The following is a 55928-nucleotide window of genomic DNA, read 5'->3' on the forward strand; positions in this document are numbered from 1 at the left end:
GACCGGCTTACGACCGGAGACTCGGTCCCGAGCGCAAGCGGCGGCTACGGAGGCCGCCGTCCGGCACTGAGTCCCCACTCAACAGACAAATGTCTCCCTTCACGGACGGTGGCAGTAGGACGCCACCAGCGACAGTCGCATCGCTCGTACTGACCACTCGGCGCACCAGCAGTGTCGAGGTGACCGCTCGTGACCCGTAGCCCGGCGTCGGCGGACGGACCGTTCGAGCGTCGACTGTACGGCGACCTGCCGCTCGTCGACGCCGACACCGCGGCGGCGGGCATCGAGGCAGACGCGACGGTGCTCACCAGTGGGTTCGGGAGCGTCGGCTACCCGAAGGCGATACCGCTCGCGCTGGCGGAGGACGACCGGGACCTCGGACTCACCGTCGTCCACAGCGGCAACGTCGGCGAGGAGATAGACGTCGGCCTCGTCGAGTCCGGGGCCATCGACCGCCGCTTCTCGTACCAGTCCTCCAGCGTTGCCCGGTCCGCGACCAATCGCCGCGAGATAGCGTTCAGCGACCGAAACGCTTCGGCCATCGGCGACGAGGTACAGTACGGCGGGTTGGTCGACCCCGACGTCGCGGTGGTCGAAGCCGTCGCCGTCGGCGAAGACTGGTTCGTCCCCTCCACGTCACTCGGGCAGGTCCCGGCGTTCGTCGAGGCCGCCGACAGTCTCGTGGTCGAACTGAACCACAGACAGCCCCTCGAACTGCAGGCGCTCCACGACATCTATCGGCCCGGGAAACCGCCGAACAGGGACCCGGTCCCGCTCTCTACCCCGGGCGAGCGAATCGGGACCAGTCACGTCAGTTTCGACCCCGAGAAACTCGTCGGCGTCGTCGAGACCGACGTCGCCGATTCGACGTACTCCTTCCGCGACCCGACGGACGACGACCTCGCTATCGCGGCCAACCTCGGGTCGTTCCTCGCCCGGGAGATGGACCGCTCGCCGGTGTTCGACGACGCGGTTCATCTCCAGTTCGGCGTCGGGTCGCTCGGCAACGCGCTGATGGGTGAACTGAAGGAACTCGACTTCGGCGGGCGGGACGTGGTGTACTTCGGCGAACTCATCCAGGACGGTCTCTTCGACATGCTCGACGCCGGACGCCTCGAGTGTGCGAGTGCGACGTCCATGGCGCTCACCGAGGAAGGGCAGGAACGACTCTTCGAGGACGTCGAACGTTACGCGGAGGACATCGTCCTCCGACCGGCCGACGTCGCCAACCACCCGGGTCTCATCGACCAGTTCGGCGTCGTCGGCGTCAACAGCGCCATCGAGTTCGACATCTACGGCAACGTCAACTCCACGCACGTCGGCGGGTCGCGGATGATAAACGGCGTCGGCGGGTCGGCGGACTTCAACCGCAACTCGCTTGTCACCGTCTGTGCGCTCCCCTCGACGCTGAAGGGGGGCGACATCTCGCGGGTAGTCCCGATGACGTTCCACGTCGACCACACGGAACACGACGTCGACGTGTTCGTCACCGAACAGGGCGTCGCCGACGTGCGCGGCCTCTCGCCGGTCGAGCGCGCCGAGGAGATAATCACCCACTGCGCCCACCCAGAGTTCACTGCGGACCTGCGCGCGTATCTCGACGACGTGAAACGACAGGACAACCACATCCCGCACGACGTCGAGCGGGCGGCGAACTGGCAGTAAGACCGACGTCGCGGATTCCGACGCAATCACTTCTGGTGGCATAGGACCCGTCGTAGCGGCCGCACCGCTCGCGGGGAGTGAACGATGGACGACGAGAAAACGGATTCGGAGGCCGGCCGACTCAGATAGTGGTCGTGGACCCGCCAAACAGGTAGAGGTAGGCCCACCAGACGTAGCCGGCGGTGAGGGCGATGCCGGTCAGCAGTTCGAGCACGGTGACGTAGGTGTCACCGTGGGTCTCGCGGAACTCCTGAATCATCTCGACTCTGTGCCACACCGGCATGAGCGGGTCGGGAATTATCTCGCCGAGGCCGCCCGCCTGCGACGTGTCGACCATGTCTTCGGGTGCTTCCTCGTTGGAACTCATTGTTTCACCCCCTTCGTGAACGGGAGATTGAGGCCACGGAACATCACCTTCTCACCGACGAAGACGCCCGCGAACACGACGATGCCAGCGAACTTGACGACGTCGGACGGGAAGGTCATGATGAGGACGCCGAGGACGGCCAGTCCGGCCCGGAGGAGCACCTTCCGGCCGGGACGCATCCTGAACGGGTAGTTCAACCCGTATATGATTGCGATAGCGCCCAGCATGACCAGCGTCCCGACGACCAGCGTGTTGAGGCCGATGCTCATCGCGATGAGGCCGGGGTTGTAGACGAACGCGACCGGCAGGACGAACAGCGGCGCGGCAATCTTGATGGCCGCGCCGCAGGTCTTCCAGAAGTTCGCCTCGGCGATGCCCGCCGCGACCACCGCCGCCGTGGCCACCGGCGGCGTGATGCCGGCCAAGATTGCGGCGTAGAAGACGGTGTAGTGGGCCGTAATCTTCGCGACGCCGAAGTCGGAGACGAACGTCGGGACGATGAGGATGGCGACGATGACGTAGGCCGCCACCGTCGGCATGCCGACGCCCATCAGGATGGCGACGGCCATCCCCAGCAGGACGGCGAACAGCAACACGCCGCCGGAGATGTTTATCATCAAGAGCGCTATCTTCGCCGGGACGCCGGTCGTCCCGAAGATGTTGACGACGCCGCTGATGACGACGAGGATGATGGCGATGGGCGCGAGGATGATGGCCCCGCGACGGAACCCGAACACCGTGTTCTTGACCTGCGTGACGAATTCGGCCCCGGGTGAGGTGTCCGAACTGTCCACGAGGCGCTGGATGGTCGGCATCGTGATGCCGGTGACGACCATGGCGATGACGGTGTACAGCGCCGACGTCATCACCGTGAACTGGGCGATACCCAGCAGGTAGATGAGCACCCCGAACGGGATGCCGAACCGAATCGCCTCGAACAGTTTCTGCTGGCTGGTGAGGTGTTCGTCGAAGAACTCCGAGAACTCCATGTCCTGGCTGCTGGAGTCGCTGAGCGCGGTGTAGTGCACCGCGATACCGATGGAGGCGACCAGAATCGCGGCCGGAACCAGGCCGGCGACGACGATGTTGAGGTACGGAACGCCGAGGTACGACGCCATGACGAACGCGGACGCGCCCATGACCGGCGGCAGCACCTGTCCCGACGTCGAGGCGACGGCTTCGATGCCGGCCGCGCGGTGGCCGGCCATCCCACTCTCCTTCATCGTCGGGATGGTGAACGAACCGGTCATGGCGGCGTTGGCGGTGTAGGACCCGTTGATAGAGCCGATGACTGCCGAAGAGAGGACGGCGGTCTGGGCCACCCCGGACTCGACGTACTTCGCCGCCACGATGGCGATACGCAGTATCAGGTCGAACGCACCGTAGGCGAACAGCAACCCGGCGTACAGCAGGAACGGAGCAATCCACGACGCCGTCAACTGCGTGAGCGACCCGTAGAAGCCGTACAGGTCGGTGACCGTCGCCTGCAGGAGGGTTAGTTCGCTCATCCCGGCGTGGCCGAGGACGCCGGGGATGACGTTCCCGTATAGGGCGTATATCATCACGCCGACGACCAAGCCGAGGAACAGGTTCCCGAACTCGCGCCACGTCAGGTACAACAGCGAGATGATGATGAGACGGGCCAGCATGTACTCGTGCGTGAGGGCGAACCCCTGCCGCAGGAGGTAGACGGCCTCGAAGTTCAGCGCGAAGTACGCGGAGGCCGTGATGAGCACTATCGAAGACGGTAACAGCACTGCGCTGTCGACCCAGTCCCCTTCTTCGAGGGCTTCTCTCGTTTCGTTGAGTGCGTACACCGTCATGATGCCGCCGACGAAGATGGTGGCGTATCTGACCGTCGACCACGTCTGAGTGTACGACCACGCGATGACGATGGCCCAAAACGCCAAGGCGGCGCCCGTGACGGTGACGTCCAGTCCTCGGAGTAGCTTCGACGCCCGACCAGTGTGTTCCGTTTGTGTGCTCATGATTGGTAGTATATAAAGAACGGCTGGTCCCCGTCAGCGGCGGGAGCCGAGACCGGTCCGAAAGCTCGCTTACTGCCCGCCCTCCTGCAGGTTGCTGTCCCACGCGTCGTTGTCCTTGTAGTACTGGACTGCGCCGGGGTGGACGGGGATGTTCTCCCGGGCGGAACCCAGCATGTCACTGGTGGACTCGAAGTCGTTGAACTGCTCTTCGCCCTCGTTGACGACGTCGTTGTGCTCGTCGACGACGCGACACAGTTCGTAGACGGCCTCGTTGTTCGCCTCGGGGTTGAAGGTGTAGTTGACCTCCAGGTCCCAGTGGAACAGTTCGTCGGTCCCGATGTCCTGGTTCCCCAGTTGCCAGTCGCTGTACGAGGTGCGGCTGGCGCCGGCGCCGGCGAAGGACTCCGCGGATTCGATGAGCGCGTCGGTCGGTTCGACGTAGTGGACGTCGAGCCGCGACGCGATTTCGGTGACCCAGCCGGTGTACCGCACGCCGGGGGTCCCGTAGGCGATACAGGCGTCGATGTTGCCCTCCTCCATCGCACCGGGGGCGGAGTCGACCCCCATGTTCTGGATGCTCATCTGCTCGTAGACGTCGGCCGTCGGGTCCTGCGACCACACGTCGAGGGTCGTCGCACGCGTCGAGTAGCCCGGTTCGGCGGGGTAGACGTTCGCGCCGGCCAGGTCGTCGAACGTCTCGATGCCCGTGCCGTCCCGGGCGATGACGTAGATGCTGTACGGGAACGCGTAGAACCCGTAGTAGGGGATGCGAGAGACCGACTGCTCCGAGAACCGGCCCGTGTCGTTGATGGCCTTGTTCAGCGAGTTGTTGTCGGTGATACCCGCGTTGAACTGGTTCTGGGCCATCCGGTAGATGGTCCCGATGTACCCTGGGCTCTCGATTGTCGAGTAATCCAGGGTATCGCTCGTCTGACTGACGGCACGCTCGACTGCCAGGCCCACGTCGCGCGTCCCACCGGCCGACGTACCGACGCGCAGCGACAGGTTTCCGCCTCCGCCGTCGCCGCCACTGCTTCCGTCGCTACTGCCGTCGCCGCCACTGCTTCCGTCACTTCCGCCGTCACTCCCGCCGTCGCTTCCGCCGTCGCTGCCACTTCCACCGCCGTCACCACCGTCGCCACCGCAACCGGCGAGTCCGATTACACCTGCGGTTGCCGCTCCGTACAAGAACTTGCGCCGCTGCATACCATCTTCCGACATGTCCATTGAACCCAAAATCGGGCATCCTTAACAATCTATCTGTTTAGTCCACCAACGACCGTTACGTATATTGGGTACGTGACTGCTGCTTGAAAATTAGCGTCGACTGTCGCCGTCACTAGGAGAGCGACACCATCACCGGGCACTCCGCCGACAGCATCACCGACTGCGTGACGCTGCCGAACAGTACCTTCCCCGTCGGACTCCGCTTGCGCCCGCCCATGACGATGCTGTCTGCGTCTATCTCCTCGGCGACGGCGAGAACCTGCTCGGCCGTGTCGCCGTGTTCCCGGCGTTTCGTCACCGTCACGCCGGCCGATTCGAGACGGTCTTCCACCGTGTCGACGCTCTCGGGGAAGTTGTCTTCGTCCCAGACGTCCTCGGACTTCACCGGACCGCCTTCCCCGGAGACTTCGAACTCCTCGAAGACGTTCAACAGGACTACCTCCACCGCCTCGGACGCGGCCGGGAGCGATTCGACTGCTTCCGCGGCTGACAGCGCTCGGTCTGTACTCTCGTCGACCGGCATGAGTACTCGGTACACGCTAGCGACTCGCGTGTCATCGGTAATAAATATGCCTCTGGTCGCGGGGCGCAGTTATCGGGTCACCGGGGCCTCGACGGACCCGATAGACTCGACGGTCGCCCGCACGTGGTCGCCGGGGTCGATGGGGTGTGCGCCCGGGGTGCCGGTGCTGAACAGGTCGCCGGGTTCGAGCGTCATCACCTCGGAGTGGAACGAGACTATCTCCTCGGGCGGGAACAGCATGTTCCGAATCTCGTTCTCGGCCTCGACGGTTCCGTTGACCTCCGTCTGGACGGTCACGTCGGTCAGGTCGAGCGGTTCCTCGGGGACGACGAGCGTCGGGCCGACGACGAGGAACGTGTCGTAGCTCTTCGCCCGGGTGAGAAAGCGGGGGTTGCGCTGGAGGACGTCCTCGGCAGTCATGTCGATGACCGGAAGGTATCCGGCGACGACGTCGTCGACGGCCGCTTCGTCGACGTTCCGGCACTCCCGGCCCATCACGACCGCCAGTTCGGCCTCCGCTGTCACGCGTTCGCTCTGGGACTCGGGCGGCAACCGGATGGGGCCGCCGGGTCCCGTGAGGACCGTCGGCGGCTTCATGAAACTCGCCGGTTCGTCCGGGCGCTGTTCGTCCAAGTCGCCGGCGTGTTCTGCGTAGTTCAGGCCGATACCCCAGAGCTTTCCGAACCGTTCGAGCGGCGGACCGAACGTGTGGTCGGCCGCCGGAACGCGTTCGGCGGGTGCGTCGTCGACGTCGCCGAGCGTCCCCGCGGCGGCCCGTGGGAGCGCCTCGCGGACGCTGTTGAGGTCGGGTTCGACCGCGCCGAGGGGAACGAACCCGTCCCCGTCACCGAGGAGCGGCCGACCGCTCGCGGTGCGTGCGAGGTACTTCATTCCTCGCGGTCCGTCCAGAAGTCGAACGAGCGGCCCGGTGCGAACACGTCGAGGCCGACCGCCAGTTCGTCGCCGGTGTTCTCGACCCGGTGGGTCTCGTTCGATTCGAGCAGCACCGAGTCGTTCGGTTGGAGGGTGACCTCGTCGTCCTCCGTGGCGACGGTGAGTTCGCCTTCGAGGCAGAGACACACCTGTTCGTTCTCGTGGTCGTGCATCGGGGAACTGTGTCCCGGCGGCTTCTCGAACCACTCGAAGGAGAACTGGTCGCTTCCGGCCATCGAGACGCGGCGCCACCCGTCCTCCGGTTCGTACGTCTCGGCGTCGTCGAACGGGACGGGCTTCATAGGTTCGCCCCCGTCGACCCGCCGTCGATGGGCAGGGCAGTCCCGTTGATGAACCCGGACTTCGGCGAGGAGAGGAACGCGACGGTGTTGCCCAGTTCCATCGGGTCACCGATGCGCTCCAGCGGGTTGCCCGCCCAGCCCTGCAAACCCTCCTCGTAGGAGTCGTACTCGCCGCGCTCGACGGCGGCGTTCACGAGGTCCTGAATCCGCGAGGTTTCGTGCGGCCCCGGAAGGACGGCGTTGGCCCGCACCTCGGGTGCGAGTTCCTTCGAGAGCGTCTTCTCCAGCCCGATGACGCTCATCCGGACGGAGTTCGACAGGACGAGGCTGTCGAGCGCCTCTTTGACGCTCCGGGATGTGATGTTGACGATGGTGCCGTGGTCGCTCTCGCGGAGGTGAGGGGCCGCCTCTCGGGCGAGTCGGACGACGCTCATCACGAGGAGGTCGTAGGCGTGTTGCCAGTCCTCGTCGTCGGTGTCCATGAACGCACCCGACGGCGGGCCGCCGGCGCTGGTCACGAGGTGGTCGAGGCCGCCGAACTCCTCGACGGTCGCCTCGACGAGCGCCGCCGTCTCGTCGGCGTCGGTGAGGTCACCGGACTGTGCGAGTACCTCGCCGGTGGCGACCTCCTCGATTTCCGCTTTCGCCTCGGCCAGTCGGTCCTCGTCGCGGCCGTTGATGACCACGTCGACGCCCTCGCGGGCGAGTGCTTTCGCGGAGGCCTTGCCGAGTCCGCTGGACGATGCTGTCACGAGCGCTGCGTTGCCGTCTATCTGCAGGTCCATGTCACACCCAATCAGAGTCATCCGTGAAAACGTTTCTGTACAGGCAACCGCCACAGCAGCTACGACTCGGAGAAGCCGGCCGTCCCGTCACCGAACGTGAGCGACCCGCGGTCGAGGACTGTCGCGGCTTCCGGGAGGTCTGGAAGCACCGGCTCGGAGACCCACATTTCGCCGAGGTCCTGCGTGTTCTGTATCCAGAGAATGCGGACGGTCTCTGGGTCGTACCCGCCGAGCGCGGCCAGGGCCGTCCGGACGGCGAACTCGTCGTCGGGCGCTACGAGGGGGAGCTTCGCCTTCGCCAGCGACCCGCTCGTGAGCGCGTTGGCGTACGTCTTCCGGAAGTCGAGTTGGTCGAGTGCGGCCCGTCGAGTGATGTCGGCCAACCCGATGCCGTTGCCGTTGCCCTTCGTCGCCTCGGTCAGGCCGCGTGCGTAGATGAGCTTTATTTCGGGGGTCCCCGGGTCGTCGGCGTTGAGGACGCGGTAACGACCGATGACGTTCGTGTCCATCCCGGCGCCGGAAATCTCCTTTCCGAGTTCGTCGACCACAAGTAGGTCCACCTCGTCGACGGGCAGGGTCGGCATCGCCTCGTTCGCCCGTTCCAGCAGGTCGGGTTCCCGGTCGAAGAAGGACCCGGTCCGGACGCCTTCGACGTGACATATCTCCTCTTCGAAGTTCTCGACGAGCGCGATACCGCCCAGTAGCGGCGTGTTCGACTCGATGACGGACAGGGCGGTCCGGAGGGTCTCGACGTATCCCTCGGCGATTGCCGTCGAGTGGAACGACTTCGCGCCGCGTTGCTTGCCCAGTCCGACGACGGTCATCTTGGTCAGGCCGCTCTCCACTGGGCCGGAGAAGTTCGTGTGGGCCTTGACGCGGTTCACGACGAGGACGGCGTCGGCCTCCAGCGCCGCAGTCGAGAAGTACACCGGCATCTCCGTGTCGCCGACGGTCACCGTCTCCAGTTTCTCAGCGTCCATCCGGGCGTCTATCGGCGCGCCCGTTCGGCTCTCGGTGATGTCGAGCGTCTCGAGGACCTCCCGCTGGCCGTCGGCCGTCGCCCCGCCGTGACTCCCCATCGCGGGGACGAGGACGGGGTCGAACCCGCGCTCTGCGAGGTCCGAGACGACGCCAGCGGCGATGTCCTCGATGGCGTGGATACCGCGGCTGCCGACGCCGACGGCGACGGTGGCACCGTCTGGGAGGTCGTCGAGCGCCAGTGCGTCGAGTTCGGCCCGTGCCGCGCCGGCGGGGTCAGAGACCGTCTCGGTCGGTGGTTCGTAGCGGACCCGCGCGAATGTCGGGAGGGGCTGCGGGTCGATGAGGTGGTCGACGTCACTGCGTTCGGGTACGTCCATACGGAGTCGTGTGGACGGCGGCGTACAAATGTCTGGGTGGTAAGTATTGCCGTGACAGCCGACTATTACTCGGTGTGTCGCGCCGCTGTGCGTATGGAAATCGCAGAGGTGGCGTCGTTTCCGATAGAGATACCGCTCGAGTCCCCGGTGTCCTTCTCCAACCGGACGCTCACGTATCGCGACCACGCGATAACGTACGTCCGGACGGCGGACGGACTGGAGGGCGTCGGGTACTCGCTCGGCTACGAGGGGGCCGGCCTCGTCTCGGAGGCCGTGGAGTCCCTCCTCGAACCGATGCTCGTCGGCGAGGACCCGCGCGACACCGAACGACTGTGGCAGGAGATGTACGACGGTACGGTGCAAATCGGCCGGGCTGGACTGCTGTTGCGGGCCATCTCGACGGTCGACATCGCGCTGTGGGACCTGAAGGCGAAGGCCGCCGTCGAACCGCTGTACAAGCTGTTGGGCGGTTACGCCGACACCGTCCCCGCCTACGCCAGCGGGGGCTACTACCGCGACGACAAGGGCCACGAAGGACTGCGCGCGGAGATGCGCCGATATCTCGACGAGGGCCACGACGTCGTCAAGATGAAGGTCGGACGCCGCTCGGTGAGCGAGGAGGTCGACCGCGTGGCGGCCGTCCGCGACGAGATAGGGCCGGAACGGACGCTCCTGCTGGACGCGAACGGCGTCTGGTCCTCTCCGACGGAGGCCATCCGGGCGTGTCGCGCGTTCGAACCGTACGACCCCTACTTCATGGAGGAACCCGTGATGATAGACAAGGTCGAGACGATGGCCGAAGTCAACGACGCTATCGACTACCCCGTCGCCACCGGCGAACTGGAGGGGACGCGGCACAACTTCGCCCGCCTCCGGGACACCGGCGCGGCGAGTATCCTCCAACCGGACGCCACCGTGTGTGGCGGTATCACGGAGTGGCTCCGCATCGCCAACTACGCGGCCGCCTACGACGTGCCCATCGCGCCGCACTACAACTGGAACCTCCACGCGTCCCTGCTGGGGGCCGTCGAGAACGGCCTCTGGATAGAGTACTTCTACCGGGACATGGACGTGAAGGTGTTCGACGACGTGGTGGCCGACCCCTTGGCACCCGACGACAACGGTCAGATTTCCCTGCCGAACACACCCGGCCACGGTGTACCGCTCGACGAAGACGCACTCGACGAATTCAGACAATGAGAGACTACTCAGACCAGATAGCGAACCGCGACCCGAACCGCGACGTAGAGATAACCGACATCAAGACCTGCGTGGTCGAAGGCAACTTCGAGTGGAACCTCATCAAGGTCGAGACGGACGCCGGCGTCACGGGCATCGGCGAGTCCTACCGGGGCGGCGGCGTTCCGGAACTCGTCGAGTACACGAAGCGGTTCCTCCTCGGGGAGAACCCCTTAGACGTCGAACGACTCGTCCGATACATCTTCCAAGAGATGTCCGGACACGGCGGGACGACCGGCAAGGTCGTCACGGCGGCCTCGGGCATCGAAGTCGCTCTGTGGGACGCCGCCGGGAAGATTCTCGGCCTCCCTGTCTACCAGTTGCTGGGGTCGAAGTACCGCGACGAAGTCCGCATCTACTGTGACTGTCACGCCGGCGAGGCCTACGCCGTCGAAGACGGCGCGACTGCCTACGCAGAAGCCGACGCGTACTCGCCGGAGGCGTACGCCGCCGAGGCGGCCCGCGTCACCGACATGGGATTCACCGCGCTGAAGTTCGACCTCGACCTACCCGCGGACAACGACCCCGACCCGTACAACGGTCGACTGACCAACGCCGCCATCGAGGAGAAACGCCAAATCGTCGAGGCGGTGCGCGACGAAATCGGCTACGACGTGGACCTCGCGTTCGACTGTCACTGGGACTACTCCGTCGAGAGCGCGAAGCGCCTCGCTCACGAACTGGAGGAGTACAAGCTGATGTGGCTCGAAGACCTCGTCCCGCCGGAGAACATGGACGCCCAGAAGGAGGTGACGAAGGCCACGCGGACGCCAGTCGCCACCGGCGAGAACCGCTTCAGGGTGTTCGAGCTATCGGAACTCGTCTACGAGCACGGCGTCGACGTCATCACGCCGGACCCGACGACGGTGGGCGGCCTCGCCGAGACGATGCGGGTCGCCGACCGGGCCGAGGAGAACTACATGCCGATGTCGCCCCACAACGTCTGCAGTCCCGTCGGGACGATGGCCTGCGTCCACCTCGGGGCGGCGACGCCGAACTTCGACCTACTCGAGTACCACGCGTTGGAAGTCGACTGGTGGGACGACATGCTCGCGAGCGACGAACCGTTGATTCAGGACGGCTACATCGAGGTGCCCGAGGAACCGGGACTCGGCATCGAACTGGACGAGGACGTCGTCGAGGAACACCGCCTCGAAGGGACGACCGGGTTCTGAGGGCACACCCTCACATCTGCGGGTAGGGTTATTTCACCGCTGCCGTCTATGTCCGGGTATGCTCGACTACTTCGACATGGAGTCGACGCTCTCGCAAGAGGAGCGACTGCTCGTCGACTCGGCGCGGTCGTTCGTGGAGGGCGAGGTGGACGACGTCGGACAGCACTGGCTCGACGGGACGTTCCCGACCGACCTCGTTCCGAAGATGGGTGAGATGGGATTCTACGCCCCCAATCTGGACGGGTACGGTCTCCCGAACGTCAGCGAGCGCGGGTACGGCCTCCTGATGCGGGAGTTGGAGGCCTGTGACTCGGGGTTGCGCTCGATGGCCTCCGTGCAGGGTGCGCTCGTCATCTACCCCATCCACGCCTACGGCAGCGAGACACAGAAAGAGCAGTGGCTCCCGGCGCTGGCCAGCGGCGAGGCGGTCGGCTGTTTCGGGCTGACGGAGCCACAGCACGGTTCGGACCCGTCCGGGATGGAGACGTACGCGGAACGGGACGGCGACGGCTACGTCCTGAACGGCTCGAAGACGTGGATAACCAACTCGCCCATCGCCGACGTGGCCGTCGTGTGGGCCCGGGACCGGAGTGCAGACGACGACCCGGTTCGGGGCTTCCTCGTCGAGACTGACAGGGACGGGGTCACTACCAACGAGATTCACGAGAAGCTCTCGCTTCGGGCCTCGGTCACCGGCGAAATCGGGCTGAACGACGTCTTCGTCCCGGAGACGAACGTCTTACCGGGCGTCGAGGGGATGAAGGGGCCCCTCTCCTGTCTCACGCAGGCCCGGTACGGCATCGCGTGGGGGGCCGTCGGCGCCGCTCGCGACAGTTTCGAGACTGCGCGGCAGTACGCCGCCGAGCGCGACCAGTTCGGCGGCCCGATAGCTCGGTTCCAACTCCAGCAGGAGAAACTCGCGGAGATGGCGACGCAGATAACGCTCGCCCAACTGCTGGCCCACCGCCTCGCTGAACTGAAGGAGTCCGGGGAGATGCGCCCGCAACACGTCTCGATGGCGAAGCGACACAACGTCAGGATGGCGCGCGACCAGACCCGCGTCGCCCGAGAGATGCTCGGAGGAAACGGCATCACGGCGGATTACTCCCCGATGCGCCACATGGCCAACATGGAGACGGTGTACACCTACGAAGGGACCCACGACATCCACACGCTCGTCCTCGGCGAGGACCTGACCGGCATCGCGGCGTACCACTGACCCTGCCGGCCCGGAGACTGGTCGATTCCGGAGGCCGCCGTGCCGGCCGTTCTCGGCGTCCTCGGGGTCCGAAATCGAGAACCGGCCACCTGATAAGTACCGATAGAGATACTCGTCGCGCCGGTGACGTCTCGCCGTCGACGCGGCTCACTCGGCAATCCGAATCGGGGCCGACGTACTCATCAGCAACAGGCAGACGATACCGACGCCGACGCCGACTGCCGCCGTCGTGACGCCGACCATCCGAACGGCGAGGGCGAACCCGAACTGCGCGTTCGCGACTGCGATAGTGGCCCCCATCAGAACGGGTGTCATCGTCGCTGCCGCGCGTCCGCTCCCCTCGCTGAGACTCACCAGTCCACCGCGGAGCGCGGGCGGCGCGAGCGTGGTGATGACGCTCCGGTATATCGAGAGGACGATTCCGAATCCGACGCCCATGAACACGACACCGACGGCCGCCATCCAGAGCGACGTCGCGAGAAAGACCACGGCGAGACCGACGCCCATAGAGAGGTTCGTCGCCACGAGCGGGTAGAGTCGCCGCTCGAAACGGGCCGTGATGCGACCGGCTTGCGTCGCGGCGAGCGCGTAACTGATGCTCGCGAGGGCCGCCAGCACGCCTGCTTCCGCGGGCGTCCGTCCGAGGACGTCCACGACCACGATGGAGTTGTAGGTGAGGAACCCGAACCAGACGAGGTTCGCGGCGCCGCGGGCGACGACCATCGTCCACGCGCGCCTGTGTGCGACGAGGCCAACTAGGCCGGCGAGTTGCGAGCGGACGTCGCGCTCGTCCCCGTCGTCAGCGTCAGGGTCGACCGGTTCCTCGAACCACAGGTAGACGACGGCGGCGATGGGGAAGGCGATGGCGTAGAGGAGGAACGGATACTGCCACGCGATGCCGACCAGTAGCCCCGCACCCAACGGAAACACGGTCTGTGTGAGTCCGGACCCGGTGAAACGGAACCCCTGTGCTGTGGCCTCCTTGGTCCCGGAGTAGAGGTCTCCGATGCTGGTGATGATGATAGGTGTGAGCGCTGCGAACCCGATGCCCTGACAGAACCGCAACAGCAGGGCCATCCGGAACTCCGAGACGAGAGCGATAGCGGTGCCGGTGATTCCGAACCAGAGGAGGCCGAAGAGGATGACGGGACGGCGACCGTATCGGTCCGCGAGTACTCCGGTGATGGGGATGACAACGACGGCGGGTGCGGTGAACGCCGACATCATCAGGCCGATGTTCGTGGGGGTCGCACCGAGGGGTTCGATGAGCGACCCCAGAACGGGTGAGAGGAGCGCTGTCCCGAGAGGTGGGAGCATGTTCGTGAGGAAGAGCAACTGGAACGGCCGCTCTCGGATGACACCAGCGTCGCTTCCGGCTATCGACGAGAGCGATGCCACGATTGGGCACACTTGCCAATGGGGATTAAATCTGCCTATCGAACAGTCGCCGTCGACTCCCCCACGACGAAATAATTCGCGGGTCGTCACGCCGTCGCGTTCGAACACGTCGAACAGCTTTTTACTTCACGGACCAGTAGCGGAGTACATGGGAACACCCGCCAACGACGGCCTGCCCGACTCGGTCCAGACAGCACAGACCTTGTTCGACGTGGTTCAGTGCGTCAAAGAGGGTGAAGGCATGACGCTCTCGGAGCTATCGAGGGAGCTAGAGTACGCGAAAAGCACCGTCCACAGGCACCTGCGAACGCTCGAAGAACTCGGGTACGTCGTCGAGCGGGCCGACGGCTATCACGTGGGCCTGCGGTTTCTGGACCTCGGAGTGACGGCCCGAAACAGCTACGACGGGTACAAACTCGTCCGTGACAAAGTAGAGGAGATAGCCGACGAGACGGGTGAGAGAGCCCAGTTCTTCGTCGAAGAACACGGTGAAGCGGTGTATCTCGCCCGGTCTGTCGGTGAGCAGGCGGTACACACGGACCCCGGAATCGGTAGCCGCATCCCGCTCTACGCCGCGTCGGCCGGGAAAGCGATTCTGGCCGAACTGCCGGAGGCGGAGATGTTCGAAATCGTCGAACAGTTCGACTTCGAACCGGTCACCGAGTACACGATTACCGACAGAGCGGAGCTATTGGACGAACTCGAGACGATACGGGAGCGGGGATACAGTTTCAACAGACAGGAGTCGCTTCGGGGAACGCACGCCGTCGGCGTCGCTATCTGTGGCCCAGATGGTTCCGTTATCGGTGGCCTCAGCGTCACTGGCCCGTCTCACCGCCTCAAGGGCGAGCGATTCGAGACGGAACTCCCGGACTTGCTTCTCGGGGCCGCGAACGAACTCGAACTCAATATCGCTCACTCGTAGCGACGCTCGCGTGTCGACCGCGTTGCGACCGGGACTCTCGTTGTCACAATCCGGCTATATAGTGCTCCGTTCGAAGGGTTCGAACTGGGTTCGGTCGGCATCACGGGCGCGTCGGACACGGGTCGCGGTATCGCTCGGTCCTACCACACGAAAATACGCGACCAACTAACTGACTACCATTTGTACTTTTGTTATTTCTACTCGGAGATGCCCTGTGGGACTCGGTGAGAGTAGTCGCTCGATGACGATTGTCGAAAGTGGGGTGGTAACGGTTGGCACGACTGTTCGAAAGGCTCGAACGGACTCACATCCACGACATCGGTACCTCGGGAGAATCGACCGTGAGCCGAGCGAGAGTCGACGATACTCGTAACGTACTCCGAAACTGTACTGTCTGGCCTCTTTACTTCCTCGCATCGCACCGACTGGGCTGAACCTTACCAACTCTTCTGGCCGTCGCGTACGTCTCTCTGGATACCTGATTGCGACAGTAGCACCCGTAGAATGGAAGTAGGTATTTGGAACGAAGGGTAGCTAATCGTCGAAAATACCCATCAAATCGTGAAATACGCCCAGTGTGTAGCTATATGGCAATCCAAAAGATAGGTTCGAAGTATATGTACAAAGTCTGCAGTTTAGAGCGATAGATATATAGATACTGTATTCGACACTCAATATTCTCCTATATTCCTCTGAAAAAGTGTGTTAGAGGTGCGGTCCGTGGCCAATCTGGTCGCACAACTTTTCGACAGCAGACACGCCGAATCTGTGCGAGAGAACTGTGCAATCCACAGGTCCGTCCCAACGTTCGGTCTTCGTCCGGAACAGTCGAGAGGGTGACCGTGGGACACAGCTATCTACGCCAACGAGGGTCACGATGGCTCTCCGCAGTCTCCAGTGCCATCGGTATCGCTCGGCCGGACGAAAGACACGACCGTCCGGAGCGACAACTTGCGGGCGATGACGGACCAGCCCGGCCGGGACGAGCCGACGGCGTTCATTCGTCGCTACACCAAGACGTGGGTACACGCGCTCGCCACCGCGGCGTTGACCGCGTTCGGCATGTTGACCTTCCTCGACAAACGCTTCGCCGTCGTCGCCCTCGCGGCGTACGCCGTGCCACCGGTCGTGCTGTACCTGCGGAGGAGCGGAGACGCTGAGACTGCCCAGACTCCCACTACGTCGCCCCAGACCGACTCCTCTACGACCGAACCATCTCGGTGGACAGCGGCGAAGGTTCCGACCGACGCGGGCCTCCACGACGTCGTACTCACGGACAGCAGGTCGTACGTGGTCGGCGACGACGGCGTGGTCCTCGGCAGCGACGACGGGGAGTGGGCCACGCTGCTGTCGGACGGGCCTCGGGCACAGTCGACCTCGCTCCGGGGGGTGGATGCCACCGGCGGCGGTATCTGGCTAGTTGGAGACGGTGGTGCTGTGGCACGAATCGACACCGAGACCGGGAACCACGTCGACTACACCGCGCCCGACGGTGACACGTCGAACATCGTCGGCGTCGCGGCCGCCGACGGCCGGGGGCACGAAACGGTGTTGGTCGCGGACGGGTCGGGCCGCGTTCGACGGGGCCTGTATCACGACGGCCAGATGGCGTGGGAGGACCCGGTGGTTCCCGGTAGCGGGTCGAGTATCGCCGGAATCGACATGGCGGACGATGCGGTGGGGTGGGCGTGTGACACCAGCCAGCAGGTCTTTCGAACGACAGACGGGGGCGAGACGTTCAGGCGGGTCGAAATAGCCGACGTCGCTGGGACGATGACGGACGTCTCGGCGACTGACTCGACAGTGTCCGTCAGCACGGACGCCGGGGTCGTCTATCGACGTTCCGGGGACTCTTGGACGCCAGAGCGCGTCACCGACGACGCACTCCTGTCGATAGCGGAACGAGGCGAACAGTCGGTGGTGGCCGGCGTCGCCGGAACGCTCTCTCAGCGTTCAGACGGCGGAGACTGGCAACGTGCGGTCACGCCGGCGAGTGGTTCGCTCGATGGGGTCGCCGTCGCCGAGTCGCGTGCCATCGCTGTCGGTGACGGCGGGACCGTCCTCGAACGACATGAGTGAACGGCCGACTCGCTCACTGACGACGACATAGACCGGACGACACTTGGATAAACGGGTGTACTAGCACACCGTCAAATTCGTTTTTCGCGCATATCTCCCTCCCATCGGGGTCACGGCTGTCGATTTGGCTCTGACGTCCTAGACAGTCGTCACCCTCGTCACGTCCCGGCGAAACAGCGTGGTCTGCCCTCGTCGGAGACCCACAGAGAATCCTGTCTTCGGCCAGCGGAGGGCCTTCGAATCACTCCGGGATGGCGACGACCCGGAGGTCGTTCACGTTGGTTCCGGTCCGTCCCGTCTGGACCAACGCGTCCCGCTCCGCGAAGTAGTCGTACGTGTCGTTGGCGTCGAGCGCTCTCCGGGCCTGGGCCGCGTCGTCGAGTATCGCTCGGGTGGCGAGTGCGCCGGCGGCATCGGTCGCACCGTCTTCGCCGTCCGTGTCGACGCTCCCGATGACGACGTCGTCAGCGGTCAGTGCGAGCAGGCCCCCCAGTACGAACTCCTGATTCGGGCCGCCGAGACCGTCTCCTCGAATCGTGACCGTCGTCTCACCACCGGACAGCAGGACTGCCGGTGGCTCGACAGGGTTCCCCGTGCTCACGGCTTCGTTGGCGATGGCGGCGTGTACTTTCCCCACCTCACGCGCTTCACCTTTGACTCGGGAGGACAGGACGACGGGGCTGTACTCTGACGCCGCCACCACGGCCTTCGCGCTGTCGATGGCCGTGGACGCGTCCGCGAGGACGTGCGTCTGCACGGTGTCGAACACGGTGTGGTCGGGCGCGGGCGTCTCGGGTATCTGCGCAGCGTCCCCCCGTTCGAGGTGGTCCGCGACGGTCGCGGGCGGGTCGATACCGTAGCTTTCGAGGACGGCTCTGGCGTCCGCGAAGCTTGAGGGGTCACCGACGATGGGTCCGCTCGCGATGGTGCCGAGGTCGTTCCCGACGACGTCGCTGAGGAGGAGACCGACGACCGTCGCCGGTGCCGCCGCGGCGGCGAGGCGTCCGCCCTTGATTCGGGAGAGGTGTTTCCGCACCGTGTTTATCTCGTCGATGGACGCGCCGCTGGCGAGCAGGTCCTCCGTGAGGGCTTGCAGGTCCGCGAGCGAGACGTCTCCCGCGGGCACCGGCAGTAGTGCACTCCCGCCACCCGAGATGGGACACAGGACGAGCGTCTCCGGTCCGGCCCCGCTCGCCAGCGAAAGCAACTCCTCGGCCCCCTCGCGGCCGTTCTCGTCTGGAGTCGGGTGAGACCCCTCGACGACCGTGGTGTGCGTGGTCTCTACGGGGTCGTTGGTGACGACGATTCCCCCGTCGAGTGCGTCGCCGACGACGCTCTCGATTGCGCGGGCCATCTGCGCGGCCGCCTTGCCGCCGCCCAAGACGAGAACCTCCGAGTACTCGGCGAGGTCGATTTCGGTTCCCCGAACGCACAGCGTCTCTCCGGAGCGAGACAACGCGTTCTCCACGGCATTCTCGGGGTGTGTGGCTTCGATACCCGCCTCGATGCAGTCCATGACCAACTCGTGGGCCGGGCCGAGAGACAATTGATGCCGGTTCTGTATCATGTGGGACTAGTTGTGACACCACAGTAAAAACACTCTCTGAGTACGCCCTAACTGGCTGTGCCCTGTTTCGGATACCCGGCTTGAGTCGTTCGCCGAGGCGACTCCGTTCGTCGTTGACCGACAGTCCGGCTTCGTCGCTATGTCAATGGACCTTTTGACACCGCTACACAAGACGCGCTCATGAAACTCGCACGGATGCAGACTCCCGGTGGGATAGTCAGCGGCCGGTACGCAGACGGCGTCCTGACGACGGACGACGGTGAGTACGTCGTCGGACGGGACGGCGACCTGATTCACCCCTGTTCGCCGTCGGCGCTGTACTGTGTCGGCCGGAACTTCGCCGAGACGCTGGACCAGATGGACTACGAGCGACCGGACGAACCGGACTTCTTCATCAAACCCCCGGCGTCGCTCGTCGGCCCGGACGCGCCGATTCGGTACCCCGAGTGGACCGACGAACTCACGTACGCGGGCGAACTCGTCGCCGTAATCGACGAGCGGTGCCGGGACGTCGACCCCGAGGAGGTCCCCGAGGTCGTCCGAGGGTACACAGTGATGAACGACGTCGACGCGCTTGACCAACAGGGCCGTACCGCACGCAAGGCGTTCGACACGTCCGGACCGCTCGGGCCGTGGATCGAGACCGACCTCGACCCGCGCGGTATCGACATGGAGACGGCCATCAACGGCGAGACGCGCCAGTCGGCGAACACCGAACTGATGCTGTTCGACCCCTACCAAATCGTCTCGTACATCTCCCGACGGTTCACTCTGCGCCCGGGCGACGGAATCGCGTTCGGTAGCCCGGCGAACCCCGGAACCGTCGCCCCCGGCGACACCGTCGAGATAACCTACGAGGGTGTCGGGACGCTTCGGAACGACGTCGTCGCGTCCGACGGGTAGTGCCCTCTCTGTGACGCCAGGAGCACATGTCACGGACGACGTGCTGGTTCGGGGGCTATCAGCGCGACGCCGACGCCGAGCAAGGCGAGGCCGCCGGCGACCACGAACGCCGTATCGAACCCGGCCGTATCGACGACGGCGCCGCCGACGATTGGAGCCACGAACGCCCCTGCGAGCCCGACACTCGTTTGGAACGCCACCGCTGTCCCAGCGACCTTCGGGTCGACGATTTCCCGAACGTAGGTAAAGGACAGGCCCAAGGTGAGTTGGATGGCGAATCCCGCCACCAGGAGTATCGCGACGAGTACGGCGACGGACCCGAACCGTGTGAACGACAGCAGTAGGGGTGCCGCTACGGCGAACGACCCGAGGAGGACTGGCTGTCGCCGACCGTCGAAAATCCGGTCCGAGAGGAGTCCGCTACTGATTCGCGCGAGCACGCCGACAGCCGGAAATATCGCGACCAAGAGCCCGCTCACGGCCAACGAGAGTCGCATCTCCTCGGTGAAATACGACGCCCCCCAACTGTTCACGAACAGGTAGAGGGCGTATCCGAGGAACCCGAGCGACCCGACGAGCCAGACGTGCGGGTTACGGAGGACTTCGAGCAACTCGCGGGGAGAGGGAGCGTCGCCACGGCTCTGCTCCACGTCCTGACTCGTCGGCCAGAAAACGAGAAAGCCGAGGACGACGAGCCCCGTGAACGCGAGGAAGATTGCGGGCCAGCCGAACCGGTTCGCGATGAGCGGTCCGGTGCCCTGTCCGAGCGCGAAGCCGACGGGACCGCTCGCAGTGAACACGCCGACGGCCGTTGCCCGGTGCGCACTGCCGACGGCACGGCTGACGATGTCGATGCCGGCGTTCCACACGACGACGTAGGCCAGACCGCCCAGAACTCTGGAGGCGATGACGCCTCGGTACTCGCCGTTTTTGCCTGCGACCCACCCCCAGTATCCCGCGACGAGAAGCGCCGCAACTGCAAGCGCTATCATCGAGCGGGAGTTCGTCCGATCGAGGACGACGCCGGCCGGCAAACTCCCGACGACCGCCGCACCGAACATCGTCCCGACGAGGAGGCCGGCTACCGTCGGTCCGATTTGCAAGGACTCCCTAATCAGTGGCGTGACGCTAGCGGGGACGATTTCGTACGCGGCGAGTCCGGTGGACATGAGACTCGCCCCACCTATCAGGCCCCACGTGCGTCTGCGAGTTCGAGGGATAGTTTCCATGGTGTAGTTGCTGGGTAGACTGTCGTCTGAACGTGCTTGCTGTGACGAGAAGTGGTTTTCTACTGCCAGTCGCGTCCGAAGCGTCGACGGGTCAGTTGCTGTGCTCGGCGACAGGAGGTACTCCGCGTTCGTCGAAATGATACGACACGACGGACCCCCGGTGGCGTGCCATTACTGATACTGTGACTCTGCCGTCTCAGGTGGTTCGCGGCGGCGGGACGAGATAGACGTTACCGCGGACGCGAGCGACCAGTTCCTCGGAGACGCTCCCGAGCAACAACCGGCGTAACCGGCTCCGACCGCGAGAGCCGACGAGTGTGGTCGTCGGCGTCACTTCCTCTTCGAGACCAAGAATCTCTTCGGCAGGGTCGCCCCTTCGAACCGCAACAGTCGTGTCGATGTCCCACTCGGTGAGCGTCTCGGCGAGCGATTCCAGTCGGTCGCTCGGAGTGACGTCCTCTGGTGTCGGTTCTTTCGGCGACTCGACGTGGACGAGCGTCGCCTCCTGTGTCGCGTGTCGGAGGTACGAGAAGGCTTTGAACGCGTCCTCGGCGTTCTCAGAGAAGTCCGTCGCGTAGAGAACGCGCTGGAACAGGTGTTCTCGGAGCACGTCGGGGTCGTCCGTTCCGCGTTCGATGCGGTTGACGAGCAGCGGGACGACGGTAGTCCGTGCGAGGTTCCGAGCGGTCGAACCGATGACTCTGTTCTCCAGTGGACTCTGTCCCCGCGAACCGATAACGGTCAGGTCGACCTTCTCTGCCTCTGCGATACCGTTGATACGGCGGTGCGGCGTTCCGCGCACGACGTGCGTCTCGGTGGCGAACCCCGCTTCTTCCATCACCGTCTGGTACCGGTCGAGCGCCCGTCGCCGGCGTTCCGCGAAGTTCATTCCGGGCATCCCCGCGTGGACGTTCGACGGGATGACAGTGACGAGGTGGATGGTGTCGACGCCGATTCGGCCGAGACACTCTAGGCAGGTCTCGTTCTCGATGGCCGCTTCACTCGCCGCCGAGAGGTCGGTCGCGTATATCGCTCGCATACGAGCCACTACGACACCCACACTAATATTGTTTCGTATTCACAATACCGATGGTCACTGAGTGAGAGTGTGTGCCGTCAGTAGTGAAGGCTGTCAGGGCTACACTGCGTGTGAAACAATCCGAATTTCGGTCGAAAGACGTCCGTCGAGTTCAGCGCGCGCAAGTTCTTTTCCCACAGTATGAGTGCTGTTCTAATACCGTAGCCGGTTCCGCGATATCTGCATAACTTATACAAATATCTCGGTGGGATAACGGTTGGATTCCCGCAGATAATATTGTGGGGGATAGCCAAAACCGTTATCTGTCCCCTCCGGTTAATGCCGATTGAGTAGAAAAGTATGATACTTACACAACAGCACAATAAAGATGGGGTGGGACGATGATAGGCCTCGGTGCGTTCACCTCGATAGGTGCGGGCGCCGTCGACGCCGCACTGCTCATCGGCGCAGTGCTCGTCGAGGCGGTCGTCCTCTATGTCGGATACGGCGCCGTAGAGCAGGCGTTCGGACAGACCGTGCTCGACCACATCAAGAGAGAGTAACCAATGGAGATACTTGGACTCAGTCTGGCGATGCTGGTCTTGTTCGTCGGGTTCGGCCTGCTCATCGGTGTCCTGTTTGGGTTCTTCGGAATGGGTGGGTCGTTCCTCGTCACCCCGGCGCTACTGGTGATGGGATACCCGACACGCGTCGCAGTCGGTAGCGGTCTGGCGTTCGTGTTCGGGACGTCGGTCATCGCGACCCTGAAACACCGTGACCTCGGCCAGGTCGACTACAAACTCGGGTTGTTGATGATCCTCGGGACGACGGCCGGCATCGAGGCAGGGAAGGAAATCGTCCTGCATCTGGAGGCACTCGGGATGGCGGGCAGTATCATCAGCGTCACCTACGTCTTCCTGCTGGGCGGCATCGGCGTCTTCGTCACTTACGAGGCGTTGAAAGGCGACGATAGTGGCGGTATCGACCACGACGCCGCCGACGAGGACATCGACGCCGACGACATCCCCGATATCGCGAAGAAGATTCAGTCGTATCGCGTTCCGCCGATGATATCGCTCCGCGGCGGCGTCTCCGTCTCACTGTGGATGATCCTCGCCGTCGCGTTCGCCACGGGACTCCTCTCGGGGTTCCTCGGCGTCGGCGGCGGTTTCATCCGGATGCCCGCGTTGTTCTACCTCATCGGCGTCCCGGTCCCGATAGCCGTCGGGACCGACCTCTTCGAAATCGTCTTCTCCGGCGGCTTCGGGAGCTTCCTGTACGCGCTGGACGGTGGCGTCGACCTCTCCATCGTCCTGCCGTTACTGGCGGGGAGCGCCTTCGGCGCACGCGTCGGGTCCGCCGCGACGAGTATCGTCGACGAAGACGAAATCAAGGTCTACTTCGGCTTGATGTTGCTCGGCGGTGCACTCGCCGTCGCAGTTAGGGAGATAGGGAAGGTCTACGGTATCGACGTGCTGAACACCGTCAGTATGGCGCTCATCGTCGGGTCCGCACTGCTGGTCAGCGGTGCCGTCGTCTACAGCAGTATCTCGGCACTCCGGAAGGAGTCGCAGTCGTCGTCACCGACGTGACCCTCTGCGAACGAACGATACTGTACTATCCCACACCCACCGAGACTTGATGGGTGAGCGGGGGACGCTCCGCCACTACGACTGGCATCGGTCACGTCTTTTCGATTTCCTCGACGATGTACCTGCTCATCAGCGCACCATGCGTAACCCCTTCGGGAGCAATCCCCGAGACAATCTCCAAAATGGGGACGATGGCATGTGTGTCGGTCAGTCAACGTATCCGAGGTTTTGGAGCTTCTCTAACACATCCTCGTCTACCACTTTCTCGACCGATTGGTTGACTGCTTGGTGACGTTGCTCGATGACGGCAACGAGTTGACGAGCATTTCGCAACTTGTACTGCGTGTCTGGGTCGTCGATTTCTTCCAGAGCCCCCTCTAGTAGTTCGTCTACCGTACCGAGTGTCGTCTGTGCCATAGTTGCCCGCGAGGACTCGTCCCATATGAGTTTGTTGAAACTTCTCTATCACTATACTATTCTGTCTACTGGAGCCGTCGACGTCGCCATCCACGAACTCTCCCGACGCTAGTGTGGGTACAAAGACTTACCGCAGAAGCGTCACTTCCCACCTACTGGTCTGTGTGTACTCGATGGGGAGATGATAGACGCCGCCTTCGACCCCTTCCAGAGATTTATACGCTCGTGGTGATTTGTTAGATGGGGCATGAATGACATTCGCACTGGACTAAGCTATGGGGATGCACTGCTCGTTCCACAGCGTTCCGCGGTCGACAGTCGAAGCGACGTCGACCTGACGACGAACCTGACGCCGGGACTCGAACTCGACACGCCGCTGGTCTCGGCGGCGATGGATACTGTCACGGAGGCGGCGCTTGCGACGGCCCTCAGTCGAGCAGGCGGACTCGGCGTCTTGCACCGGTTCCTCACCGTGGAGGAACAAGCCGCGCAAGTCGAACAGGTGAAGGCCGAAGGCGAACAGGTCGCGGCCGCTGTCGGAATCAACGAGGATTACGTCGCTCGGAGTGCGGCGCTGGTCGAGGCCGGTGTCGATGCCCTCGTCGTCGACGTCGCGCACGGTCACCTCGAACGTACCCTCGACGCCGTCGAGACGTTAGCTGCCGAGTTCACCGAGACAGACCTAGTCGCGGGAAACGTAGCGACACCGGCAGGCGTCGAAGACTTGGCCGCGGCCGGTGCGGACTGCGTGAAGGTCGGCATCGGCCCGGGCTCGCACTGTACGACGCGCAAAGTCGCCGGGGCCGGCGTCCCACAGCTAACTGCCGTCGACGACTGTGCGGACGTGTCTGCTGACCTCTCCGTGACGATTTGTGCAGACGGCGGCATCCGGACCTCGGGCGATGCCGTGAAGGCACTGATGGCCGGTGCCGACACTGTGATGCTCGGGAGCCTGTTCGCCGGGACTGAGGAGGCCCCGGGTGCGGTCGTCGAAGTCGACGGAACTCGATACAAACGCTCCCGGGGGATGGCGACTACTGCGGCCGCCGAGGAGCGCGACGACAAAGCCGAGAACGTTAGTGCCGACGAGGGCGTCGAAGCACTCACACCGTACAAAGGCTCGGTAACGGCCGTCGCAGCGGAGTTCAGTGCCGGCATTCGCTCCGGACTCTCCTACTGTGGCGGCCACACGATTCCCGAGGCGCGCGACAACGCGGAGTTCATCCGTGTCGCTCACAGCGCCCAGGAGCGTGAGGGATTTCACGCGGACCACGACTGGGAGGGTATCGGGGCCGACAGCGAGGTGGTGAGTATCGAGGAGACAGATGCAGGACCGACCGCCGAAGGTGACGACTGACCGCTATCGCCACTGCCGGAGGCGCAAAATAGCGGTGCCAGCACGTCCACGACAACAGGCGATGAACGCTGTCAGCGGACTAGAGGGCCACGTGGGTATCCGGACGCGAGTGGAAAACCGTTGTCGACGGCGAAGCGGTAGAAGCGTCAGACCAAGAGTTGGATGTCGGCGTCGGCCATGTCTTGAAGCGCGGTGGCCGCACCGACCCCGGTGGTGACGCCGTCGTAGAAGTCCGCCTCGTCGTAGCCCATCAGGTCGATGGTCATCTGACAGGCTTGGAACTCCACGCCCATGTCGAGACTCGTCTCGAGCAGTTCCTCGATGGTGGCGGTGTCGTTGTCGGCGATTTTCTTCTCCATCATCCGGGTGGTCATACGGTCCATCCCGGGGAGTGCGGCGAGAGCGTTCGGCACCGGCATGTTCGGGTTCCCGACCGAACTCAGCTTCAGGTTCTTCGAGCGCTCCTCGTGGAGGATGTCCAGCCCCCAGAACGTGTGGAAGACCGTCACCTCGTAGCCGAAGGCCGCGGCGGTACTGGCGAGGATGAGCGGCGGGTACGCCATATCGAGCGTCCCCTTCGTCGCGATAATCGACATTTTCTTCTGGTCGTCCCCCTCGGTCGCCTCCGCGAGGGACTCTTCGAGTTCCTCGACGCGTGCGGCCAGTTCCGCACGCGAGGGCAGGTCGTCGGCCGCTTGGTCTGGGGTGTCCGTGCTCATCGTTACTCCGTCTTGCGGACGTAGTGGGTGAACACGTCGCCGCCGTCCACTTGGTCGAGCAGTTCCACGCCGTCGGTTCCGGACGCCCAGCCATCGATGTCGCTCATGCTCCCCGAGTCCGTGGCGAGTACTTCGAGTATCTCACCTTCTTCGAGGTCGTCGATGGCCGACTTGGTCTTCACGACCGGCATCGGGCACGATGCACCTTTCACGTCGAGCGTCTCCGCGATGTCGTATTCCGAGCTCATTGGTTATCTGCTCCGTTGGTCTGTATTGGAGCTAATGCACAATATTAGCTCGGTGGTTAAAAGAATGTTGGTTCTTGTATTCTCTACAAACAACTGGTCGGCTATCGCGTGCGTTCGTAGAACCTATTGCTCGCTCAGTTGGTCGATGAGGCGTGTTTGAGTGGACGATTCCCGACGAGCTATATTGTGTGAATTGCGAAATTCTATGGAAACCCTTTAGTGTGACCGTCCAATAGATTGGGGTGTATCACATGAACCCCGAAGACTTCCCGACTCCGGACGCCGACGTCGAATCGGTCGCGCCGGAGGCGCTGAAGGACCGCATCGACGCTGGCGAAGACGTTACGCTGCTCGACGCTCGAATGACCTCGGATTACGAGGAGTGGCGCATCGACGGCGACAACGTCACGTCCATCAACGTCCCGTACTTCGAGTTCCTCGACGAGGAGGTCGACGACGAGGTGCTCGACCAGATACCCGACGACCGAGCGGTGACCGTCCTGTGTGCGAAAGGCGGTGCAAGCGAGTACGTCGCCGGAACGCTCGCCGAACGGGGCTACGACGTCGACCACCTCGAAGACGGAATGAACGGATGGGCACGCATCTACGAAACCGTCGAGGTCAACGACTACGACGGCGCAGGCACGCTCCTGCAGTACCAGCGCCCGTCGTCCGGCTGTCTAGGGTACCTCCTCTACGACGACGGAGAAGCGGCGATTATCGACCCGCTTCGCGCCTTCACCGACCGCTATCTCGAGGACGCGGAGCGCCTCGGTGTCGACCTGACGTACGCGCTCGACACGCACATCCACGCGGACCACATCTCGGGTGTGCGTGCCCTCGACGAGGAGGGTGTCGAAGGCGTCATCCCCGCGGCCGCAGTCGACCGTGGCGTCACCTACGCCGACGAACTGACGACCGCCGCGGACGGCGACGAGTTCGAGGTCGGCGACGCCACCGTCGAGGCCGTTCACACGCCCGGTCACACGACCGGCATGACCTCCTACCTCGTCGACGAGGGACTCCTCGCGACCGGTGACGGCCTGTTCGTCGAGAGCGTCGCCCGTCCCGACCTAGAGGAAGGCGACGAGGGCGCTCCCGAGGCCGCGCGGATGCTCTACGAGTCGCTTCAGGAGCGCGTGCTCACCCTGCCCGACGATACGCTCGTCGGGGGTGCGCACTTCAGCGACGCGGCCGAACCGGCGGCAGACGGTACCTATACTGCTCCCATCGGCCAACTGGTCGACGACATGGACGCGCTCACGATGGACGAGGAGGCGTTCGTCGAACTGATACTCTCCGACATGCCGCCTCGGCCCGCCAACTACGAGGACATCATCGCGACGAACCTCGGCCAGAACGCGGTCGACGACGAGGAGGCGTTCACGCTCGAACTCGGCCCGAACAACTGCGCGGCGAGCCAAGAGTCGCTCGCGGGTGACTAAGCGAGACCGATGGTAATCGAACCGATACCGCTCCAGTTGGCCGCCGAGCTGTTTCCCAACGGGATCAGCCGGTACGCAGTCGGTGGACTGCTCGTCGGCCTCGGCGCGGTCGTCATCTACGTCGGGACGGGTATCGCGGCCGGCGCGAGTACGTTCCTCGAGTCGACGCTGTCGTACGTCTCCGGTCAATCGCGGTTCCAGCAGTACGTCTCGTCCCGCGACTGGCGCGTCGTGTTCACGCTGGGCATCGTCCTCGGCGCCTTCGTGTTCGCGGCGACGGTCCAGTCGGGGCTCGTTTCGACCTCGCTCTACACGTCCGGGACGACCGGTGAACTGTACGAAGTGGCCGGAGTCACGCTCTGGACGACCACCGTCCAGCCGTGGCGGCTGTTCGTCGGTGGACTGCTGGTCGGGGTCGGGACTCGTATCGGCAAGGGATGTACGTCCGGGCACGGGGTCTGTGGCGTCGGCTCGGCGTCGAAGACGTCGCTGGTCGGCGTCGCGACGTTCCTCCTCGTCGCCATCGTGACCGCGCAGATAGTCGCGGCGTTGGGGGTGAGTCCATGAGCGACCGACATCCGCTGTTCAAACCGCTGATACTCGTCGGAGGGATGATATTCGGGTTCGGCCTCGGGTTCAGTCACATGGCGCGTCCGGAGGTCGTACTGGACTTCCTCCAGTTCGAGGACTTCGGGCTGTTGTTCGTCATGTTCGGCGCGGCAATCGTCAGCGGCATCGGCTTCGCGGTGCTGCCCCGAATCAGCGACAGCGCGCCGTTGACCGGCAACCGGTACGAGCGCCGTCTGAAGCCGTTCGACCGAAACGTCCTCATCGGCGGTGGTATCTTCGGCGTGGGCTGGGGCCTCTCCGGCATCTGCCCGGGTGCGGCCTACGCCAGCCTCGGCGTCGGCAACGTCACTATCCTCTGGGCACTCGCCGGGATGTTCCTCGGCGCGTACCTGCAGGGGTACTGGCGAAGCCGAGCGGCAGACTCTCGCGCCGCGGCACCGAGTGCGGACTGAGGCTAGTATTTTCGCTTCGATTATGGACCTCTCAGTAGTTGGGCTGCTCCTCGTCGCCGGCCTAGCGAGTCTGTTCATGGCGTGGGTCATCGGCGCGGGGTCGAGCGGTGCGACGCCGTTCGCACCTGCGGTCGGTGCCAACGCCATCTCGACGATGCGAGCGGCGTTCGTCGTCGGCATCTTCGGGTTCGCGGGTGCCGTCGTGCAGGGCGCGAACGTCTCCGAGGCCGTCGGTCGCGGGCTCGTCGGCGGCGTCAGTCTCCCCGTGATGGGGGTCATCGCCGTGCTGTTCATCGGTGCGGGACTCATGGCGGTCGGTATCAAGACGGGCTACCCGATTGCGACGGCGTTCACCGTCACAGGTTCCGTGGTCGGTGTCGGGCTAGCGCTCGGCGGCACGCCCGTCTGGCCGAAGTATCTCCAAATCGGTGCGGTCTGGGTGTTGACGCCGTTCGTCGGCGGCGGGGTGGCCTACGGTATCGCGAGTGTGCTCCCCCGAGAGGACGTTCCGGAGCGGTTCAGCGTCCCGGCGCTCGCTGGCCTCGTGGGGGCCGTCCTAGCGAACGTCGAGTTCGCATACCTCGGCCCGGGGAGGACGGCAGGCTCCTTCGTCGACGTCGTCCAGCGGACGGCGCACGTCGACGGCGTCGCCGTTGCCGTCCTCGTTTCGGTGGCCATCGCTCTCACGGTCGGTGCCCTCGTCTCGTGGGACATCCGACGCGACGAGACCGCCGGGCTCCGCCGGGTGTTGCTCTCGCTCGGGTCGCTCGTCGCGTTCTCCGCCGGCGGGAGTCAGGTCGGACTGGCCGTCGGACCGCTGCTCCCACTGTTGGACGACATCACTGTAGTCCCCGTGCTGGCTGTCCTCGTCGGCGGCGGGTTCGGTATCTTGGTCGGGTCGTGGACCGGCGCGCCACGGATGATAAAGTCCCTCGCACAGGACTACTCTTCGCTGGGACCGCGGCGCTCCATCGCCGCGCTCGTCCCGTCGTTCCTCATCGCCCAACTCGCCGTCTTGCTCGGCGTTCCGGTGTCGTTCAACGAAATCGTCGTCAGTGCGGTCATCGGCAGCGGTGCCGCCGTCGGTGGGAGCGACGCGGTGAGTGTCCGGAAGGTCGGCGTGACGGTCGGTGCGTGGGCTGGTTCGTTCGGACTGGCGTTCGTGCTCGGGTACGGGTTCATCGCCGCCGTGCAGACGTTCTGACGCTTTCTGCGGACCCCTATTTCGAGGGTCAGTATTGTAGGTATAGCACAAAAACGTTTCACTCGATGAGTGCGTATCTACACCCACGACTATGCCTGATTCCATGGCGAAACAACTGCAAGATGACATGGTGTGTGAGGGTCTATTGGAGTGCTTTCACGGCTTGAAGCGACTCGACAGGGACGCCTTCCGAACGTTGGTTCGGGCCGAGGAGCCACTGACCATCGACGAGATTGCGTCGGCCGTCGACCGCGAACGCTCGACGGCGTACCGTGCCGTCCAGCGACTGCTCGCGTCGGGAATCGTCCAGAAGGAGCAAGTCAACTACGAACACGGCGGCTACTACCACGTCTACGGACCGGCTGACCCGGCGAACATCGCCGACGACATGCGACGCTTACTCAACGATTGGTACGCCAAGATGGGCCAACTCATCCAAGAGTTCGAGGCGAAGTACGAACGGGCCGACCAACCCGCCGCTTCGTTCGAGAACTGATAGCGGGAGCCACGAGCCGAGGGCCTCGACACCCGATTAAGGGAGTTTGGGTCCGGTGTGGATTCGAGCTAGTATTGTGCAATAAACCCAAAACTCTTAAATTCACCAAGCACCTACACTCTGACGATGACAACTGATACAGCACCCGAGTCGGATAGCGCGACCCCGAACGACCCGATTCACATCGACGGGAAGTCGACACTCGACGAGGCCGTCGACGAATACGACGTCGTCCTCGCGGACTTCTACGCCGACTGGTGCGGGCCGTGTCAGATGCTCGAACCGGTCGTCGAAACGCTCGCCGAGGAGACCGAGGCCGCGGTGGCGAAGGTGGACGTCGACGCCAACCAGCAGTTGGCGGCCGCCTACGGCGTCCGGGGCGTCCCGACGCTCGTCCTGTTCGCCGACGGTGAGCAGGTCGAGGAAATCGTCGGTCTCCAGGGCGAAGACCAACTCCGGTCCCTCGTCGAGAGGTACACAGCGTAGATGAGCGGTGACGTCAGAGACGTGGTTATCGCCGGGTCTGGCGTGTCGGGCCTCTCGGCGGCGGTGTACGCGGCGCGGGCCGACCTCGAACCCCTCGTCCTCGAAGGGGACGAGCCCGGTGGCCAGCTGACGCTCACGACGGACGTCGAGAACTTCCTCGGCTTCCCCGACGGGGTCGGCGGTATGGAACTCGTCCAGCGCGGCAAAGAACAGGCGGAACGGTTCGGGGCGGAGTTCGAGTACGGGAGCATCGAGTCTGCGACGCTCGACGCACAGCCCAAAGAGCTCTCCCTCTCGACGGGTGAGACGGTCCGCACTCGCTCCCTCGTCGTCGCGACGGGCGCCAGCGCCCGCTGGGTCGGCGCAGAAGGTGAAGACGAGTTGATGGGCAACGGCCTGTCGACCTGTGCGACCTGTGACGGGGCGTTCCACAGGGGCGACGACGTGTTGATTGTGGGCGGCGGCGACAGCGCGATGGAGGAGGCGCTGTTCCTCGCGAAGTTCGCCGACTCGGTGACTGTCCTTCATCGACGTGACGAACTCCGAGCGTCGGAAATCATGGCGAACCGCGCTCGCGACCACGACGCCATCGAATTCGCTTGGAACACCGAACTCGTGGCGCTCCACGGGTCACCTGCCGACGGCGTCACCGGTGCGACAGTCGTCTCCCACCCGGACGGCTACCCCGCGGAAAAGTACGCCGACGGTGCGGACGTCGAGGTCCGGGAGATGGACGTCGGGGGTGTGTTCTACGCCATCGGTCACGAACCCAACACGGCGTTCCTCCGAGACACTCCGGTCGAACTCGACGACGACGGATACCTCGAGACCGCTCGGACAGACGACGGGTGGGCGACGACGGAGACGGCCGTCGAGGGCGTCTTCGGCGCCGGTGACGTGATGGACCACACCTACCAGCAGGCGGTCACGGCCGCCGGCACGGGAAGTATGGCGGCACTGGACGCAGAGTCGTGGCTCGAATCGAGCGAGGCGGCCGCCTCGCAGGAAACCGAAGCAGTCTCGGCGGAGGCCGACGACTGATGCCGTCGACACGACGGCGGAGCGTCAACACGACCGACCCGGCGACCGTCGAGGACCAAGCCGACCGCGTGGTCGTCTCCTTCCGGTCGCCGGAGGCCGACCCGGACGACGGCGACTGGTGGGTCGCCGACAGCGAGTGGCTTCGAGAGAACATGTCGGAGCCGACCTATCGACGGTACCTCCGCTGGGCACACGCCGGACCGGTGTCAGTCGGCGACCAGTGGGAGGAGTTCGTCAACTGCGGGTGTGCCTCGCCCGAAGACGTAGTCCTCCGGGTCGAACGAATCGAGGGCGGGTCCGCCATCGGTTCGGCGACGACCATCGAGGTCGTCTCACGCAAAGAGATAGTGGCCGACCGCGACGAATCTGGTGCCGCAGCCAACCCCTGACCTCGTCGGTCAGACCGGCAAGCGTTCCACATCCACGGAGTCAGTATTGTGGTTGGTTAGAAATATCGGGCGGAGCTACGGACCCCATACTCCGAATTATTCTGGACGGACGACCCCGACAACTATCTTATCGATAATCGCTCACCGGGTATGTGGCTGACACGTGGTGTGTGCTCCTCGTGGAGCCACCGACGCAATTAGTATTGTATAGTGGTCCCAAAATTATAGTGCGCTGGGAGCCTACGTTGACGTGATGACTAGTCCTGACGGCCCAGAACTGTCAGATTCGATGTCGCCGGCGGAACTCCGTGCCGACATCCCGGCGTTGCAGCAGGGCGTCTACATGAACTACGGGGCACACGGCCCCAGTCCGCGATACGTCGTCGCGGCCGCTCAAGAGTTCCTCGCCGACCACGAGTTCGAGACCCCCGTAGGTGGGGACCCGTACGAACGCGCGTTCGCCTCGTTCGACGAGACCCGCACGCGGGTCGCGTCGCTACTCGGTGCGACGCCGGACGAGGTGGCGCTGACCGAGAGCACGTCCGCCGGCATCAACGCTATCGCTGGCGGCCTCGACTGGGAACCCGGCGACGTCGTCGTCCGAACCGACCTCGAACATCCGGCGGGAACCCTCCCGTGGCAACGCCTCGAACGCGAGGGCGTCGAGGTGCGCGTCGTCGCGACCGAGGACGGCAGGGTGGACCACGACGCGTTCAAAGATGCGGTAGCTGACGCCGATTTGGCGTGTTTCAGCGCCGTCACGTGGACGCACGGAACTCGTCTCCCGGTCGGCGAACTGGTCGACATCGCCCGGGATGCGGGTGCGTTCACACTCGTCGACGCCGTACAGGTCCCGGGTCAGATGCCGGTCGACGTGAGCGAGTGGGGCGCCGACGCCGTCGCCGCCGCCGGCCACAAGTGGTTGCTCGGTCTGTGGGGGGGTGGCTTCCTCTACGTCGACGAGGAGGCGGCGTCACGACTGGCGCCCCGCACTGTCGGCTACCGCAGTGTCGAGACGCCGACGGCGGACTCGTTCGAGTTCGAGGCAGGGGCCAGACGGTTCGAGATCGGGTCGGCTAACCCCGCACCACACGTCGCCCTCGCCGAGGCCATCGACGTGATTACCGAAGTCGGTGTCAGCACTATCGAGTCTCGCATCCACAGGCTCACCACCCGCCTCGTCGAACAACTTCCCCCCGAGACGGTACGCAGTCCCGCCACGCCGGAATCGGGGCTCGTGACGATAGACGTGCGCGACCCGGCCGCGACGGTCGAACGGTTGTCCTCGGAGGACGTCGTCGTTCGGGCGCTCCCGTCCCCGAACGCGGTGCGGGCCTCGATTCACGCGGTGAACACGGCGGCAGAAGTCGACCGCCTCGCCGACGCACTCGACGGCGAGATGTAAGCCGCCGCCCTCACTGTGATTCGGTCTGCGCTCGACCGATAGCGCGCGCTATCGCGAGCAGATACCCGAGACCGTGCTGAACCTCCGGGTCCCGCGTGGCTTTGAGCAGTCCGACGGGTCCTACCCGCTCCGGTGGGTCGCTCTCGGCCGACTGGATGCTCTGCAACATCGTCTCGATGCCGTCCCGCGCGTCGTCCTCGGCAGCGGTCTGTGCAACCTCGCCGAGCGACGCACCGGCTCCGGCGAGTTCCCGAACCATCTCGTCGTCGAGCGCGGCGGTCGCTAACGATAGCACCCCGGACAGCTCTACCAACTCGTCCAGGGCGCCAGTCTGCTGGAGGACGACGAGCGATTCCAGCGCTCCCCTGAGTTCCTCGCCGTTCTCTCCGACGGTCTCGGCCAACGCGACCGTCTCGTCGGTTGCGAGTCCGTCGGCGGACTCGGCGAGCGTCGAGCCGGTGTCGGCGAGTTCCCGAACCATCTCGTCGCTGAGCGCGCTCTCCCCGAGGGCGAGGACGTCCAGTAACTCGTTGACCGCGTCGAGCCGACGGACGAGGTTCGCGACCGCCTCGGGGTTCTCTTCGATGGCCGCTTCGAGTTCCGACTGTTCCTGCGCTATCTCTTCGGACATCGTCAGAGTAGCCCCCGAGCAGTGAGCCAGTAAGACTCGTTGTAGGCCAGTTTCGACCAGTGGAGCTTCTCGGAGGGCGGCGCCGGCGCCGGCGGGTTCTCGTAGTCGAACTCGACGAACGACGCCGCGTCCATCCCCGTCTCGATGAAACACAGCGTCTTGCCCTCGTACGTCGCGGTCGCGGGCCGTCCGCGAACGCCGCTCGCGATACGCTGGCCGACGACGCCGGCTTGGTAGTGGGCGACGCTCCCGGCGTTCGGGACGCCCGTGTCGGCGGTGTCGCCGAGCGCGTACACGTTCTCGGCGGCCTCGGCTTCGAGCGTGTGTTTGTCAACGTCGACCCACCCGCGGTCTCCGAGTCCCGCTTCCTCGACGAGGTCGATACCGCGGTGGGGCGGGATGGACACGAGCAGGTCGTAGTCGAGGGTGGTCCCCTCCATCGAAGTGATGGTCTTCGCGTCGGGGTCGACCGACTCGGCGTTGAAGAACGTCTCGACCGAGATGTCTCGGTCGTCCATCAGGGGACGCGCCCATTCGGCGATGTGGGGGTTCCCGTGGACGCGCTGGATGGGGTAGGTGTACGTGATGTCGACGTCCTCCCGGAGTCCACGCTGGCGGAACCAGTCGTCGGCCATGAACACGAACTCCAGCGGCGCCGCCGGACACATGTGGGGCGTCCCGACGACGCTCAAGACGAGTTCCCCCTCGGTGAACGACAGCAGTTCCTCCCGGAGTGCTTCGGCCCCGGACTCGCTGTAGTAGTCGTAGCCGCCGGCTTCGAGGCCGGGAATCTCGTCCGGTGCCAGCGTCGAACCCGTCGCGAGGACGAGATAGTCGTAGTCGACCGGTGCCGCGGCGTCGCGGTAGCGGAGTCGCTGGGCGTCGGTGTCGATGTCGGTCACACGGTCGATTCTGACCTCGACCCGGTCGTCGACGAGGTCCCGCAGTCGGCGGCGACCGTCCTCGGACTCGCGCTTGCCGAAGGGGACGTACAGCCACACCGGTTTGTAGACGTGGTCGGGGTCGTCGTTGACCAGCGTCACCTCGACGTCGCCAGCGTCTATCTCCGTCGCGAGTCTCTCGGCGAGACCGTTGGCGAGGACGGTCCCGCCGGTGCCGCCGCCGACGATGACGATGCGGTCGGTCATGCTTTCTCCACGTAGAACTCGTAGTGGTCGTCGCGTTCCTCCGTCGCGAGCAGTTCGTGCCCGGCCTCGTCGGTCCACTCCGTGACGTCGGTGAGCGATTGCTCGTTGTCACTCAGCAGGCGGACGACCGCGCCCGACTCGGCGCTGCGAATGGCTCCGATCAAGTCCATCAGCGGTCCCGGGCACGCCGCTCCGCGTGCGTCGACAGTCTCGGTGGGGTCGATATCCAGTTCGGTCATGGGTACAGGTGTAACTCAGAGTCGAACGATATTAGTATTGTATGGCTGTTCCAAGATAGTGAAAACACGGATTGGTTCCGGAGGAGCGGTATCGTCACCCACTCTCCGCTCTCGACGGATCAGATACGGTGTCTACCGTTCGAACACGGCGGCGTAGTGGTACGGTGGTAACTCGTGGTGGTCCACGAGCGAGAATGCCGACGCACCCGTGACGATTTCGTCGGTCGCGGACGGCGACAATCGGAGCGTGGTCGGCGGACCGCGCGGCTCGTCCCCGACGGTCGTCTGGTCGCGTGGCTGGTCGTGCCAGTTGACGACGATGAACCGTCCACCGGGTGCGAGGAGGTCGAACACCTCTCGAACGAACTCCTCGGGGGAATCGACCCCGTGGAACGTGTTCGCCATCAGGACAGTGTCGACGTCGGCGTCGAGCGCGTCCGTCAGTTCACGCGCGTCGCCGAAGACGAGTTCGACGTTGTCGATTCCCTGTCGTTCCGCGAGCTCCGCGAGTTCGTCGAGGAGCGCCTCGTCGAGGTCGACCGCGTACGTCGTGGCGGGGGCAGTGATGCGTGCGGCGGGCAGCGTGAAGTAGCCGTTACCGCATCCGATGTCGGCGAGAGTATCACCGGCAGCGACGCCGAGACGACGGAGCGTGGCCCCCGGTGTCGGCCACAGTCTGCCCCACCAGTCCCAGTCCGGCTGACCGGTGTTCTGAAACGTGTCCATGGTCACCGAGAGGTGTCGACGCCGACGAGTCGATATAGGGGACAGAACCCGACGATGGCGGTCCCGAGCAGAACCACGCCCGCGAGAACGGCGAGTCCACCGACGGCCGGCCCGAGGTTCGACATCCCGGCGAGCACGGCGATTCCGAGAACGGCCAGTACGCCCCCGACTGCCAGTCTTCCCTTACTGTCGGTTGCACCAATATTGGACTCCATGCCCACTACTACACACTAGTCTACGTTAAATCTTTTCGAGCAGGAGGGCGACGTGTCACCCACGTTGTCCCTCAATCGAGCGTCTCAGCCCAGACGTAGGGGACCTGTGAGTAGACCGCGGCGTTGTCGACCAGCGCTCCGACGGTGGTGTACTCGTCTACGGCGTGGACCGTATCCGTCCCGAACGCGAACTCGACAGTCGGGATACCCGCGTTCCTGAGAGCCTTCGCGTCGCCGCCACCGGTCGCGCTCCGACGGAAGACACGCTCACCCGATACGTCCTCCGCCGTCGAGGCGACGGCCTCGACGAGCGGACTGTCGACAGGTTCTGCGGTCCCGACGCTCCACGAGACGTCGGTTATCGTCACGCCTTCACAATCCGCGACGCACGACCGGATGTCTGAAAGCACCGTTTGCGTGTCGACGCCGGCGGTCAGCCGAATGTCGACCTTCGCCCGCGCGGACTGTGGGACGCTGTTTATCGCGTCGCCCCCCGAAATCGTGCCGAGGTTAATCGACGGATACTCGAAGAGGTCGCGGGCTACGTCCGCCCCCATCGTGGGCTCGTAGAACGCCACAGATTCGTCGAGTATCGGCTCTATCGATGGCGGTATCGACAGCTTTCGGTCACCGAACCGTCGCCGGAGTTCCGTAATCGCGTCGTACAACCGGTCGATAGCGTTCTCACCGAGTACCGGGCGGGACCCGTGTGCGGCCTTCCCGGTGGCGGTTAACGACAGCCAGACACTCCCACGGTCGGCGACCGTCACCGAGTGGCGGTTCCGCTCGCACGTCGGTTCGCCGATGACACAGCCGTCGGCGGCCAGTTCGTCGGCCGCCAGTAGCGCAGGCAGGCCGGCGTCCCCGCCAACTTCTTCGTCGCTGACGAACGCGAACGAGAGGGTGACAGGTGGCTCCGTCTCTGTTTCGACGAAGGCACGGAGTGCGAACACCATCGCGGCCAACGCGCCTTTCATGTCCGTGGCTCCCCGGCCGTAGATACGGTCGTCGACGCGTTCGCCGAGTGGGTCCTGCGACCACTCGTCGGCGTCGAACGGGACCGTATCCAGGTGGCCGTTGAACAGCAGTGTCTCGTCGCGCTTCCCGGGGAGCGTCGCCACGAGGTTCGGTTTCGCCGGGTCGGCGGTCACCCGCCGCAGGTCGACGCCGAGGGGGGCGAGCGTGTCTTCGAGCAGGTCGGCGAGCGCTCGCGTGTCCCCGGGCGGATTGGCTGTGTCTATCGCCAGCGTCTCGAGCGTGAACTCGACGAGTGCCGCCGCTCGGTCGCTGACGAACGCCGTCGGTGACTTGTGTGACATCGGTAGTGGGCCTCTCGGAGACTCGCTCGTCTTCAGATGGGTACTGCCGGTGAGTTTCGGCTACCCGTACTGCTCCACGAGGGCGCGGAGCTGTGATTCCTGCTGCATCCCGACGAGACGCTCGACCGGCTCTCCGTCGGCGAACAGCAGAAGCGTCGGAACCCCTTGGACGCCGTACTCCGACGCGAGTCCCTGGTTCGCGTCGACGTCGACTTTCGCGACCGTCGCCTGCGTGTCGGTAGCGATAGACTCGACCACTGGCTCCAGCATCTGGCACGGTCCACACCAGTCCGCGTAGAAGTCGACCAGCACTACGTCGTGGGAACCGACGACGTCCGTCAACTCGGGTCGGCCGTCTACCGACACGGGTTCAGACGGCGACTGTCCATCGTTCTCGACGCGCTCGCGGATTTGCTCGCGCTTCTGTTCCCGAATCGCTTCCAGCGGGTCCTCTTCGCTCATCGGTCCCGTCTACGGGTCGGTGGGACTTAGTTGTTTTGTGACGTTCGCACAATACTGGTTGGCGAACGGCGTTTCGTCGTCGCGGACCTAGCAACTGAGGCTAGACCGATAAGTGCGTCCACCAACACCCTACTCACAGTATGGGGGACCGTGAACGGGTGGCCGAGGCCAGAGACCTCCTGCGAGACGTCGACCCGGCCGACTACGGCGACGACGCGATTACGGATACGCGCCAGCGCGCGCTCGACGCCGTGACGGCCTTGCTGACGGTTATGGACGACCGACCCAGTGAGACGCCGGAGTCGAGCACTACGGCCGAACTGCCAGACGGGTACGACGATGCGGAGTGGAACGCCGCTCTCGACGAAGCCTACGAGAAAGCTGGTATCCCCCACTCGAAAGGGACCGTGACGACGAAGACCATCGACGGTCGGGACTACTACTACCTCCAGTGGCGTGACGGGGACGCGGTGACGAGTCAGTACATCGGTCCCGTCGAACCGGCCTGAACGAGTGGGTGTCTCGGGAAGACGGGAGACCGTGGATACTGCCGACAGAGACTGTCGCCGAAGCAAACGTTCGCTGTTCTTCCAGAACACATTTGGGGGCCACTCAGTATCTACGCGCATGGGTATCCTCGCCGAGTACAAAATCACCTACCAGCACCTGCCACTCGTGGACGTGGCCGCGGCGGTTCCGGAGACGTCGCTCCAACTCGACGTTGGGCAGCCGAATCAGGGCAGTCCGCCCCCCTTCGTCGTGAGCACCGCCGGTGAGGCGTTCGAACGGCTGGAACGCACGTTCGAGCGGTCCGAGTTCGTCGCCGAGTACTCGCTCGTCAACCGAGTCGACGGCCGACGCCACTATCAGGTGTAGCCCGAGGCCAGTATGGCGGACCAACTCGGCGACCGCGTCGACGACTTCGAGCGACTGGCGGAGTTAGCCACCAACGAGTCCATCGTCGAGCGAATCGCGGTGGAATCGGACGGATGGGCCCAGAAGCGGTGGTTCGCCGACCACGACGCGTTCCTCGCGTACTGTCAGTTCTGGCACGAGAACGGGGAGTCGCTCTCCCTGTTCCGGTTGTCCGAAGACGACCGCGAGTCGTCGATGGCCCCGGGACTGACCGACCGACAGCGAGAGGCCCTACTGACGGCCCACGAGATGGGGTACTTCGACATCCCGAGGACAGCGTCTCTCGACGACGTCGGCCACCTCGCCATCTTCACCGCCCCCGAACTGGTCGCCAGGGAACTGCGGACGTTCGCGCTAGAGACGACCGCCTAGCCCCTGTTGACTGGTTCTAAGTCGTTTCCCGTCTACGACCGCCGGAGTAGGCGTCCCCTGAAGACCTAACGGCCTATTTAGCAGTCGTATTACGGTCCGTACTATTGTAGCCGGGTGTCCGGCCATCGGCATGGTCGATTGGCCGTCTCAGTTCCGTCGCCGGCAAGCGCGAGTGGGGCTGGTGACCCCGCTGTGACTGTACTTCGACTTCTCGTGCGCGTCGTGGTCTGTCTCGCGCTGGTCACCGCCGTGCTCTATGCGCCACCACCCAACGGTCCGGACACGGGAGGTAGCTCACCGGCCGACGCGTCTCGGGCCGACTGGGAGACCGCGGCGGACGGGCGAGGCGACGAGCGCCTCACGAATCGAACGGAGGGTGTCGTCGCTCCCTCGCTCAGAAACGCGACCGGCGTCGTGGATGTCGTGGTCCGACTGGAAGACCCCGACGTTGCGACGGGCGGTTCTCGGGAGGCGACCATCGAGCGACTCAAAGCGGCGGCAAACCGGACACAGCGACCGGTCGTCGCACACGCTCGGTCCCACGCCGGGGTCGAGGTCGAGCGGCGCTTCTGGATTGTCAACAGCGTGCGCCTGCGGACAAACCTGTCACGAGCGAACCTGACACGTCTCGCCGCAATCGACGGCGTAGTGAGTGTCTCTCGCCGACCACAGGGTTCAGACCGACACTCGTCCGAGGGTGGGGCCACACGGCGGCCCTCGAGAACGGGCCAGTCCGAAGTCGACGACGTGTCTGTGCGTCGGTCGGCGACGACCAACGACACGTCGACTCCGGCGTGGCAGGTCACGGCGACGAACGCCACCCGCGTCTGGGCAGAGTACGGGACTCGGGGCGAGGGTGCCCGTGTCGCGGTCCTCGACGGCGGTATCGAACCGGACCACCCGACGCTGAACCTCTACACGACCAACGAAAGCGACCCGACGTACCCCGGCGGGTGGGCCGAGTTCGACGAAGACGGACGGCGGGTGCGTGGCTCTCGGCCACATCTGACGGCGCCACACGGGCAGGCGACGAGCGGGCTGGTCGCCGCTGGTAACGCCAGCGGCTACCAGCGGATGGGGGTCGCACCGGAGGTGCAGTTGTTACACGCTCTCGTCGACGAACCGGAGTCGGTCATCGCGGGCATCCAGTGGGCCGTAGAACGCGACGCCGACGTCGTCAGCATCAGCAAGCGCGTCGGTAGTCGCACGACACGGTACGCGCCCCTCGTGCAGGCCATCTGGCGCGCCCAGCGACTCGGGACGGTCACCGTCGCCGCCGCAGGGAACGACGGCGCCGGGTACGCGGATTCACCGGCCACCGTCTACGAGTCCGTCGGCGTCGGCGCAACCGATTCCGAAGGCGCTCTGCTGGCGTTTTCGTCGTCCAGACGTCGCGCGCTCTTCGAGGGGCCGTACAACCGCGACCGCAGTCGGATGGTGGTGTACCCGCGAAGTTGGCCACTCGTGTACTCAAAGCCCGACGTCGTCGCACCGGGACAGGAGTTACTCGTGCCGGCGGGGACGGGTTCGGTCGCCTCGTTCGAGGGGACCAGCGGTGCCACACCCCTCGCGGCAGGGACCGTCGCGCTGATGGAGAGCGCCGCCGGTGGCGACGTCCACCCGGGTATCCTCAAGACAGCCCTTCGCTGCTCTGCGACGCCCCCGTCGAACGCCGCATCCATCGACCCGGTTCGGTACGGTGGGGGTCGCATCGACGCGTACGCCGCGACCGAACGGGTCGTAGACGGCCAGGGAATTCGGGGAGACGTGGTCACGTCGAACGGTAGCCGTATCGACCCCGCACACGTCTCGGTCAGCGACTGTGCGTACTACTCCTCGCACGGCGGTTCGTACGCGCTCTCGACCGCCGCCGGACGACAGACGATGACCATCGATGCGCCGGGGTACCGTCCGAAGACGGTCGTCGTCGAGGTCCCAGCGGGCCGCTACGTCAACCGGACGGTATCACTCGACCGGGCGGACGTTCTAGAGCGGTGGAACGACACGTACGCGGCCGATTTCGAGGCCGACGGCGTCGGGGCCACGCAACTGTCGGTGAGCGGGTTGGAGTCTGTCCGGGTCGACGTCGGTTCAAACAATACGATTCCCCCGTCCGCGGTCACAGTCGAGTTGCACTACGACGGCCACCACGTCGACCAGTTGTACGTTCAGCCATCGCTCGCGTTCGGAGACCAGTACGAACTGCGGGCGCCACAGACGAGCGCCGTCCTCGTCAAGACGCGGATAGACGGCCCGTACGAGGGTCGACTCGAGTTAGACGTCACTCTTCGCGGCGATGGCGACGTAACGACCCGGCAAATCACGGCACAGTTCTCGTCGCCACCGACACCCACGTCGACGGTGAGCGACGCACTCTCGCCGACGCCGTCACCCACCCCGAGAGTCACGCCAACGCCACGGACGCCCTCGACACGGACCGCCACCCACGTCCCGACCGAGACGGTTACGGCGGTCCCGACAGCGACACCGACTGCAACGACGACGCCGACCCCGGAACCGTCGCCGACGCGTGCCCCGACCGCCACTCGGACTGAACGACCGGCGTCGAGACGGGAACCCGTCATCAAATCGTCGGATGAGGACGGCACCTCGTCTGCTTCACCGGACGGGTCGCCGACGAGACGAGACAGTAACACGCGGACTGCCCCGGTTTCGCCTTCACCGACGAGTTCCCCTTCAGAGAGTTGGACCGCGACCGACGCGGTTTCACGAGAGTCGGTTTCGAGGACTCCCGCGCGAGATGAGGCTACGATGACAGCGGGTGGACAGCGGTCCGCGACGACCCAGACACCGATGGGAGAGACGCGTCCACCGACGCCGACACCGCCCGTGGTACAGCAAACGACGGCCACCGCGACGCCGGCGCTAACGTCCCAGAATCCGCACGAGGAAGGACTCCCGGTCTCTCTGGGCACGCTGGTGGGTGGTGTGGCTGCTCTCGCGGCGCTGATTCTTCTGCAGCGCGGTCTGTGATATCGGTTTGCCGCCTCTCAGAGATCGTCACTTCACACGGTGAGTAGTTCGGCGACGAGGGGACTGTCTCGACGGGGCCGACGTACTGGTCCCTCATCCCGTCACGCTACTGGCGGTGGTAGTCGTGACCGGGTGGTGACCGACCGATTCGAATAGTTAATTATCTCACAACTCTACCGTGCTAGGCAATGACTCCCGATGGCGGAGTGCCGCACGCACTTACCCATCCGACCCGTCGGCAGTTGCTGCAGTCGTTAGGGGTCGGTGCGGCGACGTCCGCGGCGGGTTGTGGGATGTTCGACGGGACCGATGGAGAGAGCGGAACGCCGACAGAGTCGAACGGCGGGGCCGGGGCTACAGGAAGGGTCGAACCAGCCGGTGAGTTCGTCGGCGTCGCGGGGTCGGACGCCAACTCGCTGAACTGGCTGTTCACGAACGACACGACGTCTGGCGCGTTCGTCGGCCTGACGCTGGACGGCGCTTGGGCGGTCGACGACGACCAGAACGTGTTTCCCCTCTGGGCGGAGCCCTCGACGGACGACGGACAGACCTACCGAATCACGCTCCGAGACAACCTCCAGTGGGGCGGCGGCTACGGCCAGATGACGGCGGACGACTGGGTCTACATGATTCAGAACGTCTTCCAGGGAACCGACAACTGGGCAGGATACACGAACGCGGGCGACTGGTTCCGACAGGGCGAGCCGATACCGGTCGAACAGATAGACGACCTCACGTTCGAAGTTCGACTTCCAGAGGTCGACCCGTCGTTTCCGCTGAAACCGATACTGTGGGGGCAGAACTGCCTCCCGCGAGACATACTGGAGAGGTACGTCCCCGGGAAGGATGCGATGGGCCTTCAACGAGACGAGGAGATTAACGACCTCCAGTACACGGGCAATCTCGGTCCGTACACGTTCGAGCGGTGGCAGCGGGAGTCGCAGTTCGTCACCACGCGAAACGAGGAGTACTACATCCGCGAGATAGACGAACTCGGCGAGGAGTGGCGCAACGCACCGTACTTCGAGTCCTACAACATACAGATTATCCCCGAAGAGTCCTCGAGGTTGAACGCGTTGCGTACCGGGGCAGTCACGACGGCGGGGATTCCGCCGAAGAACGCGCGGGAGTTTCAGGACCTCGAAAGCGTCGACGTCTACGTCCAGCCGCAACCGTTCGTGCAAGCGGTCAAGTTCAACATGCGCGCCAACGGCTGGGCGCCGTTCCGGGCGATTCCGGTTCGGCAGGCGTTCGCCTGTGCGGTCGACAAACGAGTGTTCGCCGAGAATCTCTATCGCGGGTTCGCGGAGCCGGCGTTCACGATGCAACCGCAGTTCTCGAAGTGGTACGTCGAGGAGGGGATTCGAGAGTACAGGTTCGGTATCGGCGACCTCTACGGGCCGGAACCGGCCAGAACCCGGATGGAACGTGGCATCGAGGGGACCGGCTATCGGTACGACGGCGAGACGCTCGTCGGCCCCGGCGGGTCGCAGACGACGCTCTCCCTGTACGCCAGTTCGGCGAGCGAGACGAACCAGACGCTGGCCGAACTCGTCGCACAGGAGGTCGAAGCGAACCTCGGCATCGGCGTCCGCATCGAGACGGTCCCGGGCAACACGTTCCAGCAGAAGTACGCCGCGAACGCGCCCCCGAGAGGCGAAGACGTCCCGTGGAGCGCTGGGACGTTCAACGGCGGGCCGCGCGACATCTCGGTCAGTCAGGACCCGTGGGACATGTCCGTCGTCCTCGGGTTCAACACCTACCCGCGGACGCCAAGTTCGAGTGCCACGTTCTTCAGAGAGCAGGGCAACGTCAACTACTTCGGCTACGTGCCGGAGTCGAACATCCCGGAACTGTACGCCGAGGCGTCCCGGACCGTCGACGAACAGCGTCGCCGTGAACTGTTTGGAGAGGTCTTTCGGAAATTAGCCCGAGAACAGCCCTTCGGGTTCCTCTTGTTGCCGTCGAACATCCTCGGCGCACAGGCCGAACTGGTGGGGCCGACGGAGACGTTCGCGAGCGGTTGGAACGCCCAGACGTACTACTTCGAGCAATGAGGTGGTACGTCGCCCGCCGGGTGCTCTGGGCGGTCGTGGCGACCTTCATCGTCCTCTCGATTACGTGGGCGCTGTTGTACGCGACCGAACAGCAGGCGCTCACCACGATTCAGTTCGAAGCGGCGGTGTCTGGCGGCGACGCGGAGTCCGCGAGGGAGGCCTACGAGCGACAGCGCGGCCTCGATCGCCCACTGTGGGCGCAGTACACCGACTACATGACCAACATGGCGACGTTCAACTGGGGATACAGCCTCTCCCGGGGCCAGCCAGTGACTGCGGCCATCGTGGAGGCCCTGCCGTACACGATGATGTACTCCGTGCCGTGGACGATTCTCACGGTGGTCTGCGGGTTGTCGATAGGCCTGTATTCGGCGACGCACCAGTACTCCCGGTTCGACTACGCCGCGACGTTCCTCGCTTTCTTCGGCTACGCGATTCCGAACTTCTGGTTCGGCATCGTCCTGCTGGTACTCTTCGGCGTCCAGTTAGACTGGGTTCCCGTCGTCTTCGACCCGGACGCGCCCGTGTTCAGTCCGGCCAACGCCAGACAACTGGTCCTCCCGGTGTTCGTCTTGACGACGGGGTCGATTGCCAGCCTGACGCGGTACACGCGCGCCGAGGCGCTCGAGTACGTCGAAGCGACGTTCACGAAGACGGCCCGGGCGAAGGGCGTCTCGGAGCGCCGGATTCTGCTGTTGCACGTACTCAGGCCCGCGGCCGTGCCACTGTCGACGATTCTGGTGGCGGACCTGCTGGGCTTGTTCATCGCGAGTTCCTACCTCGTCGAAGTCGTCTTCGGCATCCCCGGACTGGGGCAGTTGAGTTTCAAAGCCATCCAGAATCAGGACACCCCGCTCGTCCTCGCGACGACGCTCATCGGCGTGTTCATCGCCATCGTCGGGAACCTGCTCCAGGACATCGCCTACACCGTGTTGGACCCGCGCATCGACTACGGTGACCGCTGATGAGTGGCGACGCACCCCGGAGACGGTTCGAGGACATCGACTGGGAGGCCGACGGTGGCCTCGTCCTCAGCAGGCAGACAGCGGGGCTCCTGCTGACGTTCTCGGCACTCGCCGTCGTGTTCGCAGTCGACTACTGGCGGGACGGACCGCTGTTCTCGCCGAATCAGGTTCTCCGAGAGGGGTGGGACCTCACACAACTGGACTGGCTGTTCGTCGTCTCGCTCGTCCTGTTTGCGTTCTACGTCGTCGCTCCGCTGGCGAGACGCCGCCGGATGACCGCACACTACTGGCGGGAGTTCCGGAAGAACCGGGCGGCCGTCGTCAGCCTCGCGTATCTGTGCGCAGTCTTCACGCTGGGACTGGTCGGTCCGTTGCTCGTCAGCAGACCGCAGGTGGCGCTGCTCCAGAGCTACCAGCCACCCGTCGGCTTCGCCGTCGACAGTTCGGTCCCACTCCGTTGCGCCGGCGAGGTTGCCAACGGCCAGTGTCACGGGAGTTGGACCTTCCCGCTGGGGACGACCGGCAACGGAAAAGACATCCTCGCGCTCGTCGTCCTCGGAATGCGCGTGTCGATACGCATCGGCCTGATAACGTCGTTCCTCATCATCAGTATCGGTGCGACGGTAGGCACCGTCGCCGCCTACGTCGGCGGGCTGGTCGACGAAGTGCTGATGCGATACGTCGACATTCAACAGGTGTTCCCGTCGTTCCTGTTGTACCTCTTGCTCATCTACCTCTTCGGGGGAAGTCTGCTGATGTTCATCCTCGTCTTCGGCCTCTTCAGTTGGGGCGGGACCGCGAGGCTCGTCCGAAGCGCGTCGCTGCAGCGGTCCGAGGAGGCGTACGTCGAGGTGGCCCGGTGTGCCGGTGCGGACACGAAACACGTCATCCTTCGGCACATCCTCCCGAACGTCTCCGGCACCGTCATCACGAACCTGACGCTGCTAATCCCGGGCTTGATTCTGTTCGAAGCCGGGTTAGCGTTCCTCGCGCTCGGTGACCCGACGATTCCGTCGTGGGGGCAGACCATCGCCGCGGGGCGGTCGGACCTCCGGACCGCGTGGTGGGTCTCCACGGTTCCCGGCGTCTTCCTGTTTCTCACCATCTTGGCGTTCAATTTCGTCGGCGACGCCTTGCGGAACGCGCTCGACCCGCGGTCGGAGGTGGAACAGTGAGCCAGCGACGAGAACGGCCGACCGAGAGCCACGGAGACGCACCGCTCCTGTCGGTCAGGAACCTCGCCGTCGAGTTCGAGACCGAGAGGGGACGGCTTCGGGCCGTGGATGGCATCGACTTCGACGTGCGGCGCGGGGAGACGGTCTGTATCGTCGGCGAGAGCGGGAGCGGGAAGACCGTCACGGCGGAGACGATGACGAAACTGATTCCGATGCCGCCCGGTCGAATCACGAGCGGCGAGGTGCTACTGGACGGCCGAGACCTGCTGTCGCTCTCGGAGCGCGAACTGCGCGAGGTCCGGGGTGACCGCATCGCGCACGTGTTTCAGAACCCGCAGGACACGCTCAACCACTGCTACACAGTCGGGTGGCAGATACGCGAGGCCATCCAGGTCCACGAGGACGTCGGCGACGCCGCCGCCAGAGCGCGAGCCATCAGACTCCTCGACCAAGTGGGCATCCCCGACGCGGCGGCCCGGTACGACGACTACCCACACGAGTTCTCCGGCGGGATGAGACAGAGGGTCGTCATCGCGATGGCGCTCGCGGGGACGCCGGACTTGCTCGTCGCCGACGAGCCGACGACGGCCCTCGACGTGACCATCCAAGCACAGCTCTTGGACCTCCTCGAAACAGTTCAGGAGGAGTACGGGATGTCGATACTGCTCATCACCCACGACCTCGGCGTGGTCGCTGAACTCGCGGACAGGGTCGTCGTCCTGTACGCCGGGAAAGTGATGGAGCGTGGGAACGTCTACGACGTGTTCGACGCGCCCGCTCACCCGTACACGCAGGCGTTGTTCGACTGTCTGCCCGGCCGCGGATGGGACCTCCGGACAATCGAGGGACGGTTACCTGACCTGTACGACCCACCCGCGGGGTGCCGGTTCGCCAGTCGGTGTGAGCACGTCCTCGAGGAGTGTCACACGGGCGAGCAGCCACCGTTGTACGACGTCGGAACTGGCCACAGCGCCTCGTGCGTGTACTACGGTCCGGACGGTGACCCAGAGGCGTTGCGAAACGGTCACTCCACCGGTGAGGGCGATGAGTGACCCACCGCTGTTCGAAGTGACGAACTTGACGAAGCATTTCCCGATAACGGAGGGTGTGCTTCGTCGGACCGTCGGGGCAGTCAGGGCCGTCGACGGCATCGACCTGACCGTCCGACGAGGCGAGACGGTCGGACTCGTCGGTGAGTCCGGCTGTGGGAAATCGACCGCCGCCCGAACGATGCTCCGACTCGAAGAGCCGACAGCCGGTTCGATTCTGTTCGACGGGCGGGAGGTAACCGAACTCACGGGCGACGCCCTGAAACAGTTCCGACGGCAGGCACAGATGATATTCCAGGACCCGACAGCCAGTTTCGACCCGCGGATGTCCATCGGTGAGTCCGTCGCCGAACCCCTCGCCATCCACGGTATCACCGACCGCACACTCCGACGGACGGTCACGGTGGACCTGTTGGAGCGTGTCGGCCTCTCCGCGGACGACATCGACAGGTATCCGCACGAGTTCTCCGGCGGGCAAAAACAGCGCATAGCACTGGCCCGTGCGCTGGTCCTCGGTCCGTCACTGCTGGTGGCCGACGAACCGACCAGTGCACTGGACGTCTCCGTCAAGTCGGACATTCTCACACTCATCGAGGACGTCCAACGGGAGTTCGACCTCGGCGTCCTCCTGATAAGCCACGATATGGGCGTCGTTCGCCAGATATGCGACCGGACCGTCGTGATGTATCTGGGTGAAATCGTCGAATCCGCACCGACCGACCGGCTATTCGAATCGCCCCAGCACCCGTACACAGAGGTACTCGTCGCGTCGGTCCCGACCATCGACCCACGGAAGCGTGGCAACCGTGACAGACTGAGCGGGGCCGTCCCCTCTGCCAGCGACCCGCCGAGTGGCTGTCGGTTTCACACTCGGTGTCCGAAGGTCATCCCGCCAGAAGAGTACGACCTCAACTAATCCGACTGCCGGGCGATTCTCGACTTCCGCGTCCGACTCGACGAGGGTCGAATCGACCCCGAGTCCGTTCGAGCGGTCGTCGGGGCCGAGTCGGGTGCGCCCCTCGAGACGCTGGCTGACGACAGAGCTCGTGCGGCGGCCTACGAGGCGTTCGGGCTGCCAGAGTCCCTCGACGACCCCGACACCGCGGCGACCCTCGACGAGGTGGTGGAACTCGTCCTCGACGGCGACGTAACAGGCGCACGCGAACGACTCGTCGACGCGTTCCCCACGGTCTGTGCCCGCGAGGTCCCGTACGACGTCTGGGTCTCCGACGAGCATCGTGCCGCTTGCCACCTTCTCGGCTCTGACGACCGTCAGCGGCGTCCCGAAGGGACCACGCCACCAGACCGTGGGTAACGCCGCCACTCGTATTTTGGGTACCCTTCGGCGTCGGCACTGCTCACCCGGTGGGTCGGGTCGCCTCTCGTTCAATCCGAGGATAGGTAGCCTGTCGACGTCCCTCAGAAGGGACGGAGGGCACGTCTCGGCGAACAGGTCTGTCTCTCTTTACTGAATCCATTACTCCGTCATCTCACACACCCACGGATGGTAGTCGGACACTACTTTGGTGATAGCGAGACAACAGATTACCTGCAATGGGAAGCTCCACCGAAAGGTCCCCGAAGGTGCGCCGTCGCTCGGTGTTACGCGCCGCCGCCGGGCTCCCGGTTGGACTTGCAACCACAGGACTGGCGTCCAGCACGCAGGCGATGCCCGGATTCACCGTCCTGTCTCAGAACGTCTATCTCGGACTCGACCTCACTCGCCTGTTTCGAGCGGACTCTCTCGACGACGTCCGGCGAATCGCCGGGCAGTTCCTCGACGAAATCGAACCCGCGGTGTACGAAGCCCGTGCCGCCGCAATCGCCGCAGAAATCGAGACTGCCGACGCAGACGTCGTCGCACTACAGGAGGCCGCCCGCTTTCGGACCCAACGGCCGAGCGATTTCGGCACAGAGAGTGCCGAACCAGCGTCTACCGTCCTCGTCGACGTCCTCGACGAAATCGAATCGGCGCTCGCAGACCGAGGTCTCGACTACGAGGTCGCCGCCAGCACAGTCACGACAGACCTCGAACTGCCGGCGGCGACGAACAGTGGGCCAGTCGACGTTCGGATTACCGACAGAGACGTGTTGCTCGTCCGAAGCGACGTCGAAGTCGACGACGTCGTCACGGACACGTACGATGCGGCGCTCCAACTCCCCGTTCCAGAAAGCGACAGGACCGTCGTGTTGGAGCGTGGGTTCTGTGCCGCGGCAGTGACGCTCGGTGAGGCCACGTTCACCGCCGTTTCGACCCACTTGGAGTCCGTCTCACAGTTGTTCCGTCGACCACAGGCGAGCGAACTGCTCGATAGAACACCCACCGATGGCCCAGTCGTCGTCTGTGGTGACTTCAACAGCGGTCCGGGTGGGCCGACAGCGGTGTACGACCTACTGACAGATTCCTACACCGACGCCTACGAAACGCTCCATCCAGACGCCGATGGGTACACCTGCTGTCAGGCGCCCGACCTCCGGAACGAGGACTCCAGATTGAGCAGACGGATAGACGCCATCCTGTATCGTGGGCGACTCCGACCGACGATGGTCCAGCGAATCGGGCACGAACCGAACGCACACGTCCAGACGACAGTCGGCGGTGAGGCCGTCGAGATCTGGCCATCCGACCACGCAGGCGTCGTCGCTCGATTTCAGTTTCAGGCACCCACACCGACCGCCACACCCGAGCAGTCGACGACGGCCACGCGGACCCCAGCGTCGACAGCAGCCGAAACGACCGTGACGAGAAGTCCATCGCCGTCGCCAGTCACGGCGTCGCCGGTCTCGACGTCGTCGGACACGACCGCGGTCGGTGGGTCGGGAGACGGTATGGGGGTCGTGTCGGCACTCGCCGCCGTCACACTAGGTGCCCTTTCGCGATTGCGTGACGAGTAGCCGTGCGACGGTACAGAACAGTTCGGTCGTTCGAACGAGCACAGACGCTAACGCGCCGCTGACGATACGGCCGATAGAGTGCTTTGCCCTCACCGACGCACGCAGGGGTATCCGAGATAGCGCCCGATAACTGGAAATCCTGCCGAATTCCCTGAACGAGACAGGAGACTTCCTCAGTTGAGGTGCCGACAGAATCGATGTGCGCGCCACACAGTGTATTCAGGCGATCACCGCGGCCCGAAATCTCGACTTCGGTGAAATCGAACTGCGATTTCTCTGAGTTCGGCGCATCTACGCCGATATTCGGGACATAATTCAGGTATATTGGGGGTATTTGCCCCCATATAGTACTAAAATATGGCTGAATGGGCTAATATAAGGCTGTATATTGCCTATATGCATTCACTTTCCATCTCGGCTTCGCTCTGACTGTGTACTCGTTTAGCGTAGCGGTGACTCGTTCAGTCTGGGGACAGATACTCACCCGCAGCACGCAGGTCACTCGATTCGACGACCGTATCGGCGGCCGCGACGGCTGCCTCGGGCACACGGTCGTCCGGGTCGAACAACACTGCGGTATCCGCCTCCACGAACGCCTCGGTGTCGGTGTGTGAGTCGCCGACGTACGTGACGTGCAGAGGTCCCCGTTCCTCGCGTATCCGCCGCAGCACCGCGCCTTTTTGATTGGGGCCCACACCGACGTCGATGCCCGACAGCGCCTCGTCCTCGAATCGGAGCCAGTTTCCGCGGACGAACGTCGGGTCGTACTGCTCGAACAGTGTGGCGAAGTTCGCGACGCCGGCGGTGAGTACGCCGAACTCGATTCCCTCGTGGTTCAGGTGGCCGAGAACGTCGGTCGCCCCCGCTTTGGGTTTGATTGCACGGGTCGCACGGTCGACGTCCGACCCGTTGACGCCGCTCGTACTCCAGACGTCGACAGTGGCTCGACACCACTCCTCGAACGTTATCTGCCCGGCCTCCAGTTGCGCCATCAACTCCTCGCCCTTCGGGGCCGTCCCGTAGAGCGTATGCAGGAGGTCGAAGCCACCGCGCTGTCGGGTGAGCGTCCCGTCGAGGTCGAAGACGACTAACCGGTCCATCTATCGCTCTGCGACGACCTCGATTTCGACGTCGATATCGACGGGCAGTTTGACGACTTCCACCGCACTGCGAGCGGGGTACGGGGCCGACATGAGTTCGCCGTACACCTCGTTCACCTCGTCGTAGTACCGCATGTCCTTGACGAACACCGTCGCCTTCACGACGTCGTCGAGCGAGGCGCCGCCGGCCTCCAGAATCGCTTCGACGTTCCGGAGCGTGCGTCTGGTCTGTTCACCGGGCGTTCCGGACACGACGTCTCCCGTGTCAGGGTCGACCGGGCCCTGCCCGGAGACGTAGATGCGGTCGCCGCTCGCGATGCCTTGTGAGTACGGTCCGATACTGTCTGGTGCGTCGTCGGTGGTTAGTTCTTCCATGGGTCGTGAGTCAGTTGGCCGTAGGTTGGTCGTCCGCGTCGTACACTTCGTTGATGAACGACGTCGGCAGGCTAGTCGTCAGTCCGCCGTCGAGGACGAGGTTCTCGCCGGTGACGAAACTCGACATCTCGGAGGCGAGGAAGAGGGTGGTGTCGGCGACTTCCCGCGGAGTGCCGAACCGACCGAGGGGGTACTGGTCGAGCCACCGTTCCCGGGCGCTCGTCTCGCCCGTCCGTTCTTCGGTGTTCTCCATCTCCGCTCGGCGGTTGGCCGTCTCGATGGTGGCCGCGGAGATGACGTTCGAGCGGACACCGTGTTGACCGTAGTGGGCGGCGATGTTCCGCGATAGCGCCAACAGTCCGCTCTTGGCCTCGGAGTACCCCGAGAGGCCGATACCGAACAGGCCGTTGACGGAGCCCATGTGAATCATGGACCCGCCACCGGCGGCGATCATCGCCGGCAGCACCTCCTTGCTCAGGAGGAACTGACTCTTGAGGTTCAGGTCGACCATCCACTCGAAGGTCTCCTCGTCACACCGGTGGATGAGGTTGGCGTTCTCGTCTGCCCCGCCGGCGTTGTTCACGAGGACGCGGACGTCGCCGAACTCCTCGACGGTCGTGTCGACGAGGTCCTGTACGTCGTCTCGGTCCGTCACGTCGCATTCGACCGGGACGACCCGGCCCTCGTGTGCGTCGGTCAGGTCCGTCGCGACGGCCTCGACGTCCTCGTAGGTGCGCGAGCAGACGACGACGTCGCCGCCCGCCTCGGCGAACCGGGCCGCGATTTCGCGGCCGATACCCCGAGAGGCACCTGTCACTATGGCTGGCCGGTCCGCTAGTGATAGCTCTACCATGACGATGACACCCACGACGGCGTCGCTAATGAAGGTTGTTCTTGCACGGGCCCGCCGTTCGATAGTGGTCGTTCCCGTGTCATGTGTTGCGGTACTCCTCGACGGCGTCCAGGTCCACGTCGATACCGAGTCCGGGGCCTTCCGGGGCAGGGAGACATCCGTCGGTCACTTCGAAGGGGTCGTCGATGACGTCGCCCTCCCAGCCGTAGTACGTCGAATCGGGCGGGAGCGAGAACCCCGGAATCCCGGTGTAGCCGTGGAGGATGGCGGCCGTCCGGATACCCAAGTCGAACGCGCAGTGGTGCGTGAACGGCACGCCAGCGTCCTCGAGGACCGCCGCCTGTTGACGGATGCCGCTGATGCCACCGGCCGGCGTCAGGTCGATGACGCCGACGTCCATCGCCCCGGCCTCCACGAGCGACTGGATGTTGTGCGAGATGTAGGTGTCCTCGTTCGGCGCTATCGGCTGTCGGAGCCGTTCGCGGAGGCGTGCAAGCGACGTGTGGGAGTCGACCCGAATCGGCTGTTCCATGTACTGCAGATAGATGTTCTCGTCTTCGAGCATCGCGCCGACGCGAACCGCTTGGTCGAGCGTCCAGCCCTGATTCGGGTCGAGGCGGAACTCTAGCTGGCCGTCGACTTCGTCGTGCATGGCGACGATGCGCTCGACGTCCTGCCGCCAGTCCCGTCCGGCCTTCGTCTTGAGGACGGTGAAGCCAGCCTCGAGTGCTTCCTGCGCCTTGACCCGCGACTCCTCGGGCGAGAGGATTCCGAGACAGAACGCGATTGGGACGTCCTCGGGGTCCGTGCTGTCGCCACCGGCGGTCTGCCGATGCTGTTGGGACCCCTGTGTCGGCGCGGTCCAACCGCCGAGGAGTTCGTACACGGGCCGGTCGAGCGCCTTCCCGACGATGTCCCAGCAGGCCGTCTCCACGGCCGCAAAGAACATGTCGACGTTGGTGTACTCGACGAACACCTGCCGTCGGAGGCGCTCGATTTCGAACGGAGACTGGCCTCGAATCATGGGACCGACGCCGTCCTCGATGATGGACTCGGTGGCCGCCGGTGAGAGGAAGACGCGCATCTCGCCCCAGCCACTGATGCCTTCGTCCGTGTCCACGCGGACGAGGACGCGTTCCATCGATTCTAGCTCCCCGTGGTTGGTCACGTACGGACCAATCCCGAGGTGGTCGTCTAGGTCGGTCAGCGGTACGTCTACAGTTACCGCTGACACGCCGGTTATCTCCATGGAGTTTCGTCGTTCGGGAACTATAATCAAAGTACCGTTTCGGGCTATCCGGTCACCGCGTCGATGGCAGTTCCGACCCACTCCAGCGACACGTCTGGCAGGAGTCCGTAGTTGTAGAACGACACCCGGGGAACCCCCATCGAATCGAGGGCCTCTACGATATCCACGAGAGCCGCCTCCTCGTGAATCGCCGGATGGCCCGGTAGGAGGCCGACGTGAAGGGGGACGCCGTCGACGACGCTATCGACGGCACGATAGGCCTCCAGCACCTCCTCTGTGGTCGACTCGTAGGCCGGGAGGCAGTAGTAATCGACGTGCGAGGCGAGGGCGTCGAGGTCCGCCCCGACCATCCACTCCCGGCCGGGTTCGGGCGCGCCGACGTAGTAACCGAGTGGAGTGGACCCGGCGGCGTCGGACAACTCCGCGTACAGCGACGCTAGCGTGTCCTCACGTACGTCCACGTACGCCGCGACTGCGCTGTGGTCCGTGAGCCATTCCTCGGGCGAGCGGTCGTGTGACACCTCGCCAGCGACGACAGCGTCCAGCGTCTCGGCGACGGTCGCCCGGGCCCCGTCGACGTCGACGCCGGCGTTCGTCGCGTTCTCGCGGCAGTGCGGACAGAAACACACCCCGAGCAAGAACTCGCCGAGCGTCCCGAGCTGTGCGTGTATCTTCTGGTGGTGCCAGCCGAACCCGGTCCCGTAGAAGTAATCGAACGTCTCCAGTTCGACGCGGTCGAGGCCGTCCCGCGACGCGAGGTCCGAGACGAGCGCCGTGAGATACCGCCGTACCTCGGGGTTCGAGGGGCACAGACCGAAGACCAGGTCGTCCCCGTGTGCCGATTCGAGCGTGCAGTCGCGATTGGCCATCCCGAGCCGAGAGTTGTGACAGCCGACGGTCCACGAGGTCAGCGTCAGGTCGGTCAGTCCGTCGGCGACGTCTGCGACCCAGTCGCCGTCCATTTCCTCGTAGGGCACCGGTTCGAGCCGTCCGTACTCCGACCCGGTCTCGAAGTACGAACTCGCTCGGGCGAACAGCGTCCGCCGCTCGGGGTTGTGCGGCGTGAACGCCTGTACAGTGTGGTAGTTCGTCGCGAGGTTCACTTCACCGATGCCGATGTCTCGGAGGCGTGCTTCGACTTCCGCCGGGCCTTCGTCGAGCATATCCCACGGATACGCCCACGTCGCAAATTCCATACGCAAACGACCACCGCGGCGATAATAAAAGTAGAGGCGGTTACTCTTTGACCGCGCCGGCGGTCATCCCCGCGACGATGTACTCCTCGAGGAAGGCGAACAGAATCAGCAGCGGGACGATGCCGATGACAGATACGGTCAGCATCATCCGCCAGTCGGTCTGCAGTGCGCCGACCATCGAGAAGACGCCGCGCGGGACGTTGTACTTCGCGCTGTCGGTGAGGAAGGTGAGGACGAACAGCAACCGGTTCCACGCGTAGAGGAAGGTGTAG

At 64.5% G+C, this 55928-nt stretch carries 58 protein-coding genes (1 of these 58 running past the window's edge); 30 read left to right on the forward strand and 28 right to left on the reverse strand.

Annotation, left to right across the window (positions count from 1 at the left end):
• Positions 1–189: 189 nt before the first annotated feature.
• Positions 190–1665, forward strand: coding sequence for a succinyl-CoA:acetate CoA-transferase ScpC (gene scpC / locus Hhyl6_RS20060; protein WP_483741025.1), 1476 nt, complete (start codon positions 190–192; stop codon positions 1663–1665).
• Between the two features lie 121 nt (positions 1666–1786).
• Here scpC and Hhyl6_RS20065 read toward each other — a convergent pair whose 3' ends face one another.
• The 8 genes from Hhyl6_RS20065 to Hhyl6_RS20100 all read right to left on the reverse strand — a co-directional run bounded on the left by Hhyl6_RS20065 (position 1787) and on the right by Hhyl6_RS20100 (position 9148).
• Complete coding sequence (locus tag Hhyl6_RS20065; protein ID WP_483741026.1) at positions 1787–2032, reverse strand: hypothetical protein; 246 nt, start codon at positions 2030–2032, stop codon at positions 1787–1789.
• The gene (locus Hhyl6_RS20070) at positions 2029–4020 is read right to left on the reverse strand and encodes a TRAP transporter permease (RefSeq protein WP_483741027.1); all 1992 of its coding nucleotides are present in this window, start codon (positions 4018–4020) and stop codon (positions 2029–2031) included. Before Hhyl6_RS20070 ends, Hhyl6_RS20065 begins: the two co-directional genes overlap by 4 nt.
• A 69-nt stretch (positions 4021–4089) precedes the next feature.
• On the reverse strand, positions 4090–5226 hold the full coding sequence (locus Hhyl6_RS20075; RefSeq protein WP_483741028.1) for a TAXI family TRAP transporter solute-binding subunit: 1137 nt from the start codon (positions 5224–5226) through the stop codon (positions 4090–4092).
• 133 nt (positions 5227–5359) lie between these two features.
• On the reverse strand, positions 5360–5785 hold the full coding sequence (locus tag Hhyl6_RS20080) for a universal stress protein (RefSeq protein ID WP_483741029.1): 426 nt from the start codon (positions 5783–5785) through the stop codon (positions 5360–5362).
• A 54-nt stretch (positions 5786–5839) separates the two neighbouring features.
• A complete protein-coding gene (locus Hhyl6_RS20085) occupies positions 5840–6661 on the reverse strand; it encodes a fumarylacetoacetate hydrolase family protein (RefSeq protein ID WP_483741030.1) in 822 nt (273 codons plus the stop codon).
• Positions 6658–7005 carry a cupin domain-containing protein gene (locus Hhyl6_RS20090; protein WP_483741031.1) on the reverse strand — a complete coding sequence of 116 codons (348 nt, stop codon included), beginning with the start codon at positions 7003–7005 and terminating at the stop codon, positions 6658–6660. The genes Hhyl6_RS20085 and Hhyl6_RS20090 overlap by 4 nt, the downstream gene beginning before the upstream one ends.
• On the reverse strand, positions 7002–7790 hold the full coding sequence (locus Hhyl6_RS20095; protein WP_483741032.1) for an SDR family oxidoreductase: 789 nt from the start codon (positions 7788–7790) through the stop codon (positions 7002–7004). Before Hhyl6_RS20095 ends, Hhyl6_RS20090 begins: the two co-directional genes overlap by 4 nt.
• 59 nt (positions 7791–7849) lie before the next feature.
• Positions 7850–9148: a nickel pincer cofactor-dependent isomerase, group 22 gene (locus tag Hhyl6_RS20100; RefSeq protein WP_483741033.1), complete on the reverse strand. Its 1299-nt coding sequence runs from the start codon at positions 9146–9148 to the stop codon at positions 7850–7852.
• Between the two features lie 93 nt (positions 9149–9241).
• Here Hhyl6_RS20100 and Hhyl6_RS20105 point away from each other — a divergent pair, with 93 nt between their 5' ends.
• From Hhyl6_RS20105 to Hhyl6_RS20115, 3 genes are read left to right on the forward strand one after another with little or no spacing between them, the layout of a single operon-like run.
• A complete protein-coding gene (locus tag Hhyl6_RS20105; protein WP_483741034.1) occupies positions 9242–10348 on the forward strand; it encodes a mandelate racemase/muconate lactonizing enzyme family protein in 1107 nt (368 codons plus the stop codon).
• Positions 10345–11562: a mandelate racemase/muconate lactonizing enzyme family protein gene (locus tag Hhyl6_RS20110; RefSeq protein WP_483741035.1), complete on the forward strand. Its 1218-nt coding sequence runs from the start codon at positions 10345–10347 to the stop codon at positions 11560–11562. Before Hhyl6_RS20105 ends, Hhyl6_RS20110 begins: the two co-directional genes overlap by 4 nt.
• Before the next feature lie 58 nt (positions 11563–11620).
• Entirely contained in the window at positions 11621–12781 is a 1161-nt protein-coding gene (locus tag Hhyl6_RS20115) for an acyl-CoA dehydrogenase family protein (RefSeq protein ID WP_483741036.1), read from the forward strand.
• A gap of 147 nt (positions 12782–12928) precedes the next feature.
• Here the strand turns inward: Hhyl6_RS20115 and Hhyl6_RS20120 are convergent, their stop codons facing one another.
• Positions 12929–14179, reverse strand: coding sequence for an MFS transporter (locus Hhyl6_RS20120; protein ID WP_483741037.1), 1251 nt, complete (start codon positions 14177–14179; stop codon positions 12929–12931).
• 148 nt (positions 14180–14327) lie between these two features.
• On the opposite strand from Hhyl6_RS20120, the gene Hhyl6_RS20125 reads away from it, so the two are divergent.
• Together Hhyl6_RS20125 and Hhyl6_RS20130 are read left to right on the forward strand one after the other, a co-directional pair.
• Positions 14328–15104: an IclR family transcriptional regulator gene (locus tag Hhyl6_RS20125; protein WP_483741038.1), complete on the forward strand. Its 777-nt coding sequence runs from the start codon at positions 14328–14330 to the stop codon at positions 15102–15104.
• An 897-nt stretch (positions 15105–16001) separates the two neighbouring features.
• On the forward strand, positions 16002–17183 hold the full coding sequence (locus Hhyl6_RS20130) for a WD40/YVTN/BNR-like repeat-containing protein (protein ID WP_483741039.1): 1182 nt from the start codon (positions 16002–16004) through the stop codon (positions 17181–17183).
• Between the two features lie 241 nt (positions 17184–17424).
• Here the strand turns inward: Hhyl6_RS20130 and Hhyl6_RS20135 are convergent, their stop codons facing one another.
• Positions 17425–18750, reverse strand: coding sequence for a glycerate kinase type-2 family protein (locus Hhyl6_RS20135; RefSeq protein WP_483741040.1), 1326 nt, complete (start codon positions 18748–18750; stop codon positions 17425–17427).
• Positions 18751–18930: 180 nt separating this feature from the next.
• Here Hhyl6_RS20135 and Hhyl6_RS20140 point away from each other — a divergent pair, with 180 nt between their 5' ends.
• Complete coding sequence (locus tag Hhyl6_RS20140) at positions 18931–19653, forward strand: fumarylacetoacetate hydrolase family protein (RefSeq protein ID WP_483741041.1); 723 nt, start codon at positions 18931–18933, stop codon at positions 19651–19653.
• A gap of 29 nt (positions 19654–19682) precedes the next feature.
• On the opposite strand, the gene Hhyl6_RS20145 is transcribed toward Hhyl6_RS20140, so the two are convergent.
• Entirely contained in the window at positions 19683–20882 is a 1200-nt protein-coding gene (locus Hhyl6_RS20145) for an MFS transporter (protein ID WP_483741042.1), read from the reverse strand.
• Between the two features lie 196 nt (positions 20883–21078).
• The gene (locus Hhyl6_RS20150; protein ID WP_483741043.1) at positions 21079–21921 is read right to left on the reverse strand and encodes a universal stress protein; all 843 of its coding nucleotides are present in this window, start codon (positions 21919–21921) and stop codon (positions 21079–21081) included.
• A gap of 380 nt (positions 21922–22301) precedes the next feature.
• Between Hhyl6_RS20150 and Hhyl6_RS20155 the strand changes: the two genes are divergently transcribed.
• Positions 22302–22463 (forward strand): DUF7512 family protein, encoded by a 162-nt coding sequence (locus Hhyl6_RS20155; RefSeq protein WP_483741044.1) that lies wholly within the window; start codon positions 22302–22304, stop codon positions 22461–22463.
• A gap of 3 nt (positions 22464–22466) precedes the next feature.
• Positions 22467–23492 (forward strand): sulfite exporter TauE/SafE family protein, encoded by a 1026-nt coding sequence (locus Hhyl6_RS20160; protein WP_483741045.1) that lies wholly within the window; start codon positions 22467–22469, stop codon positions 23490–23492.
• A 207-nt stretch (positions 23493–23699) separates the two neighbouring features.
• Here the strand turns inward: Hhyl6_RS20160 and Hhyl6_RS20165 are convergent, their stop codons facing one another.
• A complete protein-coding gene (locus Hhyl6_RS20165) occupies positions 23700–23909 on the reverse strand; it encodes a hypothetical protein (protein WP_483741046.1) in 210 nt (69 codons plus the stop codon).
• Positions 23910–24156: 247 nt separating this feature from the next.
• Here Hhyl6_RS20165 and Hhyl6_RS20170 point away from each other — a divergent pair, with 247 nt between their 5' ends.
• The gene (locus Hhyl6_RS20170) at positions 24157–25266 is read left to right on the forward strand and encodes a guanosine monophosphate reductase (protein WP_483741047.1); all 1110 of its coding nucleotides are present in this window, start codon (positions 24157–24159) and stop codon (positions 25264–25266) included.
• A 146-nt stretch (positions 25267–25412) separates the two neighbouring features.
• On the opposite strand, the gene Hhyl6_RS20175 is transcribed toward Hhyl6_RS20170, so the two are convergent.
• Both Hhyl6_RS20175 and Hhyl6_RS20180 read right to left on the reverse strand, forming a co-directional pair.
• Positions 25413–25985 carry a DsrE/DsrF/DrsH-like family protein gene (locus tag Hhyl6_RS20175; protein ID WP_483741048.1) on the reverse strand — a complete coding sequence of 191 codons (573 nt, stop codon included), beginning with the start codon at positions 25983–25985 and terminating at the stop codon, positions 25413–25415.
• A 2-nt stretch (positions 25986–25987) separates the two neighbouring features.
• Positions 25988–26233, reverse strand: a complete 246-nt coding sequence (locus Hhyl6_RS20180) for a sulfurtransferase TusA family protein (RefSeq protein WP_483741049.1) — start codon at positions 26231–26233, stop codon at positions 25988–25990.
• A 251-nt stretch (positions 26234–26484) separates the two neighbouring features.
• On the opposite strand from Hhyl6_RS20180, the gene Hhyl6_RS20185 reads away from it, so the two are divergent.
• The 9 genes from Hhyl6_RS20185 to Hhyl6_RS20225 all read left to right on the forward strand — a co-directional run bounded on the left by Hhyl6_RS20185 (position 26485) and on the right by Hhyl6_RS20225 (position 33721).
• Positions 26485–27678, forward strand: coding sequence for an MBL fold metallo-hydrolase (locus Hhyl6_RS20185; RefSeq protein ID WP_483741050.1), 1194 nt, complete (start codon positions 26485–26487; stop codon positions 27676–27678).
• A gap of 9 nt (positions 27679–27687) precedes the next feature.
• The gene (locus Hhyl6_RS20190) at positions 27688–28245 is read left to right on the forward strand and encodes a YeeE/YedE family protein (protein WP_483741051.1); all 558 of its coding nucleotides are present in this window, start codon (positions 27688–27690) and stop codon (positions 28243–28245) included.
• Positions 28242–28700 (forward strand): DUF6691 family protein, encoded by a 459-nt coding sequence (locus Hhyl6_RS20195; protein ID WP_483741052.1) that lies wholly within the window; start codon positions 28242–28244, stop codon positions 28698–28700. Before Hhyl6_RS20190 ends, Hhyl6_RS20195 begins: the two co-directional genes overlap by 4 nt.
• 22 nt (positions 28701–28722) lie before the next feature.
• Positions 28723–29904 (forward strand): anion permease, encoded by a 1182-nt coding sequence (locus Hhyl6_RS20200; RefSeq protein WP_483741053.1) that lies wholly within the window; start codon positions 28723–28725, stop codon positions 29902–29904.
• 91 nt (positions 29905–29995) lie between these two features.
• A complete protein-coding gene (locus tag Hhyl6_RS20205; RefSeq protein WP_483741054.1) occupies positions 29996–30400 on the forward strand; it encodes a helix-turn-helix domain-containing protein in 405 nt (134 codons plus the stop codon).
• 126 nt (positions 30401–30526) lie between these two features.
• Entirely contained in the window at positions 30527–30886 is a 360-nt protein-coding gene (trxA, locus tag Hhyl6_RS20210) for a thioredoxin (protein ID WP_483741055.1), read from the forward strand.
• Positions 30887–31927 carry an NAD(P)/FAD-dependent oxidoreductase gene (locus Hhyl6_RS20215; RefSeq protein ID WP_483741056.1) on the forward strand — a complete coding sequence of 347 codons (1041 nt, stop codon included), beginning with the start codon at positions 30887–30889 and terminating at the stop codon, positions 31925–31927.
• Positions 31927–32316, forward strand: a complete 390-nt coding sequence (locus tag Hhyl6_RS20220) for a DUF7968 family protein (RefSeq protein WP_483741057.1) — start codon at positions 31927–31929, stop codon at positions 32314–32316. The genes Hhyl6_RS20215 and Hhyl6_RS20220 overlap by 1 nt, the downstream gene beginning before the upstream one ends.
• 289 nt (positions 32317–32605) lie before the next feature.
• Positions 32606–33721 carry an aminotransferase class V-fold PLP-dependent enzyme gene (locus Hhyl6_RS20225; RefSeq protein ID WP_483741158.1) on the forward strand — a complete coding sequence of 372 codons (1116 nt, stop codon included), beginning with the start codon at positions 32606–32608 and terminating at the stop codon, positions 33719–33721.
• Positions 33722–33731: 10 nt separating this feature from the next.
• On the opposite strand, the gene Hhyl6_RS20230 is transcribed toward Hhyl6_RS20225, so the two are convergent.
• From Hhyl6_RS20230 to trxA (Hhyl6_RS20260), 7 genes are all read right to left on the reverse strand, one after another.
• The gene (locus tag Hhyl6_RS20230) at positions 33732–34352 is read right to left on the reverse strand and encodes a helical membrane plugin domain-containing protein (RefSeq protein ID WP_483741058.1); all 621 of its coding nucleotides are present in this window, start codon (positions 34350–34352) and stop codon (positions 33732–33734) included.
• 2 nt (positions 34353–34354) lie between these two features.
• Complete coding sequence (locus Hhyl6_RS20235) at positions 34355–35500, reverse strand: NAD(P)/FAD-dependent oxidoreductase (protein WP_483741059.1); 1146 nt, start codon at positions 35498–35500, stop codon at positions 34355–34357.
• Positions 35497–35739, reverse strand: a complete 243-nt coding sequence (locus tag Hhyl6_RS20240; protein ID WP_483741060.1) for a sulfurtransferase TusA family protein — start codon at positions 35737–35739, stop codon at positions 35497–35499. Before Hhyl6_RS20240 ends, Hhyl6_RS20235 begins: the two co-directional genes overlap by 4 nt.
• A 132-nt stretch (positions 35740–35871) precedes the next feature.
• On the reverse strand, positions 35872–36465 hold the full coding sequence (locus Hhyl6_RS20245; protein ID WP_483741061.1) for a class I SAM-dependent methyltransferase: 594 nt from the start codon (positions 36463–36465) through the stop codon (positions 35872–35874).
• A gap of 2 nt (positions 36466–36467) precedes the next feature.
• Positions 36468–36680: a YgaP family membrane protein gene (locus Hhyl6_RS20250; RefSeq protein ID WP_483741062.1), complete on the reverse strand. Its 213-nt coding sequence runs from the start codon at positions 36678–36680 to the stop codon at positions 36468–36470.
• A 71-nt stretch (positions 36681–36751) separates the two neighbouring features.
• Entirely contained in the window at positions 36752–37999 is a 1248-nt protein-coding gene (locus tag Hhyl6_RS20255) for a M20 family metallopeptidase (RefSeq protein ID WP_483741063.1), read from the reverse strand.
• 60 nt (positions 38000–38059) lie between these two features.
• A complete protein-coding gene (trxA, locus tag Hhyl6_RS20260; RefSeq protein ID WP_483741064.1) occupies positions 38060–38461 on the reverse strand; it encodes a thioredoxin in 402 nt (133 codons plus the stop codon).
• A gap of 140 nt (positions 38462–38601) precedes the next feature.
• Here trxA (Hhyl6_RS20260) and Hhyl6_RS20265 point away from each other — a divergent pair, with 140 nt between their 5' ends.
• From Hhyl6_RS20265 to Hhyl6_RS20315, 11 genes are all read left to right on the forward strand, one after another.
• Positions 38602–38970 (forward strand): DUF6788 family protein, encoded by a 369-nt coding sequence (locus Hhyl6_RS20265; protein ID WP_483741065.1) that lies wholly within the window; start codon positions 38602–38604, stop codon positions 38968–38970.
• A gap of 118 nt (positions 38971–39088) precedes the next feature.
• A complete protein-coding gene (locus Hhyl6_RS20270) occupies positions 39089–39337 on the forward strand; it encodes a hypothetical protein (RefSeq protein WP_483741066.1) in 249 nt (82 codons plus the stop codon).
• 12 nt (positions 39338–39349) lie between these two features.
• Complete coding sequence (locus tag Hhyl6_RS20275) at positions 39350–39748, forward strand: helix-turn-helix domain-containing protein (protein WP_483741067.1); 399 nt, start codon at positions 39350–39352, stop codon at positions 39746–39748.
• Between the two features lie 192 nt (positions 39749–39940).
• Complete coding sequence (locus Hhyl6_RS20280; protein ID WP_483741068.1) at positions 39941–42742, forward strand: S8 family serine peptidase; 2802 nt, start codon at positions 39941–39943, stop codon at positions 42740–42742.
• Between the two features lie 188 nt (positions 42743–42930).
• Positions 42931–44799 carry an ABC transporter substrate-binding protein gene (locus Hhyl6_RS20285; protein WP_483741069.1) on the forward strand — a complete coding sequence of 623 codons (1869 nt, stop codon included), beginning with the start codon at positions 42931–42933 and terminating at the stop codon, positions 44797–44799.
• Entirely contained in the window at positions 44796–45764 is a 969-nt protein-coding gene (locus Hhyl6_RS20290; RefSeq protein WP_483741070.1) for an ABC transporter permease, read from the forward strand. Before Hhyl6_RS20285 ends, Hhyl6_RS20290 begins: the two co-directional genes overlap by 4 nt.
• A complete protein-coding gene (locus tag Hhyl6_RS20295; protein ID WP_483741071.1) occupies positions 45764–46939 on the forward strand; it encodes an ABC transporter permease in 1176 nt (391 codons plus the stop codon). The genes Hhyl6_RS20290 and Hhyl6_RS20295 overlap by 1 nt, the downstream gene beginning before the upstream one ends.
• On the forward strand, positions 46936–47991 hold the full coding sequence (locus tag Hhyl6_RS20300) for an ABC transporter ATP-binding protein (protein WP_483741072.1): 1056 nt from the start codon (positions 46936–46938) through the stop codon (positions 47989–47991). Before Hhyl6_RS20295 ends, Hhyl6_RS20300 begins: the two co-directional genes overlap by 4 nt.
• Positions 47984–48904, forward strand: coding sequence for an ABC transporter ATP-binding protein (locus tag Hhyl6_RS20305; RefSeq protein ID WP_483741073.1), 921 nt, complete (start codon positions 47984–47986; stop codon positions 48902–48904). The genes Hhyl6_RS20300 and Hhyl6_RS20305 overlap by 8 nt, the downstream gene beginning before the upstream one ends.
• Before the next feature lie 207 nt (positions 48905–49111).
• Positions 49112–49303: a hypothetical protein gene (locus Hhyl6_RS20310; RefSeq protein WP_483741074.1), complete on the forward strand. Its 192-nt coding sequence runs from the start codon at positions 49112–49114 to the stop codon at positions 49301–49303.
• A 239-nt stretch (positions 49304–49542) separates the two neighbouring features.
• Positions 49543–50883, forward strand: a complete 1341-nt coding sequence (locus tag Hhyl6_RS20315) for an endonuclease/exonuclease/phosphatase family protein (protein ID WP_483741075.1) — start codon at positions 49543–49545, stop codon at positions 50881–50883.
• A 461-nt stretch (positions 50884–51344) separates the two neighbouring features.
• Here Hhyl6_RS20315 and Hhyl6_RS20320 read toward each other — a convergent pair whose 3' ends face one another.
• From Hhyl6_RS20320 to Hhyl6_RS20345, 6 genes are all read right to left on the reverse strand, one after another.
• Complete coding sequence (locus tag Hhyl6_RS20320) at positions 51345–51983, reverse strand: HAD family hydrolase (RefSeq protein ID WP_483741076.1); 639 nt, start codon at positions 51981–51983, stop codon at positions 51345–51347.
• Complete coding sequence (locus tag Hhyl6_RS20325; protein ID WP_483741077.1) at positions 51984–52358, reverse strand: Rid family detoxifying hydrolase; 375 nt, start codon at positions 52356–52358, stop codon at positions 51984–51986.
• 10 nt (positions 52359–52368) lie between these two features.
• Positions 52369–53211, reverse strand: coding sequence for an SDR family NAD(P)-dependent oxidoreductase (locus Hhyl6_RS20330; protein ID WP_483741078.1), 843 nt, complete (start codon positions 53209–53211; stop codon positions 52369–52371).
• Between the two features lie 79 nt (positions 53212–53290).
• Entirely contained in the window at positions 53291–54460 is a 1170-nt protein-coding gene (locus tag Hhyl6_RS20335; RefSeq protein ID WP_483741079.1) for a mandelate racemase/muconate lactonizing enzyme family protein, read from the reverse strand.
• A gap of 44 nt (positions 54461–54504) precedes the next feature.
• Positions 54505–55656 (reverse strand): hypothetical protein, encoded by a 1152-nt coding sequence (locus Hhyl6_RS20340; RefSeq protein ID WP_483741080.1) that lies wholly within the window; start codon positions 55654–55656, stop codon positions 54505–54507.
• 40 nt (positions 55657–55696) lie between these two features.
• Positions 55697–55928, reverse strand: partial view of a carbohydrate ABC transporter permease gene (locus Hhyl6_RS20345; protein ID WP_483741081.1) — the 3' end only. Its footprint extends 614 nt past the window's final position; only the last 232 of its 846 coding nucleotides appear in the window; the start codon falls outside the window, past its right edge; its stop codon occupies positions 55697–55699.

The organism is Haloarcula sp. H-hyl6 (assembly GCF_056934455.1).

What these genes read in the sequence shown, in the direction of transcription:
- Hhyl6_RS20240 (WP_483741060.1), bottom strand. Translation starts at nt 35,739, where the DNA reads ATGACCGAACTGGATATCGACCCCACCGAGACTGTCGACGCACGCGGA.
- Hhyl6_RS20095 (WP_483741032.1), bottom strand. Translation starts at nt 7,790, where the DNA reads ATGGACCTGCAGATAGACGGCAACGCAGCGCTCGTGACAGCATCGTCC.
- Hhyl6_RS20255 (WP_483741063.1), bottom strand. Translation starts at nt 37,999, where the DNA reads ATGTCACACAAGTCACCGACGGCGTTCGTCAGCGACCGAGCGGCGGCA.
- Hhyl6_RS20135 (WP_483741040.1), bottom strand. Translation starts at nt 18,750, where the DNA reads ATGATACAGAACCGGCATCAATTGTCTCTCGGCCCGGCCCACGAGTTG.
- Hhyl6_RS20320 (WP_483741076.1), bottom strand. Translation starts at nt 51,983, where the DNA reads ATGGACCGGTTAGTCGTCTTCGACCTCGACGGGACGCTCACCCGACAG.
- Hhyl6_RS20340 (WP_483741080.1), bottom strand. Translation starts at nt 55,656, where the DNA reads ATGGAATTTGCGACGTGGGCGTATCCGTGGGATATGCTCGACGAAGGC.
- Hhyl6_RS20225 (WP_483741158.1), top strand. Translation starts at nt 32,606, where the DNA reads ATGTCGCCGGCGGAACTCCGTGCCGACATCCCGGCGTTGCAGCAGGGC.
- Hhyl6_RS20165 (WP_483741046.1), bottom strand. Translation starts at nt 23,909, where the DNA reads ATGGCACAGACGACACTCGGTACGGTAGACGAACTACTAGAGGGGGCT.
- Hhyl6_RS20205 (WP_483741054.1), top strand. Translation starts at nt 29,996, where the DNA reads ATGCCTGATTCCATGGCGAAACAACTGCAAGATGACATGGTGTGTGAG.
- Hhyl6_RS20150 (WP_483741043.1), bottom strand. Translation starts at nt 21,921, where the DNA reads ATGCGAGCGATATACGCGACCGACCTCTCGGCGGCGAGTGAAGCGGCC.
- Hhyl6_RS20335 (WP_483741079.1), bottom strand. Translation starts at nt 54,460, where the DNA reads ATGGAGATAACCGGCGTGTCAGCGGTAACTGTAGACGTACCGCTGACC.
- Hhyl6_RS20290 (WP_483741070.1), top strand. Translation starts at nt 44,796, where the DNA reads ATGAGGTGGTACGTCGCCCGCCGGGTGCTCTGGGCGGTCGTGGCGACC.
- Hhyl6_RS20220 (WP_483741057.1), top strand. Translation starts at nt 31,927, where the DNA reads ATGCCGTCGACACGACGGCGGAGCGTCAACACGACCGACCCGGCGACC.
- Hhyl6_RS20195 (WP_483741052.1), top strand. Translation starts at nt 28,242, where the DNA reads ATGAGCGACCGACATCCGCTGTTCAAACCGCTGATACTCGTCGGAGGG.
- Hhyl6_RS20200 (WP_483741053.1), top strand. Translation starts at nt 28,723, where the DNA reads ATGGACCTCTCAGTAGTTGGGCTGCTCCTCGTCGCCGGCCTAGCGAGT.
- Hhyl6_RS20155 (WP_483741044.1), top strand. Translation starts at nt 22,302, where the DNA reads ATGATAGGCCTCGGTGCGTTCACCTCGATAGGTGCGGGCGCCGTCGAC.
- Hhyl6_RS20230 (WP_483741058.1), bottom strand. Translation starts at nt 34,352, where the DNA reads ATGTCCGAAGAGATAGCGCAGGAACAGTCGGAACTCGAAGCGGCCATC.
- Hhyl6_RS20110 (WP_483741035.1), top strand. Translation starts at nt 10,345, where the DNA reads ATGAGAGACTACTCAGACCAGATAGCGAACCGCGACCCGAACCGCGAC.
- trxA (WP_483741055.1), top strand. Translation starts at nt 30,527, where the DNA reads ATGACAACTGATACAGCACCCGAGTCGGATAGCGCGACCCCGAACGAC.
- Hhyl6_RS20245 (WP_483741061.1), bottom strand. Translation starts at nt 36,465, where the DNA reads ATGGACACGTTTCAGAACACCGGTCAGCCGGACTGGGACTGGTGGGGC.
- Hhyl6_RS20145 (WP_483741042.1), bottom strand. Translation starts at nt 20,882, where the DNA reads ATGGAAACTATCCCTCGAACTCGCAGACGCACGTGGGGCCTGATAGGT.
- Hhyl6_RS20265 (WP_483741065.1), top strand. Translation starts at nt 38,602, where the DNA reads ATGGGGGACCGTGAACGGGTGGCCGAGGCCAGAGACCTCCTGCGAGAC.
- Hhyl6_RS20285 (WP_483741069.1), top strand. Translation starts at nt 42,931, where the DNA reads ATGACTCCCGATGGCGGAGTGCCGCACGCACTTACCCATCCGACCCGT.
- Hhyl6_RS20125 (WP_483741038.1), top strand. Translation starts at nt 14,328, where the DNA reads ATGGGAACACCCGCCAACGACGGCCTGCCCGACTCGGTCCAGACAGCA.
- Hhyl6_RS20330 (WP_483741078.1), bottom strand. Translation starts at nt 53,211, where the DNA reads ATGGTAGAGCTATCACTAGCGGACCGGCCAGCCATAGTGACAGGTGCC.
- Hhyl6_RS20235 (WP_483741059.1), bottom strand. Translation starts at nt 35,500, where the DNA reads ATGACCGACCGCATCGTCATCGTCGGCGGCGGCACCGGCGGGACCGTC.
- Hhyl6_RS20115 (WP_483741036.1), top strand. Translation starts at nt 11,621, where the DNA reads ATGCTCGACTACTTCGACATGGAGTCGACGCTCTCGCAAGAGGAGCGA.
- Hhyl6_RS20185 (WP_483741050.1), top strand. Translation starts at nt 26,485, where the DNA reads ATGAACCCCGAAGACTTCCCGACTCCGGACGCCGACGTCGAATCGGTC.
- Hhyl6_RS20140 (WP_483741041.1), top strand. Translation starts at nt 18,931, where the DNA reads ATGAAACTCGCACGGATGCAGACTCCCGGTGGGATAGTCAGCGGCCGG.
- Hhyl6_RS20175 (WP_483741048.1), bottom strand. Translation starts at nt 25,985, where the DNA reads ATGAGCACGGACACCCCAGACCAAGCGGCCGACGACCTGCCCTCGCGT.
- Hhyl6_RS20315 (WP_483741075.1), top strand. Translation starts at nt 49,543, where the DNA reads ATGGGAAGCTCCACCGAAAGGTCCCCGAAGGTGCGCCGTCGCTCGGTG.
- Hhyl6_RS20075 (WP_483741028.1), bottom strand. Translation starts at nt 5,226, where the DNA reads ATGCAGCGGCGCAAGTTCTTGTACGGAGCGGCAACCGCAGGTGTAATC.
- Hhyl6_RS20065 (WP_483741026.1), bottom strand. Translation starts at nt 2,032, where the DNA reads ATGAGTTCCAACGAGGAAGCACCCGAAGACATGGTCGACACGTCGCAG.
- Hhyl6_RS20180 (WP_483741049.1), bottom strand. Translation starts at nt 26,233, where the DNA reads ATGAGCTCGGAATACGACATCGCGGAGACGCTCGACGTGAAAGGTGCA.
- Hhyl6_RS20105 (WP_483741034.1), top strand. Translation starts at nt 9,242, where the DNA reads ATGGAAATCGCAGAGGTGGCGTCGTTTCCGATAGAGATACCGCTCGAG.
- Hhyl6_RS20275 (WP_483741067.1), top strand. Translation starts at nt 39,350, where the DNA reads ATGGCGGACCAACTCGGCGACCGCGTCGACGACTTCGAGCGACTGGCG.
- Hhyl6_RS20085 (WP_483741030.1), bottom strand. Translation starts at nt 6,661, where the DNA reads ATGAAGTACCTCGCACGCACCGCGAGCGGTCGGCCGCTCCTCGGTGAC.
- Hhyl6_RS20325 (WP_483741077.1), bottom strand. Translation starts at nt 52,358, where the DNA reads ATGGAAGAACTAACCACCGACGACGCACCAGACAGTATCGGACCGTAC.
- trxA (WP_483741064.1), bottom strand. Translation starts at nt 38,461, where the DNA reads ATGAGCGAAGAGGACCCGCTGGAAGCGATTCGGGAACAGAAGCGCGAG.
- Hhyl6_RS20090 (WP_483741031.1), bottom strand. Translation starts at nt 7,005, where the DNA reads ATGAAGCCCGTCCCGTTCGACGACGCCGAGACGTACGAACCGGAGGAC.
- Hhyl6_RS20215 (WP_483741056.1), top strand. Translation starts at nt 30,887, where the DNA reads ATGAGCGGTGACGTCAGAGACGTGGTTATCGCCGGGTCTGGCGTGTCG.
- Hhyl6_RS20070 (WP_483741027.1), bottom strand. Translation starts at nt 4,020, where the DNA reads ATGAGCACACAAACGGAACACACTGGTCGGGCGTCGAAGCTACTCCGA.
- Hhyl6_RS20160 (WP_483741045.1), top strand. Translation starts at nt 22,467, where the DNA reads ATGGAGATACTTGGACTCAGTCTGGCGATGCTGGTCTTGTTCGTCGGG.
- Hhyl6_RS20295 (WP_483741071.1), top strand. Translation starts at nt 45,764, where the DNA reads ATGAGTGGCGACGCACCCCGGAGACGGTTCGAGGACATCGACTGGGAG.
- Hhyl6_RS20100 (WP_483741033.1), bottom strand. Translation starts at nt 9,148, where the DNA reads ATGGACGTACCCGAACGCAGTGACGTCGACCACCTCATCGACCCGCAG.
- Hhyl6_RS20170 (WP_483741047.1), top strand. Translation starts at nt 24,157, where the DNA reads ATGAATGACATTCGCACTGGACTAAGCTATGGGGATGCACTGCTCGTT.
- Hhyl6_RS20250 (WP_483741062.1), bottom strand. Translation starts at nt 36,680, where the DNA reads ATGGAGTCCAATATTGGTGCAACCGACAGTAAGGGAAGACTGGCAGTC.
- Hhyl6_RS20270 (WP_483741066.1), top strand. Translation starts at nt 39,089, where the DNA reads ATGGGTATCCTCGCCGAGTACAAAATCACCTACCAGCACCTGCCACTC.
- Hhyl6_RS20190 (WP_483741051.1), top strand. Translation starts at nt 27,688, where the DNA reads ATGGTAATCGAACCGATACCGCTCCAGTTGGCCGCCGAGCTGTTTCCC.
- Hhyl6_RS20305 (WP_483741073.1), top strand. Translation starts at nt 47,984, where the DNA reads ATGAGTGACCCACCGCTGTTCGAAGTGACGAACTTGACGAAGCATTTC.